The sequence below is a fragment of the Buttiauxella izardii genome (assembly GCF_003601925.1).
GTDB classification, from domain to species: Bacteria; Pseudomonadota; Gammaproteobacteria; order Enterobacterales; family Enterobacteriaceae; genus Buttiauxella; species Buttiauxella izardii.
Window position 1 is genome coordinate 57,672 of the sequence record NZ_QZWH01000004.1, and the last position, 57,671, is coordinate 115,342.

The window sequence follows — 57,671 nt, forward strand, 5'->3', positions numbered from 1 at the left end:
CCTGCCCATAATCCATCATCCCTGACGGCAGATTAAGATTGTTATTCTTAACATCAGTTTCTATTTTTTCTGTAGTGCTGATAATAAACCCACCAACAACCTACAGAGATCAAAGATCCTGCAAAAGATGCAGCTTTGATATATTTAGTTAAATCACTGATAGATATTTCAAACGGCACGTCATACATAACAAAGAAAAATAATCTTGCCATGATGAATAATAGAACTACAAAAACGTTCAGCGCAAATACACATGAAGTGAATAGATAAATAAAAACTAATAGACTCTTTTTGAAGATCATTTTCCATTCCCCTTCAATTTTTCAACATCAACTTTACCGACCTGATCATTTATCGTTTCAGTGCCTAAACTAGCTCCAGCATTGCCAAAAGCTCCAGGTAACGGATTAATCGGTAATGGTTTAGAAATCCCCATTCCGAAATCAACCCAGATCCAGTCTTGCCATGGTTTCATTGGGTTCAGGACTTTATCTAGCGGTAACTCAACTAATTTGCCGACTCCGTAACCCAGCCCCGACGCTACACCACTGATGGCACCACCTTTCAGCGGATCGTCACCTTTGAGGTAACTGGAGGTGCCACCGCTGATCGCATTCACCCCCATTGTACCCCACACGCCGGTTCCTGCAGTCAACGCACCTGTCCAGTACGCCAGAATGACATCATTCGGATTAATTTCTCCATTGATTAGATAACCTATTCCGGCATTGGCTCCGCCACCTATGAGGCTTGTAGTTGCTGCAGCTCCCGGCAACAATGGCCAAGCCAGAGCACTCCCCATTGCCGCTACAGCCGTTTCACAAGATATTGGTGTGCCACCGCTACAAGCTTCCTTAATTGCAGCCTGCTGTTGTTCCTGCCATTTCTCAGCCGTACCCGGTTTATTTGCCTCCGCAGCCGCCAGTACACTTGCAAGATTGTTATTCTCAACCGCATTCTTCCCGGCCTGAGCGCCTGCCACGGCTCCCGCAGAACTGTCACTTATGACGCCACCGGCTATCCCCGCCGCCAGCGTGGAAAGTGCTGTGATTGTCTGTTTCTGTTCCTCAGTCAGTTTGTCGCGAGGAATATCCGGGTAAAGTTGCTGAGCGATGTATTCTCCCATTGCAGCTCCGGACGCTCCGGCAAAACCACTGTTACCCTGCATTTCTGCCAGCACCGCCCCCACCACCGCATGTGCCATCAGGTTAGCTTCGGTATTGACTTTACCCGTGACCGGATCGGTAGTCATATCATGAATGACCTCTGCCAGATACGGCGCAGCCCCACCCGCCAGCGCTTTAGTCATATCGCCGCCCGCCAGCCCCTGAATGGCGGCGGTGGCAGCCTGAAGCCCCTGCTGTATCGAGCCGCCGGTGCCGTAATCTGATTGACTGAACGCATCGTTATACGCGTTCTGGTAAATCAGCTTGTCGATATCACCCGCTTTCGGTGCCTTTTCGGGATTTTCTTTTGCCCACTGGGCTTCTGCGGCGCGTCGCTCTTCCGGTGAGACGTTCTTCATCTTCTCATTAGCCGCTTTGGTCGCTTCAATCTGCCCCTGCGTCCGCACCACATCCGCCGCCTGGCTGCCTATCTCCCCTATCGCCTGGATTTCCTGCAACCGCCGCTGCTCTTTCTCTTTATCGAAAATCGTGTCCAGACCCGGATTGGCGTTCGCCACGTCACGGCTCAGGTCGTCGACATTCTGCGTCTGCTTGTCTTTTTCACGGATAACGATGGTGCCGCCCGAGACGGCTGACTTCGTGGTCGAGTCCGCGCTCCCTTCGCTGCCCGCGCCCACCAGCAGGCCGTTGGCCATATTCCCCAGGAACTGGTCGCCAACGCTGCCGCTGCTGCTGATGCCCGCGCTCTGGTGCTCCACGCTAAATTCAGCGTGGTTGTCGATGTTGCTGAAGCCCAGCGTGCCGGTGTCGAGGCGGTTTTTGTCCTCAGACCCGGTGCTGCTGATAACGGCGCCGTTGAGCTGGGTGTGTTCGCCGACGGTGATATCGAACCCGCCGCTGCCTGCAAAGATGCCGGTCTGCTCCTGCACTGCGTTATAGTCGCTGTGCATTTTGTCCTTGCTGATGTTCACCGAGCCGCTGCCACCGCCCATGCTCACACTGCCACCCGTACTGCCGTTCTGCTGTTTCGAGTCGTACTGGTCACTGTCTTTTTCACTGGTCAGCGTCAGGTTACGTCCCACATCCAGCGTCACTTTGTCGCCGCTGATTTGTGCACCGGTCAGCGTGGTGTCGCGCCCGCTGTTGATGGTAAGGTGGTTGCCCGCATCAAGGGTGGTTTCGGTATGGGTGGTGCCGTTGCCGGTTTCACTGCCTTTGCCTTTATTGACGCTGGCGTTCACCGAGATGCCGTTCGCCCCGCTGCCAAAGTTAATTCCCACGCCCACCGAGCCGCCCTGGCTTTCGTTTTTGCCTTCAAGCTGATGGGTGTTCTCGGCGGATACCAGGTTCACGTCACGCGCGGCATCAAGCGTGATGTCGTTGCCCGCTTTTATCTGGCTGCCCTGAACGTTAATGTCGGTGCCGGTGGCGTTAATGCTCAGGTTTTTGCCCGCCTGAATCGTGCTGCCCTGGCTGTCGTGGTTGGTCTGCGTCTGTTCGGATTTCGACGACTGGCTGCCGTAAGAGAGGTTCACGCCAATCATGCTGCCTTCAGAGCCGTTGGCCTGCGCCAGTTCGCTGGCCTGATACGCCTGCGCGCCACTCAGTGCCGCTTTCACGCCGTCGAGCGCCGCCATGCGTCCGTTGCTGCTGCTTTCTTTATTCGCTGTGTTGGCGCTGGTCACCGCCTGGTTTATCGCGCTGCCCACCGCGCCGGAGAGCGCCAGGGTCAGGCCGCTGCTGCTTTGCTCGACCGTGTGTTTTGAGCTGCTGTCGTTGTCCGCCGCGAGAATATCCACCTGCTTACCCTGCAGCGCGATGTTGTTCCCCGCCAGCACGTCCGAGCCTTTGATGGTCAGGCCGTTGCCCGCCACCATATTCACGTCGCCGTTGATGCTGCCCACCGTGCTGCCTGCGCTGGTCAGGCTGGTAACGGTGTCGGTGGTTTTCAGGTCGTTGGTGCCGTAGCTGATGCCAATGCCGCCGGTGCCGCTCAGGCCGGTTTTTTTCTCCTGATGCAGATGCAGTTCGTCATGCTGTTCGGTGGCCGTCGTCACAGTCAGGTTGTTCCCGGCAATCAGGTTCACATCCTGCGAGCCCGCCACGCTGCTGCCCTGGATCAGCATGTTGTTCCCGGCAGACATCGTCACGTTTTCCCCGTCTAGCTGGCTGCCCACTGCCGTCTGGTTGCTGAAGCTGTTGCGGTCTACGGTGGTGGTTTTCGAGGTCATACTGCTGCTGCCGGTCTGCTTCGTGTACTGGTCGAAGCTGTCGGTGGCCGTGCCGTTGACGATGTTCAGGTCGTGACCCGCCTGCACGGTCAGTTGCTCGCCTGCGGAAATATTCCCCGCCGTGATATTCACGTCGTGCCCTGCGCCCATCGCCACATCGCCCGCCCCCTGAATGGAGGTGCCCATTTGCATGCTCTGCGAGCGGCTCAGGGTGTCGTCCTGCCCCCAGCTCAGGTTGTCATGGCTTCCCGTAGTAACGGTGCTCAGGTTCAGATTATTCCCCGCCACAATGGTGGTCTGGCTGTTGCTGCCGCTGTTGGCGATTTGCGCACCCGTCAGGTTCACGTCGCGCCCGGCCTGCACGCCGAGGAAGCCGCCGTCGTTGCTCACCGACAGACTGCCGATGCGGTCAACGCTGGTGCGGCCAAAATCGCCGCCGACGCTGGTGGCGCTGCGCGTGGTGGTGGTGACGTTAATGTCACGCCCGGCCATAGCCAGCAGGCTGTCGCCGCCTTTAATGTTGCCGCCAATATTGTTGATATCGGTGCGTGCCTGCAGCGCCACATCGTTGCCGCTGATGATGCCGCCGAGGTTATTGATGTTGTTCGCCAGTATCTGCGTGCTCTCTTTCGCGCTGATACGCCCGCTGTTGGTCAGGTCGCCACTCAGGTTAAGGTTGACGTTTTTACCTGCCAGCAGTGCGCCGCTGCCGTCCAGATCACCTGGTTTGACCTTCGCGTACACCTGCGGCACCAGTACCTGTTGCGTGCTGCCGTCCGGCAGTTGCACGGTCTGCGTCACCATCCAGACGATGTCGCTGGTCAGCGCGCTCATCTGCTCCGGTGTCAGCGCCACGCCCGGTTTCAGGCCCCATTTCTGGCCGAAGGCAATGCCGTTATCCATCAGCATTTTATACTGTTCTTCGTCACTGGAAGTGCCACCGAGATAGCGCTGGCCGGTCAGTGCCACCACCTGTTCGCGGATCAGCCGTTGCTCATAGAAGCCGTCGCCGAGGCGCTTCTGGATGTTGTTCGGATCGGTGATAAACGCCTGCATCATGTAGTCGGAACTCATCCACAGCTTCTGATTGGTGAAGCGCGGGTCGGTTTCGACCAGGTACGGGCTGTTGCTCTCCGGGTGCGATTTAAACAGGCTGTTGTCCGGAATGCGCGTGTTTGGGCCGACCATGCGAATAACTTCGCTACCGCCGGGTTGCGCCACTTCAAAAGTTTTGCCTGGCGACAAGTTACCCACGGATGGGATCGTCACCGCCCCCACAGGATCGGTGGAAACAGCGCCCGCGCCGTTCGGCCCGGCGATATCACTCAGGCTGAGGCTACCCGCACCCTGAATGCTGCCGCTCACCGACGTATCCTGATGCGCATCCACCGTCAGGCCGCTGCCCGTAATCTGGCTGTGATCGGCCACGGTGCTGGAGTTCAGGCTGATGGCCTGAATGATCGCTGGTGGCGTGTAATCTGAAACGCTAACTTTTGGGGAATCACCGCCTTTGCTCTGCTTGCGGGTGTAGCGCGTTGAAGTCCCGTCATCGATGATTTTGCGCTCGCCGTTCACTTCCACGTTATTGAGGTTGGCGGCGTTAATGTTGAGGTTGTTCCCCGCGACGATCTGGCTCTTGTCGTTAAGCACATTCCCGGCGTTGATGGTGAGGTTGCCGCCCGCAATAATCTGCCCGGGGTCGCTTTCCAGCACGCGATCTTCGGTGATGGTGCGCGTGTAGTCAAAGTGGGTGAACTTGTCGCCAGCGGTGTTGTGGCAAAGCACGCCTTCGATACAGATGATCCAGGTTTCATCTTTGTAGATGCTGATGTCGTAGTCGTTATCGTTGTAAAGCTGGCTGCCCAGGCGGTCGACCAGGTATTCGGAGATATGTTCCTGCGAAACCACCACGTTTTCGGTTGTAAAGTGGTCGTTGATGTTGTTGAGCGTGGCAACGTTGAGCGTCATGTTGCCTGCGGATTCAATCGTTGCGCTGTGGTTGTTCACCACGCCCGCCTGCCCGGTGGCAAGCCAGTCGCTGTTCAGGCTCCCGCCGAGGAACAGGTTCCCGTCGCTGTAAATCAGTGCGTGGTCGCTGTTGTTAAGCGTGCCAACGCCGATGTCCAGTTGTTGGCGAGCGGCGATAGTGGCGGCGGTGCCATTCTCGGCGCTGTTGTTAAGGGTGCGAGCGTCAATCGCTAGCCAGTCACCGTAAATGCGCCCGGAGCCAATATTATTGAGCGTCTGCGCGGTGAGCCTGGTGTCGTAGCCGTCCAGCAAACCACGGTTGGTGAGCGTACCCGTGATGCGCAAATCCAGCGTGCCCGCACTCAGCTCGCCGTCAACGGTGTTGTTAAGCGATGCGGCATTCAGCGTAAAAGTATCGCCCGCCTGCATTAAGTTCTGGTTGGTGACGCTGCCCGTGGTGGTGAAATCCAGATTGCCATTGGCCTGAATGGTGGCGGTGTTGGTGAAGTCACTGGCTAGCGTCAGCGACATATCGCCCAGCGAAAGCAGTTTACCGTCGCCTGTCAGGCTGCTGCTGGTGATGCCCAGCGCCTCGCCCGCTTCGATATCACCCTGGCTGTTGAGCACTGCGGCGGCGTGGATCTGCGCCTGATCCATGGCGGTGATCAGACCATTACGGTTATCCAGATCGCCCGCCAGGTTCAGCACCAAATCCTCGTTCGCCAGAATGTCGCCGTTTTGGTTGTTGAGGGCGTCAGCATTCACGGTGATATTACCGCCCTGAATCCCCATCGATGTGTCGCTGCTGTGGGTGTTCTGGTTGAGAACCTGCGCGGCATTCATCCACACCTGTTGCGCGCTTTGGATCAGCCCTGCGGTGTTGTCGATCACTTTGCTGGCGGCATTCAGCGCCATATCGCCCAGCGCCTGAAGTGCGCCGTGCTGGTTGTTGATGCCGGAGGTGGTCAGAGTCAGGTCGCTTTTCCCGGCGACCTGCCCGTTGCGGTTATCCAGCTGACCCGCCGTCAGAACAAAATCGCCGCCTGAAGTCAGCAGCCCCTGCTGGTTATTGATATCCCCCGCAAGCAGCGTGAATGCGTCTTGCGTGCTGATAAGCCCGTTGGCGTTATTGAGCGAATTGCCGTGGGTATTCCAGTTGAAAGCCGCGCCCGACTGAATCGCACCGTTATGGTTGTTGAGCGCACCCGTTGACGCATCCAGCCCCTGTAGCGCGACCAGCAAACCCGATTCGTTATTCACATTGTTGGCATTCAGCGCAAGTTGCTGGTTGCTGATCACCGCGCCCTGCGTGTTGTCGAAATTGCCGACGTTAAGCTGCATTTTGCCCTGGCTGGTGATACCGCCTGCGTCCCCACTTTGGGTGTTGCTGAGCAATGCACCGTGGTTGTCGAGGCTTAAATCGCCACCGCTTTGTACAGCCCCACCGTTATCGTTCAGCAGCGCATTGCCGCTGAAACTGAGCGAACTGACGCCAGCTAAAAGCCCGGCGGTGTTGTTCCAGCTTCCGGTGGAAAGCACGGCATTTGCGGCGCTGTAAACGGTGCCGAGCTGGTTGTTCACATCGCCCGCGTTGAGGTGCAAATCCCCCTGGCTTGAGATCACACCGTTTTGGGCGTTGCTAAGTGCTGCACCGTGGGTATCGAGGCGCATTTCTGAGCCGCTCTGAATGAGGCCGCCATTATCGTTGAACAATGCCGAACCGCTGTAGTTGAGCGAACCGACGCCTGCCAATTGACCTGCGGTGTTGTTCCAGCTTCCGGTGTTGAGCTGGAGATTGCTGGCGCTGTAAACGGTGCCGGAATGGTTGTTCACGTCCCCGGTGTTGAGGTGCAAATCGCCCTGGCTTGAGATAACGCCGTTTTGGGAATTGCTGAGCGCCGCGCCGTGGGTGTCGAGGGCCATTGCCCCGCCACTCTGGAGCAGGCCTCCGTTGTCGTTGAGTAGTTGGTTACCGCTGAATTTCAGTGAACTGACGCCTACAACTTGCCCGGCTGTGTTATTCCAGCTTCCGGTGCTAAGCGTTGCCGTTCCCGCGCTGTAAACCGTGCCGTGTTGGTTATCAACATTGCCGCTTTTCAGCGACAAATCACCCATGCTGATAATGCCGCCCGTATCGCCGCTGTTCTGGTTGAGAAGCGCACCACCGTGAGTGTCGAGGCTGAGCCAGTTGCCGCTTTGAATCAATCCGCTGCTGTTATCCAGTTGGCTGCTGTTGAACGCCAGCCAGCCGTCGGTGGCGATAAATCCGCTACGGTTATCTACCGCACCCGCGCTGGTTAATGTCAGCGAGTGGTTTGCGGCAAGGAACTGCCCTTGCTGGTTGTTAAGGCTGCCCGTTTTGAGCGTGAAATCACCGCTGGAAGCGATGCTGCCGCCCGTGTTATCCAGCCCGCCTGCGACCGTCATCGCCATATTGCCACTGCCGGTTTGCGTCATTTTGCCGGAGCGATGAGAAAGGCTGTCGGCAGTCAGCGTGATGTTATCAGCCTGCGTGGTTGCGCCATCCAGCATCATTTTTTTGCCGCTCAGCGCCAGCGCGCCGTTGGTGGCAAGCGTGCCCGATGTGGCGTCTAGTTCTGCGGCGTTAAGCGCCAGTTTTCCGCTGCCCGCATGGATAATCGAGCCTGTGTTATTGGTCAATTTTGCGGTGTTCAGCGTCAGATTGGCGCTGTTGCTGGCGATGGTGCCTTCGGTATTGTTGATGGCGTTGCTTTGCGCGAGCGTCAGATCCTGCTCGCCAAGTTGGTTAATCACGCCTTTCTGGTTTGAGAGCGAGCTACCGCCAAGCAGCAAGCGATCGGCTTCGAGCTTGCCGCCGTCGTTGGTCAGCAAGCCGTTGGTATTGAGCGTGAGTGTTTGCGCCGCCGCCACGTTACCCTGTGCGGTACTGAGGTTGCCGGTTGTTGCCGTCGCGGTGAGGCTATTGGCCCAAGTCTGACTCTGGCTTAAATCCACAGAGCTGCCTTGCGCATTAATCTGGCTGCCCGCAAGGTTTTGGCCGTGGGTGCTAAGTTCACCGGAGGTGTTCAGTGTCAAATTGCCGGAGCTACCAAGTTTGCCATCGCTATTTAGACCTGCGGCTAACACGCTGGTGGTGGTGCTGTTAAGGCTGCCTGCGTTGAGAGTCGTTTCGCGGGCGGCGGCCAGCGTGCCGCTGTTGGTGATATCAGCTTGAGTCGCTAAGCGGGTATTACCGGCAGCATATTGTGTTCCGCTGTTCTGGATACCGCCGGATGCGTTGACCGTTAAGTCCTGAACGCTATTAATGGTGCCGCTGTTTTCGATACGCCCGTCGGCGGTAATCGTTACGCTGCCTGCCGAGGTGCCGATAGCGCCCGCGTTGCGCACGCCGACACCGTTTTCGGTGCCGATGAGGCGAATTTTACCCGCATACATGCCGCCAAGTTGCGACACGTCCACCGCCAGTTGTGGGCGAGAACTGCCATCACTGGCTTTGGTGCTGATGCTCTGGTGCGCGGCGTCGACCACGTTTTTCCCGGCGGTGACGTTCAGCTCGTTGGCCCAGATCCCGGCGTTCACTTTTACCGCGCGGGCGATGATATCGGTGCTGTCCTGGTTGGTGGTGTCCATGCCACGGCCCTGAATCACGATCTCACCCTGGTTGACGTCGTATCCGCTAATTTGCCCGTTGTTAAACTGCGGTGTACCGGTGGTGAGCGTGGTGCGGTTGGCGTTGATAAAACCACAGCCGTCGCAGGTAATGCCCGCCGGGTTGGCGATAACGATTTGTGCTTTTTTACCCGCCACTTCCAGCACGCCGTTCAGCTGGCTCGGGTTGCGCGAGTTCACCTCGTTGAGGATGATTTTGGCTTCGCTTTTCGCCAGCCACGGGTTGCCATTCACCATGCCGCCAAGCTGAGTCTGGGTGGCGTTGTGCGAGTTATTAAGGATTGCCCCTTTTGCATCAACATCAAACTGGCTGTATTTGTTGTGAGACACACCCTGGCTGTTTGGCGTTTGAATATTGACCTGCGGTGTGCCGTTCGCGCTGTTAATAATTGTTGGCTGCTGATTCCCTGAAGCCGCGCCATCCGCAACGATCCCCGAATGCGCGGAAACGCTGACACAACCCAACGCCAGCAGCAGGCTGAAATTGAGCCGCGAAAGTTTGCTGATACGGCGTGAAAGCGTGGCTCCGAGGCCCGAAGAAGACGATGACAAAGCCCGCCCGGATTTCGCAATGTCGGCAACCACCATCAACATGCCACGCGCTTTGTTGAAGACAATGCGATAAAGGTTCTTGTTCATGGTTGCGTCCTTGCAGGGAGTTCTTTTATGGGTGCGGAAAGAGGGTGTGCGGTTCGCCAGTCGTTCGCCTGTGGTGAACTGACTTTATCGCCGCGAAAATTTTTGACGCATTTGCCGCGCGTCACGCCACGGTGGTAAAGCGCGCGCATGCAGTTTTCCGGGAACAAATATCCGGTCACCAGGTTTTTCATCGCGAGGGTGTGGCCGAAAGGTGCCACCCAGTCGCGCAACCACAGACGTGGGCCGCTGAACCAATCACGCTCTTGCGTCATGATGCCGGGCGCTTCCAGATAACGACGTTCGGCTTCTTCGTCCATCCACATCCAGCTCAGGAAAAAGATCGGTTTGCCCTGCTCACTCACCAGCAGGTATTGCTGTTTTTCAATGATGGGCAACAGCACCGTGGGCAGCGTTTCCAGCTCCAGACCACGGTGGAATTCGGAGTGCATCCACAGCCATACCGCTGAGCCAAGCACTTGCGCTGAACTGGCGTCACCGCCCAGAACTCCGGGCGCAATCACGTCGAAATTTTCTATTCGCATCATTTGCCTTAGTACTGCCAGTTCAGGTTGAAACCGAGCGTCACCGGGTCGGTGGTGAAGCCATCGGGTTTAGAAAGCGGGATACCAGCAAACATGTCGTAGCTCGCACCGAGCAAGCCGCCACGGATGCCTAGCGCGCCGCCCGCAAGGTGTTTGCCGAGGTTGTAGTCGCTACCATTACCGCCGATTTCGCCGTAATCCACGCCGAGATAAAGTTGGTGGTTCGGCAGTGGGGTTTGCCAGGAGAGTTCATTGCGAACCGTCCAGCCGCGATCGGCACTCAATGTGCGCTCGCCATCAAACCCGCGCACTGTCCAGCGGCCACCGATGGAAAATTGATCCTGTGGTGTCAGGCGCGTGTCGCTCATCTGGCGCAGGTACTGCGCGTTGTAGCGGAAGTTCTGCTCGGCAATAACGAAAGGCGCATCAAGCTGGGCGTTGATTTGCAGGATTTTGCTCAGCGCCGTAGCCTCATCGAAATACTCTTCTGAAGCAGGGATCGCACCGAACCAGCGCGTCCCACGCTGGTAGCTGATACCCGCATCTAATGTTGCGGCGGCAATGTAATGGCGGTGCTGAAGGCCAATTTTCCAGGCGGCAGTATGGCGGCGCTGTACGTCAACTTCGGTGCCATCGACGTAGTTTTTGGAATCACGGGCGATAACGTCATAGGTGAATGAGGTTTTCTGGCTGGCGTTACGATGCAATACGCGGCTGAGTTGCCAGTCGAGATTATTGCTGTCGCCGCTGTAACGGTAATCACCGTTTAAGCCCACCACCGTCTGGTAGTAACTGTTGCTGCTGGCGGTGAAGCTGGTGGCCCAGTAGCCAAAAGGCAGGGAATATTGCGCGGTATAGTTGTGGGTGCCTTTGCCGTCTGGGGCAAATAAAGAAGTGCCCGCAGAAAGGTAAAGCGTGTCACTCAGGCTCAGCAGGTTGTCGCCGTAAATCGTCGCGCCGCCCTGATAGCGCCCGGTACTGCGCGAGCCGGAGTCATCAAGTGACAAGCCCACGCGCCACATTTTGCTTTGTTGCCAGCTCAGAGCGATATCGCTTTCGCCCGGGTTTTCTCCTGGGACGATTTCCATGCTCGCCTGCACGGTCGGCACGCGCTGTAAGTTTTCCAGCCCTTGCTCAATATCGCGTAAATCCAGCAGGTTGCCTTCATGAGCCGGGAATGCGCTGTAAAGCGTGGCGTAATGTCCACTTTGCTCAGTGAAAATAATGTGGCGAACTTTTCCAGTAATAATCGCTAATTGCAGATTTCCACTTTTTAAATCCTGCTGCGGAGCGACAACACGCGTAGTGATATATCCGCTATCAATAAGACGATTTTGTATTGCGGTCATCACCAGGTTAATTCCTGTAGAACCAATACAATTCCCAACCGCCTGATTGGCTATTTTCTGCAATGGCAACCAGTGGGGAACGAAATTACGGTTTTGTAATTCCACGTTATTTATTTGAAAGCACGGAGTTTCTTGTGGGAATTGAACGCGACCAAATGAAGCCGAAGGGGCCGAAAGCCGCACTTCAGGCGCTGGGGTCGCTAATGACGCTTCACGTGCACGCTGTCTTTCCTGCTGTAGGATTAGCTCCTGATCTTTAGGCAATACCGCAGTATGAGCACCTGCTGACAGGAATATAAAAATTATCGCAGCAAATAACGGTGCAAAAGAAGGGCGCACATTAACATCCTGTGAATTATTTAAATTAGCTGATTCCTTATTTTAAAGAATACAAATCCGAAAACGGACTATTATTATCAAATGTGTCTAACATTCAGAATTAATCCCGATTTGTCAGATAAAACAGCATTCAATTCATAGCTCGCGCAAATATAACGGCAACATTAAATACAGCCAATGAATTTCAGTTGGGGTAATGTCCAAGGGGAGAATGTTCTAAATTGAATAATATCGAATGTATTAATGATTAACAGCAGGATTTTTTAGATTTTAGCGGGTAATAGATACCCGCCCGGTATTGAGTTTATGACTGTAACAACGTCGCCCACTGCTCAACCCACGGATTTGAAACCGATTCAGGTTCAGGGTGGTCGTTAGCATCTATAGCCAAAACAGTGCCGATACGTTTCGCGCCCTGCTCTTGCAGCAAAGCATCGAATTGTTTGCCGCCACCACAAAAATGTTCGTAGTTGCTGTCGCCCAGTGCAATCAAACCGTAACGCAATTCAGGCTGGTAGCCGAGTTTGTCTTTTATCGCCTGAAACAGTGGAACGATGCTATCCGGCAAATCGCCCTGCCCCGTCGTTGAAGTGACAACTAACACATACTGGTCGCCAAATTTTTGCCAGTCGGCCAGTTCAGGATCTTCAAATACCGTGGCTTTATGGCCCTTCTTTTTTAGAATCGCTGCGGCTTCTTCCGCCACCAACAGCGAGTTTCCATACATCGTTCCTACAAAAATTCCCACTTCGGCCATCAGTTAACTCCTTGCGTTACGGCTGTTTTATTCATCCTGGCCGTTGCTTGCCACAAACTCAACCTTTTCGATGTCGCTCAGTAAGCCGCTCCAGCCAAACTGTGACATCATCTGCATCCAGGTGTCATCGAGGGTTGCGCGAAGGCACAGCGGTTCGCCGGTAATCGGGTGAGTTAATGAAAGCTGGCTTGCATGTAGCATTAACCGCTGGCAGCCAAAATGCTCGGCAGCCGCGCGATTCTGGCGCAAATCACCATGCTTAGAATCGCCGATCATCGGATGGCGCAAATGCGACATATGGCGGCGCAGTTGATGTTTGCGGCCAGTTTTCGGCTCCAGTTCCACCAGGCTATAACGCGCCGTTGGGTAACGCCCAACCGGAACCGGCATTTCCACCGTCGCAAGGCCGCGATAGTGCGTCACTGCTGGCTGCGCTTCTTTATCCTGGGTGGCTTTTTTATCGGCGATTTTGTCCAGCTCTTCCACCAGCGGATAATCGAGCACCGCTTCATCTTCCAGCCAGCCGCGCGTCACCGCATGGTAGCGTTTTTGAATCTGGTGATGTTCAAACTGCTGCGATAATAAATGGGCGACTTCGCTGGAAAGTGCCATCAGCAACACGCCGGAAGTGGGCCTGTCGAGGCGATGCACGGTAAACACATGCTTGCCGATTTGGTCACGCACGGTTTGCATCACGAAGACCGTTTCATGGCGATCCAACCAACTGCGGTGGACTAGCCAACCCGAAGGTTTGTTTACCGCCACCAGCCATTCATCCTGATAAATAATTTCCAGCATCAGGATTTGTCGCTCGCAAACAGCGCATCGAGATCTTGCAGGGCTTTTAACAGCGGTGCGCGTCCGGTGTGCGAGGCATCGAGCGCCATTTCATAATAAGGTGCGAGGGCAAAATCTGCAGGCAACGGATGTTGCGCGTCGATCAGTGCGTGCATACGGGGAATCAAAACCCATTGCAGCCATTCGTGAGGCTGCATAGTATCCAGGCAAAAAGGTTGAGTGCTTTCAAAGGCTTCAGCGTCTGGCGCACAACCCAGCCAAAGTTGGTGGTCACGCAAAACCTGTTCAATGATGTGTAGATGCTGGCGAACCAGCGCGTGGCGTTCCATGAAAACCTCGGGCATCAGTCTAAAGAAGCCGGCAAGCATATCACTTCTTACTGTGGGCGAAAAAAGCATAAAAAAAGGGAGCACTGTATAAACAGTGCTCCCGGTTCGTTTCGCAGCTAATCCGGCTACTTTTGGTGCTCCCTGCTCGTCCGTGACAACTATGTCCTGCGGTCTCCTGACCTACAATCCGTCGTACTCGCGTCCTGCTACCAGCATCCTGTGGTGTTCCGGCATCATCCTGATGCGATTTCCTTTGGCCTTCCTGACCCACCGAACGTTCCTGATTCGGCTCTCTTTCTCCGTCCTGGAGGTGTCCTTTACTCTTCCTGAGTGATCCTTGCTTCGTCCTGAAGCCTTCCTTGCAACACCATCCTGGTGTGTTCCGCTTCTTCAATGAAGTGACATCATCCTAATGTCGCCTTCACTTCCCGACTCCTTGTCGACGGACATAGAATCTACCATTTCGTTCATTCTGACAAGACACTCACAACCAAAGCTTACGTTAACTTTCATTCAAAAGTCACCGCATATCAACTCAACTTATTGATATTAAAAACTTATGCGATTTTTCCTAATAAAATGTCTGCACGTAAAGTTAGAGATCTCTTACAGCTTGTGTAAGAGATCTCTCACAAGCCCGAGAGCGAATCACGCTTAAATCACCTGGGGCTGTAGCTCTTGCAGGAACACACTTAACGAAGCGGCGAGGGTTTTGCGCTGTTTGGTGCCGATTTTTTCCACCACCACTTCGCCAGTCATATTACAAACTGATACCACTTCCATTTCATCAGGTGTGGTGGCGAGGAACAGCGTCGGTGAAAGTTTCAGGCGTTTTTGCGTGACCAGGTGACCAATCAGGTTTTCCTGCACGCGCTGGAAATCCTCTTCGCTCCAGGCTTGTAATAATGTCAGCGCCTGGCTGCCCGATAATGCGGGCATGTCACCGGCAAATTGCGTGGTGTAAAATTGATGCGCCGCAGGCTGCAAAACGATGTCCATGGCGCGTTCTACGGCGCTCAGATCACTTTGCGGAGTAAACGGCTGCGGCTGCCAGCGCACATCGTTACCGGTTGTGGTCACGATACACGGCGACGGCACACCATATAAATCTTCACTGGCTGGCCAACCGCCAGTTTGTTCACGCCAGGCATGACAAAAGCGATGCGTAAAATCTTCCAGCGCCTGACGTACGTCGTTATCCACCAATTTCTCACTCCCTCAAGGCTGCGGTACAATAAAGGCTAATTGTACCTGCATTCTATTGGTGACACATGTCTTATGAAAAACACCAGGCGCTGAGCGGCCTGACGCTGGGTAAGCCAACCGCTTACCAGGATAAGTACCAGCCTTCTTTGCTACAAGCCGTACCGCGCAGTCTGAACCGCGACCCGCTGGGTTTGCAGGCCGATAATCTGCCGTTTAGCGGCGGCGATATCTGGACGCTGTATGAGTTGTCGTGGCTGAACAGCAACGGTTTACCGCAGGTCGCCGTCGGCCATGTGCAACTGGATGCCAACAGCGTGAATCTGGTTGAGTCGAAAAGCTTTAAGCTCTATTTGAACAGCTTTAACCAGACGCAATTCGCCGACTGGGAAACCGTTCAGGAAGCGCTAAAGCGTGATTTAAGCGCTTGTGCGCAAGGCGATGTCAGCGTGGTGTTATTCCGCCTGCATGAGCTTGAAGGCCAGGAAATCGCCGCGTTTAACGGCGAGTGTATTGATGAGCAAAACATCGCGATTGATAATTATGATTTTAACGCCGATTACCTGAGCGGTGCGGCGGGTGATGACATCGTCGAAGAATCCCTGGTGAGCCATTTGCTGAAATCCAACTGCCTGATCACTCATCAGCCGGATTGGGGTTCCGTACAAATTCGCTACCGTGGCCCACGCATCGACCGTGAAAAACTGCTGCGCTATTTGGTTTCATTCCGCCAGCACAACGAATTCCACGAGCAGTGTGTTGAGCGCATCTTTAATGATATTCAGAAGTTCTGCGCCCCGGAAACGTTAAGCGTTTATGCGCGTTATACCCGTCGCGGCGGCCTGGACATCAACCCATGGCGCACCAATACCGATTTCCATCCGTCATTTGGCCGTCTGGTTCGCCAATAAGTGCGAAACGCCTCGCAGCGTGCGGAAGGATTATTGTTTAGAGGTTGTTAAATAGCTGATAGCAGGGCTATTGTAATCAGTGGGAGCGGCACTTTACGCTTCGTAAGGAGTTAACTTGATTACACATATTAGCCCGCTAGGCTCAATGGATATGTTGTCGCAACTGGAAGTGGACATGCTTAAGCGCACGGCCAGTAGCGACCTCTATCAACTGTTTCGCAATTGTTCACTTGCCGTACTTAACTCAGGAAGCCAGACCGACAGCAGTAAAGAGTTGTTATCGCGTTACGAAAACTTCGATATCAACGTGCTGCGCCGCGAACGTGGCGTGAAACTCGAACTGATTAATCCACCTGATGATGCCTTCGTCGATGGCCGTATCATCCGGGCTTTGCAAGCTAACCTGTTTGCTGTACTCCGCGATATTTTGTTCGTAAACGGCCAGATTTCCAGCGCCGGTCGCTTCCAGAATCTTGACCTGGAAGACCCTGAAAATATCACCAATATGGTGTTCTCTATTTTACGAAATGCACGCGCTCTGCATGTTGGCGAAGCACCAAACCTGGTGGTTTGCTGGGGCGGGCACTCCATTAACGAAAATGAATATCTCTATGCGCGTCGCGTCGGCACTCAATTGGGCCTGCGCGAACTCAACATTTGTACCGGCTGTGGCCCTGGTGCGATGGAAGCCCCGATGAAAGGCGCGGCGGTGGGTCATGCCCAGCAACGTTATAAAGAAAGCCGCTTTATCGGTATGACGGAGCCGTCAATCATTGCCGCAGAGCCGCCAAACCCGCTGGTGAATGAACTGATTATCATGCCTGATATCGAAAAACGTCTCGAAGCGTTTGTGCGAATCGCGCATGGCATCATCATCTTCCCTGGTGGCGTGGGCACCGCAGAAGAGCTGCTTTATCTGCTCGGTATTCTGATGAACCCGCACAATCACGATCAGGTGTTACCGCTGATTTTGACCGGGCCGAAAGAGAGCGCTGATTACTTCCGCGTGCTGGACGAGTTTATCGTCAACACCGTGGGTGAACAGGCGCGTCGTCATTACCAAATCATTATTGATGACCCGGCAGAAGTCGCCCGTCAGATGAAAAAAGCGATGCCGAGAGTGAAAGAGAATCGCCGCGAAACGGGCGATGCTTATAGCTTCAACTGGTCAATTCGCATCGCCCCGGATCTGCAAGTGCCGTTTGAGCCAACCCATGAAAACATGGCGAATCTCAAGCTGTACCCGGATCAACCCGCAGAACAACTGGCGGCTTCTTTGCGCCGGGCGTTTTCCGGCATTGTGGCGGGTAACGTAAAAGAAGGTGGGATACGCGCCATTGAACAGTTTGGCCCGTATAAAATTCACGGCGACGCGCAAATGATGCGCCGTATGGATGACCTGCTTCAGGGCTTTGTCGCCCAGCACCGCATGAAATTACCCGGCAGTGCGTACATTCCTTGCTACGAAATCTGCACCTAAGCCCCGAGGGCGGAGCCTTTCCGCCCTTTTATTTCCCCTGCCATTCCTGCCTTTTTTAGCCTTATTGAACCCCCACAAGTCGGTATAATGTTACCGGTAGCAGAATAATCGTCTGCAACGAAACTTATGGGTTAGCACCATAATCACGCCAAAAAACCTTTCTATACAGGCAATTACTCCAGACAAACACAATGAAACGATGTTTTATTATCTAAAAATATCAACATTTCAGGCTAAAAATATTACTCATACAATTCTATTTAGACCGAAAATCTAGAAAACACTATTTAAATAGTGGATTACTACAAATGAGATCTCGATCACTGATGAATTGACGACATGAATGTATCTTTCCGCCCGCTGATTATCACCGCCCAAAATTACTAAAAAACCGCTCATAAACAGCATTAAATTTCAATAGCCAATGGCAAGACAACGCGGTTGGCCCAAATTTCGAATCATATGTTCCTTTGGAGAAGTAGTAGATGGAAACCACTCAAACCGGCAGCATTGCCTCGGTTGAAAGCAAAAGTTCATGGCGCAAGTCCGATACCATGTGGATGCTGGGTCTGTACGGCACCGCAATTGGGGCTGGCGTTTTATTCCTGCCAATTAACGCCGGTGTTGGCGGCCTGATTCCGCTGTTCATCATGGCAATTCTTGCGTTCCCGATGACTTTCTTCGCTCACCGTGGCCTGACTCGCTTCGTGCTGTCTGGTAAAAACCCAGGCGAAGACATCACCGAAGTTGTAGAAGAGCACTTTGGTGTGGGCGCAGGTAAAGTGATTACCCTGCTCTACTTCTTTGCTATCTACCCAATTTTGCTGGTGTACAGCGTCGCTATCACCAACACCGTTGATAGCTTTATTACGCACCAGTTAGGCATGGTTTCTCCGCCGCGTGCGCTTTTGTCTCTGATTCTGATTGTGGGTCTGATGACCATCGTTCGTTTCGGCGAGCAAATGATCGTTAAAGCGATGAGTATCCTGGTGTTCCCGTTTGTTGCGGCTTTGATGGCGCTGGCGTTGTACCTGATTCCTGAGTGGAGCAGCGCGGCGTTTGATACCCTGTCATTTAGCTCTGCTGCGTCTCCTGCAACCGGCAGCGGCCTGTGGATGACTCTGTGGCTGGCGATTCCAGTGATGGTATTCTCCTTTAACCACTCGCCAATCATCTCTGCATTTGCGGTTGCAAAACGTAATGAGTACGGCGACGAAGCTGAGAAGAAATGTTCACGCATCCTGTCTTTTGCGCACATCATGATGGTTATTACCGTGATGTTCTTCGTATTCAGCTGCGTACTGAGCCTTTCCCCGGAAAACCTGGCCGAAGCGAAAGCACAGAACATCTCTATTCTGTCTTACCTGGCTAACCACTTTAACGCGCCGGTTATTGCCTGGATGGCACCGATTATCGCGATTGTGGCGATTACTAAATCCTTCCTCGGCCACTATCTGGGCGCACGTGAAGGCTTCAACGGGATGGTTATCAAATCCCTGCGCGGTAAAGGCAAGAGCATTGAAGTCAGCAAGCTGAACCGCATCACCGCCATCTTCATGCTGGTGACAACATGGATTGTTGCCACTCTGAACCCAAGCATTCTGGGCATGATTGAAACCCTCGGCGGCCCAATCATCGCGATGATTCTGTTCCTGATGCCGATGTACGCGATTCAGAAAGTCCCGGCAATGCGCAAATACAGCGGCCATATCAGCAATGTATTTGTGGTAATTATGGGTCTGGTCGCTATTTCCGCCATCTCTTACTCTTTATACTCGCTGTTCATCTAAACGCTCTAAGCGGCCTGCTCTCGCGGGCGGCTTTTTCGCTTCTAAAGTTACTCAGGCAACGGACGCAACATGATTAGCGTATTCGATATTTTCAAAATCGGTATTGGCCCTTCCAGTTCCCATACCGTCGGCCCGATGAAAGCCGGTAAGCAATTCGCAGACGATTTAATCGCGCAAGGGATTTTGCGCGACGTCACGCGAGTCGTCGTTGATGTATACGGTTCACTGTCTCTCACCGGGAAAGGGCACCACACCGATATCGCCATTATTATGGGTCTGGCGGGCAATATGCCGGACACCGTGGATATCGACGCTATCCCTCATTTCATTCAGGACGTGAATACTCACGGCCGCCTGTTGTTGGCGAACGGCCAACACGAAGTGGAATTTCCGGTCGATAGCTGCATGAATTTCCATGAAGACAACCTTTCCCTGCACGAAAACGGCATGCGGATTACCGCGCTGGCGGGTGAAAAGGCGGTCTACAGCCAGACGTATTACTCCATCGGTGGCGGTTTTATCGTGGATGAAGCGCATTTTGGCGTGGAAGAGACTCAGAAAATCGTCGTGCCGTATCCGTATAAAAGCGCTGCCGATTTACAGCGCCATTGCAAAGAAAGTGGGCTTTCGCTTTCCGGCCTGATGATGCTGAACGAGCGCGCTCTGCGTTCTCAAGCTGAAATCGATGCGCACTTTGCCGATGTCTGGCAAGTAATGCGTAACGGCATTGAACGCGGTATCACCACCGAAGGTGTGTTGCCGGGGAAAATGCGCGTGCCACGTCGCGCCGCAGCATTACGCAGAATGTTGGTTAGCAGCGATAAAAACAATTCGGATCCGATGGCGGTTGTCGACTGGATTAACATGTTTGCGCTGGCAGTAAACGAAGAAAATGCGGCGGGTGGCCGTGTTGTTACCGCACCGACTAACGGCGCATGCGGCATCGTCCCGGCGGTTCTGGCTTATTACGACAAATTCATTCGCGAAGTGAACACGAACTCCTGTGCGCGCTACTTCCTTGCCGCCGGTGTCATTGGTTCGCTTTATAAGATGAACGCATCGATTTCAGGCGCAGAAGTGGGTTGCCAGGGTGAAGTCGGCGTGGCCTGTTCAATGGCTGCGGCGGGTCTGGCGGAATTACTGGGCGGCAGCCCGAGCCAGGTGTGTATCGCGGCGGAAATCGGCATGGAACATAACCTCGGCCTGACCTGCGACCCGGTTGCCGGGCAAGTTCAGGTGCCGTGTATTGAGCGTAACGCGATTGCAGCGGTGAAAGCGGTGAACGCCGCACGTATGGCATTGCGCCGTACCAGCGAGCCACGCGTTTGCCTCGATAAGGTTATCGACACCATGTACGAAACCGGAAAAGACATGAACTCGAAGTACCGCGAAACCTCTCGCGGCGGGCTGGCGATGAAAGTGTCCTGCGATTAGGAAACATTGCCCTCACCCCGACCCTCTCCCCCAGGAGAGGGAGAAAACCGTACGATCCCCTCTCCTTTGGTGAGGGAGAAAACCGAAAAATCCCCTCTCCTTTGGGAGAGGGTTAGGGTGAGGGGAAACAGAAAACTCCTCACCCAAACTTCCACTAACGTAAATCGCCAACCTTCACATGATCCATATCGTCAAACACCTGATTCTCACCCACCATTCCCCAGATAAACGTATACGCACGAGTGCCCACGCCTGAGTGAATTGACCAGCTTGGGGAAATCACTGCTTGCTCGTTTTGCATCACGATGTGACGCGTTTCTTGCGGCTGCCCCATCATGTGGAACACGCAGCTGTCCTGCTCCAGACCGAAGTAGAAGTAAACTTCCATGCGACGTTCGTGCGTGTGGCAAGGCATGGTATTCCACAGGTTGCCCGGCTCCAGTTCAGTCAGGCCCATGCTCAACTGGCAAGTTTCCAACACATCTGGAACGAAGTATTTGTTGATGGTACGACGGTTGCTGGTGACGCTGTCGCCGAGGGTGACTGGTGCAACATCCGCAGGCGTTACGCGTTTAGTTGGGTAAGTGGTATGCGCTGGAGCACAGTTATAGTAGAAACGCGCAGGGTTTGCCGGGTCGATGCTGGCGAACACCACTTCTTTGGCACCCTTTCCGACATACAAACCGTCGCGAGTCCCGATTTCATAGCAGGTGCCATCGACGGTAATTGTCCCTTGCCCGCCGATGTTGATCACGCCCAGCTCGCGGCGCTCGAGGAAATAGCTCACGCCCAGTTGTTTGCCCACTTCACCGCCGACGCTCACCGTGCGCGTCACCGGCATAACACCGCCAACAATGATGCGGTCGATATGGCTGTAGGTCATGGTGTACTCGTCAGCCGTAAAGATAGTTTCAATCAGAAACTCTTTACGTAAACCGGCAGTATCCAGGGTTTTTGCATGATCGCTATGAATGCTTTGACGAATATCCATTACTTTTCCTTTCAAGGCTGAGAATACCAGGCGGAGCAATATCACGCCCGTTACTATTAATAATAATTTAGCAATTAAAATAGATTTGATTACAAGCCGTCTACATTTAACCGCACCACAAAGACATTTTATCACCTGATTATATAAATAATGTGATCCAAATTGAAATATCGTTTCAATTTGATTGAATTGGCATTCCAGTAAGTGGATAGTTTAACTCATGAAGGAAACGCGGGAGTTCAAACTCACGATTCCCCCTTCTCTGGTCAAGGCTTCTTGCCATTAAGAGCAATAAAACAAGCTGACCAGAAGCAGACAAAACCAGGAAAAACCATTTTTTTTAATCACTTACTGACACATGATTTTTTCATTCACACGCTCTCATGAATGAGGAAATAAAGAGGATTGACCATGAAGATCAAAGCTACGATAGAACGCATTCCTGGCGGGATGATGTTGGTTCCATTGATATTAGGCGCTATTTTAAATACCTTCGCTCCCGACACTGGGGCCTATTTCGGTTCATTTACCAAAGGGATGATCAGCGGAACCGTTCCAATTCTGGCGGTTTGGTTCTTCTGTATTGGCGCTTCAATTGATCTTCGCGCAACCGGCACGGTTCTGCGTAAATCGGGCACCCTGGTACTGACCAAAATTGCGGTCGCCTGGGTTGTGGCGATGATTGCCGCTTCCTTTATTCCTGAAGGCGGTATTCAGACGGGGATGTTCGCGGGTCTTTCTGTTCTGGCGCTGGTTTCTGCCATGGATATGACCAACGGCGGCCTGTATGCGAGCCTGATGAACCAGTACGGCACGAAAGAAGAATCGGGTGCATTCGTTCTGATGTCTCTGGAATCAGGCCCATTGATGACCATGGTGATTCTGGGTTCTGCGGGTCTGGCTTCGTTTGAGCCACACCACTTCATCGGTGCGGTGCTGCCATTCCTGATTGGTTTTGCCTTGGGCAACCTGGACCACGATTTCCGTGCCTTCTTCAGCAAAGCAACCCCGGTTCTGATTCCGTTCTTTGGCTTCGCGCTGGGTAACACCATCAACCTGAACGTGATTATGCACACAGGCCTGCTGGGTATCATGCTGGGCGTGGCCGTTATCGTTATTACCGGTATCCCGTTGATTCTGGCTGATAAATACATCGGTGGCGGCAACGGAACCGCAGGGATTGCGGCGTCTTCCGCAGCAGGTGCGGCAGTAGCAAACCCGGTTATCATTGCGCAAATTAACCCGGCATTCGAACCTGTTGCAGCGTCAGCCACAGCACTGGTTGCAGCCAGCGTGATTGTGACGGCGATTCTGGTGCCAATTATCACCGCGCTGTATTCAAGACGAATGGGCGGGAAGGTCGCCAAAAAGAATGACGAAGATAGCGTTGTGGAGTTGTCGCATTAATATCGCAATTCACTGATGCAAAAGTGTTGATACAAAAATGGAGCCTTTCGGCTCCATTTTTCGTTTTACAGCGCCGCTTTCAGCCGCTGTACAGCATCATACAGCTGCTCTTCGGTCGCCGTTGCGTAAGAGAAACGCAGCGTTTTCTTGTCGGCGTTATCGCTAAAGAAGAACTCGCCCGGCACGTACACCACGCCCTTTTCCAGGGTTTGTTGCAGCCAACGAGTGGTATCAAACTCGTAACGGAACGAGGCCCACAAGAACATCCCGCCCTGCGGCTGGTTAAAGCTAATGTGCTCGCCTAATTCCTGCTGCAAATACGCCGACAAACTCAGGCATTTCTTTTTATACGCTTCACGAATCAGCTCAATCTGCGGGTTCAGACGGTCGAGCGTGAGGTACGCCGACACCAGCGATTGCGTAAATGAGTTGGCGTGTAAATCAGTGGCCTGTTTGATGATGGCGACTTTTTGCTTCATCCATTCCGGCAACACAATCCAGCCAACACGCAGACCCGGTGCGAGAATTTTAGAAAACGTTGAGGTATAAACCACGTTTTCCTGACTGCCGCGTTCAGTGGCCACCTGCAGCAAGGTTTTCTCGCGATTTTCAGTGAAGCTAATTGCACCATACGGATCGTCTTCAACAATCACAAAGTGATGTTCTTCCGCCAGTTTGACCAGTTGCTCGCGGCGGCTGGCGCTCAACGTTGTGCCACTTGGGTTGCCAAATGTTGGAACAACATAAACACCTTTGATGCGGGTTGTTTTCAGCAACTCTGCCAGTTCGTCAACGATCATGCCGTGCTCGTCGCTGCCCACGGATTTCACGTTGGCTTCGTTCAGGCTCAGAATTTGCAGCGTTGCCAGGTAAGTCGGGCGTTCAACCACAAACACATCGCCAGGGTTGACCAGCGCGCGCATCAGCAAGTCCAGCGCCTGCTGGGAGCCGGACGTTATCAACAATTGATCCGCCGTAGTGGTGATTCCACGTTGCTGGCTCAGCTCAACCAATTGCTGACGCAGTTCAACATTGCCTTCGGTCAGGCCATACTGAAACGCGTCGTTAAAATTCTCGGCGACGACTTTTTGCGTCGCGATTCCCAGCCCTTCTTTATCAAACAATTCGCTGGAAGGAATGCCCCCGGCAAGAGAAATCACGCCAGGCATTTTGCTGTGCTTCAATAATTCTCTGATTGCTGACGGTTGTAGAGCCTGAATGCGATGTGCGAGGTGTGAACTATTACTCATGTTGTTGTCTCTGATTTTTCTATTCAATGAAAATATATATAGCAACCTAAGTACTTAGCAATGCCTTTCAACACAATAATATTGCGAGCGGCTTTCCCGAATCTTATTCGTGCGTTCGCGGTCAACTCGCAGAAATGTTACTGTGTGCCCAGCGAATGTCGAAAGCGAAATACTCATGATGATTCATTTACTTATCGTTGATGCCCTGAATTTAATCCGCCGGATTCATGCAGTTCAAGGCTCACCTTGCGTTGATACTTGCGTGCACGCTCTGGATGCATTGATTACTCATAGTCAGCCCACACATGCTGTTGCCGTCTTTGATGATGAAGACCGGCGAGAAGGCTGGCGGCATCAGGTGTTGCCAGACTATAAAGCGGGGCGCGCGCCAATGCCAGATACCTTGCACCAGGAAATGCCCATCTTGCGGGAAGCCTTCGCAAAAAGAGGCGTTGCCTGTTGGCATTCAGCAGGTAATGAAGCCGACGATCTGGCGGCTACACTTGCGGTAAAACTCGCGGCAAGCGGGCATCGCGCTACCATTGTTTCAACCGATAAAGGTTTCTGCCAGTTGCTCGCGCCTACCATTCAGATCCGTGATTATTTTCAGAAACGCTGGCTGGATGCGCCCTTTATCGCCAAAGAATACGGTGTGCAGCCAGAACAACTGGCGGATTTCTGGGGACTGGCGGGAATAAGCAGTAGCAAAATATCCGGTGTTCCGGGAATTGGGCCGAAAAGTGCCACACAATTGATTAATCAGTTTTCAACGCTGGAAGCGCTGTATGAACGGCTGGATGAAGCGCCTGAGAAATGGCGTAAGAAGTTAGAACAGCATAGGGAAAGTGCGTTTATCAGCCGCCGGGTGGCGCAGTTGCAGACGGATTTAGTGCTTGATGGGAATTTGCAGCAGTTGCGATTGCCGGGTGGGACGCCCTCACCCTAGCCCTCTCCCCCAGGAGAGGGAACTGTTCGGTGTTGGTGTTCGACTTAGCCCTCTCCCCAGAAGAGGGAACTGTTCGGTGTTGGTGTTCAACTTAGCCCTCTCCCCAGGAGAGGGAACTGTTCGGTGTTGGTGTTCAACTTAGCTCTCTCCCCAGGAGAGGGAACGGTTCGGTGTTGGTGTTCAACTTAGCTCTCTCCCCAGGAGAGGGAACTGTTCGGTGTTGCTTTTCCCCCTCTCCCTCAGGGAGAGGGTCGGGGTGAGGGTGATTAATCAACGCTCGTCGCGACGCCCGCCCACCGCTGCCCACATACGGCGCACGTGTACGGTCACTTCTTCGCGGTCATGGTACAACTGACGCGCCTGAATCTCAGCGCTGATACCATGCTCTGCCAGTTTTTCATGAATCAGCGCCAGGTTCTGTGTGACTTCTTCATAGCGCTTCTTCATTGGCAACTTAAGGTTGAAAATGGTTTCGCGGCACCAGCCGTTCACCAGCCAGGTCGCCATCAGGCTCGCCACTTTGGCTGGCTTCTCAACCATATCGCACACCATCCATGAGATGTTGTTGCGGGTTGGCTTGTATTTAAAACCATCTTCCTGCAACCAGGTCACCTGGCCGGTGTCCATCAGGCTTTGCGCCATTGGGCCGTTATCCACGGAGCAAACCCACATGTTGCGTTGCACTAATTGGTACGTCCAACCGCCTGGGCATGCACCCAGATCAACCGCGTGCATGCCGTTTGCCAGGCGCTCGTCCCACTCATCCGCAGGAATGAAAATATGGAAGGCTTCTTCCAGTTTTAGCGTGGAACGACTCGGCGCTTCAGAAGGTAACTTCAGGCGCTGAATGCCCATGTAGTAAGGCGAGTTGTTGTTGGAATAGGAATAACCGGTGTAGCAACAACCTGGTGCGATAAAGAACACATGCACCACCGGACGTTTCGGCGTTTCGTAATTGGTGAGAACTCCCGCTGCTCGCAGGCTCGCACGCAATGGCACCGTCAACTTGCGGCAGAACTTCATCAGCTCTTTGCTTTCGTTGGTATCAGCCACTTCAACACGCAGATCGCCGCCCTTTTCCACCACGCCCATCAGCATGCCGGTGATCGGCGTAATACGATCGTCGGTCGGAAGATCTTTTAGCAGTTCGCCCGCAACGATCATCTGACGTGCAAAGATCAGCTCGCGGAATGGTAATTCACGCGCCAGTTTGTCGGCATCATCTTCTTGGTAACATTCATAAATGACATAGCCGCTGTTTTCTTTCACGCGGGCAAAACCAAAAACGCCGCGCTGACCAGCTTTGTCGGTAATCTCTGCCGCACACTCTTTCTCAAAACCTTGTCGGCAGTACAAAATAACTTTATTCATGGCTTACGCCCCTACGTTTCAGGCGCATTGCACCAATCAACATCAAGATCCATCCGGCGAGAAAACTGAACCCACCGACGGGAGTAACAAACGCCCACAGGCGTAAGTGAGACAGCGCCAGGCAATAAAGACTGCCGCTGAATAAAACCGTACCCAGAGCCATAAAAACACTGCTCCAGTAAAACCAAATACTGATCCGGCGTTGCATCGCAACCGCCAGACCAAAAATTGCTAACGTGTGAAATGCTTGATATTCAAGGCCAGTTTGAATCCAGCCCATCTCCACAACACCAAGCGTTTTGCTCAATACATGGGCACCAAAGGCACCGAGAGCAACAAAGATAAAACCGCTAATTGCGGTAAAAATCAGCATGAAACGGCTGGTCATGGTGTAACCCTAATTAAAGGCGTAGAGAAATGCCTACGCGAAGGTTGCTTATTGATCATAGCGAAAACGGAATTTTTCTTGTTCGCTCGCGGTTTTCGCCAGGATCCACTGTCTGAAGGCCGCTATTTTACCCAGTTCTGCCTGGCTGTCATGACAAACAAGATAAAACGCATTTTTACTCACCAGCACATCGTTAAATGGGCAAACTAAACGGCCCGCTTCAAGTTCCGATTGCGCCATCACATTGTTTGCCAGAGCAATGCCTTGCCCGTGAATTGCGGCCTGGAGCACCATTGCGCTGTGGCTGAATATTGGGCCTTGCTGCACATTGATGTGGCTCACGCCCAACTGACGGGTATAGGTTTGCCAGTCACGACGAGACGCATCATGCAATAAAGTATGATGCGCTAAATCTTCAGGGGTTTTAATCGGTTTATCACCGGTTAACAGCATCGGTGAACAGACCGGCAGCAAATATTCTGCGTACAGTTTTTCCACACGCAAACCCGGCCAGTTGCCGCGACCATAAAAAATGGCGACGTCGACATCATCAGAAAGTTTATCTTCCTGGCGGTCAACAGCCTGAATTCGGACGTCGATTCCCGGATAAGCTGTATTAAAGCTAGTGAGTCGAGGCACAAGCCAGTGAATGGCGAAACTTGGCAACAGACTGACCGTTAACGCACCTTTCGCACTTCGTGCTTGCAGTTTGCGCGTCGCTTCGGTGAGTTGGGAAAATATCTCTTTGATGTCCAGATAATAACTCTGCCCTTCTTCCGTCAGCAGCAGCGAGCGGTTGCGGCGGCGGAACAATTTCAGGCCGAGAAAATCCTCCAGGGACTTAATCTGGTGGCTGACGGCAGCTTGAGTCACGAACAATTCTTCGGCCGCTTTAGTAAAACTCAGGTGACGAGCAGCAGCGTCAAATACACGTAAGGCATTTAAAGGTGGCAAACGCTTGGACATAGTTGATTGGCTTAAATGTTAAAGTCTATTAACAAACAGGTGAACTTAGTTAACCTATTAGTTTTTTTTATCTGAGCCATTATAAATTGTCCGTTGAGGATGCACCAGCAAATACCTATAGTGGCGTCACTTCCTGAGCCGGAACGAAAAGTTATCTGAAATGCGTGTTTCGGAGGGCTTTTGGCTTACGGTTGTGATGTTGTGTTGTTGTGTTTGCAATTGGTCTGGCATTCCAGACCCCGGTAGCTAAGCTACCCCTTTTTCACTTCCTGTACATTTACCCTGTCTGTCCATAGTGATTAATGTAGCACCGCAAATTGCGGTGCTTTTTTTTGCTTAAAATTTACTGATCTAACTCAACCATCTCTTTTACGTCAGTACGGTTGATCTGCTGCTTGTTACCGTTGGCGTCTTTATATGAAATCATTCCCGTTTCATCATCGGTTTGCGGCTTGCCATCGGCAACGATCGTACGACCATCATTTGTGTGCATCACGTAGTTCGGGCTAGAACACGCTGAAAGACCAAAAGCCATAACTCCTGCTAATACTGCTGCGGCTGCCTTATTCATATTCTTCTCCTTGATAGCGTTTAATGCTGATTTATACGTCAAAATAAACACGGTGAAAGACTCACCTAACATTAATTAGCATAACGCGCTTTCCCGACCTTGCCAGGTTATGCAGACTATTCCGAAGGTTATTGTTCCCTTGTGTGATTCAGACAAATGCGCGACGATCATCGGATTGGATACGAGGAAAATCATGAAATCATTTAATCCAGCCCAGTTTCGCAGCCAGTTCCCGGCTCTGGCCGATGCCGGAGTCTATCTCGACAGCGCGGCAACCACATTAAAACCTCTCGCGGTGATTGAAGCGACTCAGCAGTTTTATAGCCTGAGCGCCGGGAATGTTCATCGCAGCCAATTTGCCGAAGCGCAGCGCCTTACCGAACGCTATGAAGCAGCGCGCGATAGCGTAGCGGCGTTGCTTAATGCGCCGTCTGGTAAAGATATTGTCTGGACGCGTGGCACCACCGAAGCCATTAACCTGGTGGCGCAATGCTATGCCCGCCCGCGCCTGCAACCGGGCGACGAAATCATCGTTAGCGAAGCCGAGCACCACGCGAATTTTGTGCCGTGGCTGATGGTCGCGGAGCAAACAGGCGCGAAGATTATCAAGCTGCCGCTGGGCAAAGATTATCTCGCTGATTTAAGCAAACTCCCTGAACTGCTCAACGCCAGCACTAAAATTCTGGCGCTAGGCCAGATGTCGAACGTCACTGGCGGCTGCCCAGATTTAGCGAAAGCAATTAATCTTGCTCATGCTGCGGGCGCGGTGGTGATGGTCGATGGCGCACAAGGTGCGGTGCACTGCCCACCGGATGTCCAGGCGCTGGATATCGATTTTTACGCGTTCTCGGCGCACAAACTTTATGGCCCAACCGGCATCGGTGCGTTATACGGTAAAACAGCGTTGCTCGAAGAAATGTCGCCGTGGCTTGGCGGCGGCAAGATGATTACTCACGTCTCGTTTGAAGGATTCAAAACGCAGCCCGTGCCGTATCGTTTTGAAGCCGGTACGCCAAACGTTGCGGGTGTGATTGGCCTGAGCGCCGCGCTTGAGTGGCTGGAAACCGTTGATTTGCAGGAAGCTGAAGCTTATAGCCGTGGCCTGGCCACGCTTGCCGAAGCAGAACTGAGCAAACGCCCGGGTTTCCGCAGTTTCCGTTGCCAGGATTCGAGCCTGTTAGCCTTTGATTTCGCTGGTATTCACCATAACGATATGGTGACGCTACTGGCCGAAGCCGGGATCTCTCTGCGCGCCGGGCAACACTGTGCGCAGCCGTTGCTGGCAGCACTTGGCGTCAGCGGTACATTGCGCGCCTCGTTTGCACCGTACAATACACAAAGCGATGTTGATGCGCTGATCAAGGCCATCGACAGTGCGCTGGAAATTCTGGGGGATTAAATGACAAGTGGATTTCTGGCCGGTCACCCTTTTGGCACGTCGATCACCGCCGATAGCTTGCGAGCTACCTTTGCGCCGTTGCAGCAGTGGGAAGATAAATATCGCCAGCTGATTCTGTTAGGCAAGCAACTTCCGGCACTGCCCGCAGATTTAAAGCGCGAAGATATCGAAATTGCAGGCTGCGAAAACCGCGTCTGGTTGGGTCACAGCCTTCAGGCGAATGGCACGTTACATTTCTATGGTGACAGCGAAGGTCGAATCGTTCGGGGTTTGCTGGCGGTGTTACTCACCGCCATTGAAGGGAAAACGGCTGAACAGTTGCTCAATGAAGACTCACTCGCCCTGTTTGATGATTTAGGGCTGCGCAATCAATTAAGTGCATCACGCAGCAGCGGGCTTGCGGCATTAGCGCAAGCCGTGCGCGTTGCGGCTCAGGCAGCCTGAGTCCGCGCCGCTTTCGCCATCATTTTCTTTAAAACATGGGACACCGCCACGAAGCCAAAGCTGGCGGTGACCATGGTTGCCGCGCCAAAACCAGACGCGCAATCCATGCGTTTCGGGCCATCAGCCGTGCTTTTCATCGCACACACTGAACCATCAGCCTGCGGATAAACCAGCGCTTCGGTGGAAAACACGCAATCGATCCCCAGCTTGCCTTTACTGTTTTTCACCACGCCAAAATCGCTTTTTAATCTTTCGCGCAATTTTGCCGCCAGCGGATCCTGAATAGTTTTCGCCAGATCGCTAACCTGAATTTGCGTCGGATCGATTTGCCCGCCCGCGCCGCCTGTTGTCACCAACGGGATCTTGTTGCGACGGCAATAAGCAATCAGCGCGGCTTTCGGGCGCACGCTGTCGATAGCGTCGATCACATAGCTAAAACCCTGGCTCAGCAACTGCGCGGTGTTTTCAGCGGTTATAAAGTCATCCACCACCGTGACGCGGCATTCCGGGTTAATTTCCCGAATACGCTCTGCCATCACTTCGGTTTTGGCCTGCCCGACCGTATCGCGCAACGCATGAATCTGGCGGTTAGTGTTGGTGACGCACACATCGTCCATGTCGATAAGCGTAATCGCGCCGATACCAGTACGCGCCAGCGCTTCAGCGGCCCACGAGCCCACGCCACCTATGCCAATCACGCAAACATGCGCATCAGCAAACAGTTGCAGCGCATCGCGGCCATACAAACGGGCTGTGCCGCCAAAGCGTTGTAGCCAGGCATCGGTCAAAACAACAGACATTACGTTATCCTCGGAAATATCAACCATTGAAAACTGTATTGGTGGTGCCAGGTGCGTTTTTCAGTACCCAAACGCGACCATAGTGATTGTACCAACCTGCGCGATGACCGGCATCTGCGCCAATTCCCTGGTAAATATCGAAGTGCTGGCCTTTAATTGCGCCGCCCACATCCAGCGCAACCATCACGCGCAACTCGTATTGCCCGTTAAATTTGCCGTTATTATCGAGCAACGGCACTTCCGCCAGAATCGTGGTGCCCGCCGGAATAATGGAGCGGTCGGACGCGACTGACGCACGGCCAATCAACGGTACAGCGCTCGCCCCTTTCACCGGCGCGAAACTGGCTGGTTTAAAGAAGACGAAAGAAGGGTTCTGCTCGAGCAGTTCCTGAACCTGCGCCTGGCTGTGCGTCTCGCCCCAATGGCGAATCGCCTGCATCGACATATCTTCTTTCTTCACTTCCCCGCGATCGATAAGCACTTTGCCGATACTGCGGTAAGCGTGGCCGTTTTTGCCCGAATAACCGAAGAAGGTTAATGGCTGACCGTCGCCGAAATCGATATAGCCGCTGCCCTGCACATCCATAATGAAGTTATCCATTAAGGAGTTGCTGTAAGCGATGATGTAGCTGTCGCTCAACGCACCGCTATAAATCTCTGCGCGTGAAGGCAAACGACCGCGTTTTGGCGGCATTCGGTAGATTGGGTACTGGAACTCGCCCTGGCGGGTGTAACGCGCCTGCACCACAGGCGTGTAGTAGCCGGTGAATTGCACGTTGCCGTAGTTGTCGGCACCTTCCATCTGCCAGGCATCAAGGCCGTACTGGCTCAGCTTGCTGGTGTCGCCACCGGCACGTAGCCACTGTTGGACGGCACCATAGACGTCACTCTTACTATTAAAGAGGCGAGGAGAGGCTGAACGAATCTGGTTAACTTGCTCAGCAAAGTCACCACCGTTAATCGGAGCACCTACTGCATCCGGCCGGTTGACGAGGGAAAAAGGCTGGGTAAATTTCCCATCCTTATATTGCTGTCCTTTATCTGTCGGTTTTGAGGAACAGCCCGCCAGAATGGCAACCACTACTCCAGTTACAATGTACTTCGTCCAACGTCCTATCATTACTTCCTCGCCCGGTTATGCCGCTTTATCCCACGCGAAGATAGCAAACACGCTGCAAGATTTAAACGTGTTGCACCTTACATAGCCGGGATGTGTTCGTTATTTGACCTTAAATTAAATTATTATCAGATAGATGTGACAAATCGGGTATTTTTTAAAAAAAGGGTTGCATCAAAAGCCGAGCAGAGTATAGTGCGCTTCCACGGACGCGGGGTGGAGCAGCCTGGTAGCTCGTCGGGCTCATAACCCGAAGGTCGTCAGTTCAAATCTGGCCCCCGCAACCAACTAAGTCGCTGAGTTTCGCGCAATGATGAAAATCATTTGGGTAATAAAGAAGTTTACGGACGCGGGGTGGAGCAGCCTGGTAGCTCGTCGGGCTCATAACCCGAAGGTCGTCAGTTCAAATCTGGCCCCCGCAACCAACATTTAAACACCTTAACGGGTGTTTTTTTGTTTTTGCGCTTCCTAATTAAAGCCGCCACTTCGTTGGCTGCACTCACTCACCCGAATCACTTACTACAGTAAGCTCATCGGGATTCATTCATTTGCCGCCTTGTTGCAGCTTCAATTACTCGGCAAAATAATTTTCATAATCACCCTAATCGTGCCAGCCGCGAACTATCCGCAAAATACGCCTTAATGCCCGCCAGAATAGATTCTGCCACTTCCTGCTGGAATGTCGCCGTGCGCAGCTTACGCTCTTCCTCAACGTTACTGAGAAACGCAGTTTCCACCAGAATGGATGGAATATCCGGGGCTTTCAGTACCGCAAACCCAGCCTGATCAACGCTATTCTTATGCAGTTTGTTCACTTTACCCAGACGGGTCAGCACTTCTTTGCCGAATTTAAGGCTGTCGTTGATGGTCAGCGACTGAACCATGTCGAACATCGTATGGTCGAGATACCGGTCGCCACTCTTACTCACACCACCGATTAAGTCGGCGGCGTTCTGGGTTTGGGCGAGGAATTTTGCTGCGGTACTGGTGGCACCTTTGGTTGAAAGCGCAAACACCGACGAACCGCGAGCAGCGCCAGAAGTAAACGCATCCGCATGAATCGAAACAAAAAGATCCGCACGCTGCTTCTGCGCTTTTGCCACCCTGACCTTCAACGGGATAAACACATCCTCGTTGCGCGTCATATAGGCTTTCATATTCGCTTCTTTATCAATCAGCGCTTTCAGGCGGCGAGCAATTTTGAGCACGATGTCTTTTTCGCGCGTTTTGTTTGGCCCAATGGCCCCCGGATCTTCCCCGCCGTGGCCGGGATCGAGCATGATAACAATCGGTCTGTCGCGCCCGGCTTTACCCGGTTGCGGCCCTTGTTCCGGAGAAGGCGGTGCGTCTTTATCCAGCTTGCCATTGTTGTAATCTTCCAACAGCGCCAACAACGGATCTTGCTCGCTGTTCATATTGGCCGGATAAAGATCCATTACCAGGCGTTCTTTAAATTCCGCGACCGGTGCCAGCGCAAAAAGATGTGGCGTCACGTTCTGTTTCAGCTCAAAAACCATGCGCACGGTTTGCGGATCAAACTGCCCCACACGCGCCGATTTAATGAAAGGATCGTCGCCGCGAATCTGGCCACCAATCCCCTTCAAAACTGAATTTAAATTCACACCTTCTATGTCGACAACCACTCGATCGGGGTTGCTCAAGGCAAACTGCTTGTACTTAAGCTGTTTGTTCGATTCCAGCGTGACACGAGTGTATGACGATGCGGGCCATACGCGCACCGCAACCACCAGGCTTGAAGCTGCAAAGCCAACCTGGCTGACACTCAGTAGCCACATAGCGCCTGCGCCCTGCAATAAGCGGCGACGACTAATTAATGAACGGGAATCTGACATAGCTCTCCTGAGCGGTGTGTTTCCGTGAACCGAATAACCAATTTTATTTTTTGAGCCGAAAACTTTAGCGAAACACACTCGGGCTGTCACCCTTTAAAGGGTAAACATTCGCAATCAAGCACCTGGCAACGTGGAGACAGAAATTTCCGCTTTGTGGCAATTGCTGCTTGCGCCAGAGGCAATAAAAGAATAAAAATACAGAAATTACGAATAATCATGCAATGAGGGCTTGCCGTGGTGAAGGAACGTAGAACCGAACTGGTACAGGGATTCCGCCATTCTGTCCCCTATATAAATGCCCATCGGGGAAAAACCTTTGTCATTATGCTGGGCGGCGAAGCCATCGAACACGAGAACTTTTCCAGCATCGTTAACGATATTGGGCTGCTGCACAGTCTGGGCATCCGTCTGGTGGTGGTCTACGGTGCACGCCCACAAATTGATGCCAATCTGGCGTCGCATAATCACGAACCTATCTACCATAAACACACGCGCGTCACCGATGCCAAAACCCTGGAGCTGGTAAAACAAGCCGCCGGTTTATTGCAGTTGGATATCACCGCGCGTTTGTCCATGAGCCTCGGCAACACGCCGTTGCAGGGCGCGCACATTAACGTTGTCAGCGGTAATTTTATTATTGCTCAACCACTTGGCGTGGATGATGGCGTGGATTATTGCCACAGCGGGCGCGTGCGTCGTATCGACGAAGAAGCGATTCATCGCCAGTTAGATAACGGTGCCATTGTGTTAATGGGGCCGGTGGCGGTTTCTGTGACAGGCGAAAGCTTCAATCTCACTTCTGAGGAAATTGCCACACAGTTGGCGGTCAAACTTAAAGCCGAGAAAATGATCGGTTTCTGCTCTTCTCAGGGCGTCATCGATGACAACGGCAATATCGTTTCTGAGCTGTTCCCGAACGATGCACAAAAACGCATTGAGGAACTGGAAGAAGTCGGTGATTACCATTCTGGCACCGTGCGTTTCTTACGCGGCGCGGTGAAAGCCTGCCGCAGCGGTGTGCGTCGTAGCCATTTAATTAGCTATCAAGAAGATGGTGCGCTGTTGCAGGAATTGTTCTCGCGCGACGGTATCGGCACACAAATCGTGATGGAGAGTGCGGAGCAGATTCGCCGCGCCACAATCAACGATATTGGAGGCATTCTCGAGCTGATTCGCCCGCTCGAACAACAAGGCATTTTAGTGCGTCGTTCGCGTGAACAACTGGAAATGGAAATCGACAAGTTCACCATTATTCAGCGCGATAACCTGACCATCGCTTGTGCGGCGCTCTATCCGTTCCAGGAAGAAGGGATTGGCGAAATGGCCTGCGTCGCGGTTCACCCGGATTATCGCAGTTCATCGCGCGGTGAAGTTCTGCTGCAACGCATTGCCACGCAAGCGCGGCAAATGGGCTTGAGCAAATTGTTCGTGCTCACCACCCGCAGCATTCACTGGTTCCAGGAACGCGGCTTTATGCCGGTGGATGTTGAGCTGCTGCCGGAAAGCAAAAAAGAGATGTACAACTATCAGCGCCGTTCAAAAGTGCTGATGGCAGATTTAGCGTAATCAAAAGCTAGCCCTACGGGGCTAGCTAAAACTCTCCATTAATCCGCTACGTCGTTCTGTTTTCGTCACAATCGCTTTTTCAAATACCCGATCATCGACATAAAGCGACAGCTTATTACGAGCGCGAGTGATCGCCGTATACACCAGTTCGCGTGTCACCACGGCGGTGTATTGATTGGGCAAAACCAGCGCCGCATGTTCAAACTCCGAACCCTGCGATTTATGCACCGTCATGGCGTAAGCCGTGTCGTGGCCCGGTAAACGGCTGGGCTGCACGGATTTAATCGTGCCATCCGGCATCGGGAACCAGACGCGCAGCCCCTCGCCTTTATCGAGCGCGATACCAATATCGCCGTTGAATAAACCCAACGAACTGTCGTTGCGGGAAATCATAATCGGCCTGCCGTTATACCAACGCGATGTCGCCTGGTTTGGCCGCTCAATCAGCCGTTTTTGGATCAAAGCCTGCTCGATGCGAGAATTCAGACCGCTGACCCCAAACGGTCCATCACGCAATGCGCACAGCATTTGATAACATCCAAATGCTTCCAGAGTGGCGGCGGGTTCTGCCTGCTGGTGAATTAACTCCAGATACGGTCGATAACCTTCCACCGCATCGGCAATCATCAACGCGTAATCTTCTGTCTCACGTAGCGGCTGTTTGGTGATATCGCTAAAACCTTCGCTGAACACGGATTTTGCCCGCTTAACATCGCTGGCGTTGACTGCATACGCCAGTTGCCCGATGCCAGAATGAGCGTCAAAACGGTAACTTTTTTGCAGCAGGCAAAGCCCGTCACGCAACGAGCTCGCCTGGTTGCTTTCCCCGGCAGGAAGGGCATAACCGGTTAGCTGACTTAATTCTGTTGCCCGTTCAGCGGAGTAGCCGCAAGTGACATAGTGGCAAATATCCCCGAGCACCGCCCCCGCTTCCACCGATGCCAGTTGATCGCGATCGCCCAGAAAGATCACCCTCGCCTGTGGCGGGAGCGCATTGATCAACTTCGCCATCATCGGCAAATCCACCATTGAGGCTTCGTCCACCACCAGCACGTCAAGATGCAAAGGATTCCCGGCGTGATAGCGCAGGCGCTGGCTGTTGGGTTGTGCCCCCAACAGACGGTGCAACGTGCAGGCATCGTTAGGCAATGACGCTTTTTGCGCATCATCCAGCGGCAAACGACGCAATGCCGAGCCTAATGATTCCGTTAATCGTGCAGCGGCTTTGCCGGTCGGGGCTGCCAATTGAATACGCAAAGGTTTTGCATCATTTAGCTGAACCAGCGCCGCCAGTAATTTCGCCACGGTGGTGGTTTTGCCCGTTCCCGGCCCGCCAGAAATCACCGATATACGGCGCGTCAGCGCTACGGCAGCGGCGACTTTTTGCCAGTCAGTCTCGGCCATCGGCTCAAAAAGCTGATTGAGCACGCTGGTCACCTGCGCTTCATTAAGCGCAATGGCACAGTTTTCCTGAACAAAAAACTGCGCGATAGACTGTTCGTTTTGCCACATCCGGTTGAGGTATAAACGTTCGCCAATCAGCTTGAGCGGCGTCGCGCCGTCATATTCACTCACCGCAGGTGAAGCAAGTAGCGCTTCGCGCCAGCCGCTTTTCAGGTCGACCAGAGCAAAGAGTTGCGCGGCAAAATCTGGCTGGCGTCCGGCAAAACAGAACTCTGGCGCTAACCGTGAAAGCGGAATGCAGACATGCCCTTCACCCGCATCGTGGCTGACCAACGCCGCAGCCAGCATCACCGCGGGCTGCTCGTCACTGGCGATCATCATGGCAAACTGCGCATCCAACGCTCGCAATAATTTTTGCTCTACGGCCTGCTGTAACAACTCAGACATTTTCATGATGTGGCCTCGTCCGTTTGTGCCGCAAAGAGTGCGTCCATCTTCGCAATTAATTGTTCATCCGGGCGTGTTGCAAAAATCCCCTGCGTTGAGCCGTTGCTTTCAACACCCCGCAAGAAGAGATAGATAACGCCACCGAAGTGACTTTGGTAGTCATAATCAGGAATGCGGTGGCGCAAATATCGGTGCAACGCCAGCGTATACAGTTGATATTGCAGGTCATAACGATGAGATTGCATCGCTGCCGCCATCGCTTCTTCGGTATAAGCGCTGCTGTCTTCGCCCAGCCAGTTAGATTTATAATCCAGCAGGTAATAGCACCCCTGCCAGCGGAACACCAGGTCGATAAACCCTTTCAACATGCCGCGCACTTGTTTGAAGTTTAATGGTGGGCAACCTTTTGATAAGGGGTCATATTCGCGCACCAGTTTGTCCAGATGCACAGCCTGCAAGTCACTTTCAATCGGCAGATAGAACTCCATTTCAACCTGCCGGTCTTGCGCTCTTAGCTGGCTCAGCGACACGCCCGTTTCATTCAATGGAGCGTGTAAAACGGTGTGCAACCACTCGGTGACAATCGGCTGCCATTCTTCACCAAAACCTTGTGAAGTAAGTTGCTCAGCAATCCACGATTCATCAAGCGGCTGAGTAAAATCAATGCCTTCAAACAGGCTATGCAAAAACGTGCCTGGCCCTGCCCCACGCGGGAAGGTGTGCGGAGTAAGTAATGGCTCACTTTTCACAGGTGCAACACCTGCGGCATCCACATCAAGGCGCGGCAATAAATCCAAAGCCTGGCTGCTGCCATGCTGCTGCAGGCCCGAATAACTGGTGACTCGCCAGTTATCAGCGACCTGACGTTTCATGATACGGGCGCTAAGTTCGGGCAGCGCCTCACTCACCGGCTGCCATGGGGTGTAATCATCAGATTTAGGTTCTTCGATGCTGATCGACTCGCTCGCCAGTTCCTGTAAACAGGTTTGCAGCCCAGCGGCATCTTTCGCTTCGCCTTTTTGCAGCAGGTAACCCAGCGCACCGAGATGCAAATCGCTGGCCCCTTTTTTGGCGCGATTCCCTTTAAACAACGGCGCGACACCGAGGCTGCAATGCCAGATGGAGCGCGTCAACGCGACATAAAGCAGGCGCAAATCTTCCGCCAGCCGCTCTTCTTCGGCCAGGCTTAAACTTTCTTCATCGTCGCTTAAATCCAGCAGCGGTGAAAACGTCGAACGGTCGTGATACAAGCCACTGTTTTGAGCACGATAGTTGGCGATAAATGGCAGACAAACCAGCGGATATTCAAGCCCTTTGGATTTGTGGATAGTGACTACCTGAACCAAATGGCGGTCGCTTTCAAGGCGCAATTGTTGGCTGTACGCGTTACTGTCAGGCTCCGCAACCTGCTGCGCCAACCAGCGTACTAACGCATGTTCACTGTCAGTTTGCGCGGCCTCTTCTTGCAGCAATTCGCTGATGTGCAAAATATCGGTCAGACGACGTTCACCGCCGGGCGTTGCCAGCAAGTTTTCCGCCACCTGTCGCCTTGCGATAAGCGCCCGCAGCATCGGCATCACGCCACGGCGCAGCCAAATTTGCCGGTACTCAGAAAACTCTTCAACCAGACGATCCCAGGCGTTTTCGTCATTATTCAACGCCTCAATCATTTGGGCATCCAGCCCCAACATGCTGGTAGCAACGGCACTGCGCAGCGCAGTCTCAATTTCTGGAGCCAATACCGCCTGCAAAATCCACAGAATTTCACGCGCTTCCGGCGTGGCGAATACGGAGTCGCGGTTTGAAAGGTAGACCGAAGGGATATTCAGCGCACCCAGCGCTTCACGCACAATTGAAGCTTCACCACGGCTACGAACCAAAATGGTGATATCAGACGACTGCACCGGGCGCGATTCCTCACCTTTCCACAGCAACGCTTCGCCGCGCTGCCCGGCGCTGAGCCAGTCCCGAATTTGCTGCGCGCACTGCATCGCCATAGTTTGTTGGTAATCACTTACACCGCAGCCATCGCCGGATTGCGCCCAGAACGACATCGCCGCCTGGTTTTTCCCTTTAAGGGTAAAGCGCAAGCCGCTGTTCTTCGGTGCAGATTTCACCGCTAAAAACGGGATTTGCTGGAATAAAAATGGGTTATCTAACTGCTGGAAAAGCGTATTGACGCTGCTAATCATCGCGGGGGATGAGCGCCAGTTGGTGTCCAGCGTGTAGTGGGCACTGACCTCATGGCGAGCTTTCATGTAGGTAAAAATATCCGCGCCACGGAAGGCGTAAATCGCCTGTTTTGGGTCACCGATAAGTAGCAGTGCAGTATCAGGCTGATTGATATATAAGCGCCTGAAAATACGATATTGCTGCGGATCGGTGTCCTGGAATTCATCAATCATCGCCGCCGGGAAACGGCCACGGATGGCGGCGGCCAGAGCATCACCACCCGGTTTATGCAGCGCTTCATCGAGGCGAGTCAGCATATCGTCAAAGCCTAGTTCGCCACGGCGACGTTTTTCCTGCTGCACGGTGTAGCGGATTTCAGCCATCGCACGAGCAATGACCAAATCGCGAAGGGTCAGCGGCTCACCGAGTAAATCATTAATAGCTCTAAAAACAGGATGTTGCGGCGGCTGGCCTTCTTTGGTTTTCTCATCGAGCATCGACTGAGAAAAGCGCTCAAGTTGGTCGGGCAATTTATAGGTTGTGGTTTCGGTCTGCGCCCAGGTGCCAACAATATTCAGCCAGTTCGGTAAGTTTTTGCTGCTATAGCTGCGGCGGTCAATCTTCGCAACACTCAGGATCTGCGCGATTTCATCCGCACTGGCACACCATTGTGCTTTCACATTTTCAATGGATTCGATGATTTTCTGATGGCGCGCAAGCAACGTTTCGTCATCGGCTGGAGGCTGTTTCAAAATCGGTTGTTCACCTTGCAGCCAACTATTGATATCCCGGAGAAGTTCTTCCGGCCCGGCCCACTCTTCTACCATCACTTGAGCGACGGGTTTAGGCAGCGGATAACAATGGCGACGCCAGAAATCCGCACAAGCATGGCGACGTAGCAGCGATTCATCTTCGATAAGTTGTTGTTCAAACAACATGCCCGATTCAAAGGCATTCAGGCTAAGCATGCGCTGGCAGAAACCGTGGATGGTGAATATCGCCGCTTCGTCCATTTGCTGTTCTGCAAGACGCAAAACCTGGGCGGCCTGGTGAAGATCGGGGATTTCTGCCAATAAGCTCTGGAACAGGGGATTGTCAGTGCGATTGCGCACGCAGGCGATTCGTAGCTCATGGATATTGGCGCGAATACGGCCACGAAGCTCTTCTGTCGCCGCCTGTGTAAAGGTTACGACCAGCAGCTCTTCGACAGAAAGCGGCCTGGGATGGGCGTTTTCCCCTCCCAGGCCTAACAGCAGACGCAAATACAGTGCCGCAATGGTAAAGGTCTTTCCGGTTCCCGCAGAGGCTTCAATCAGCCGCTCCCCCGTCAACGGTAGGTTTAGAGGATTAAGAGGCTGCGCGGTTCCGGTCATTATTTACCCTTTGTCTTTCAAATTGCAGGTCTACCGGCTGCTATCACTTCACCCCTATCAGCGGCAATGATTGTTGCAGAGCGCTGACCTCTTTCCAGGTTTTCCAACCCTTCGGAGCGGCATAATCTGCTTTACCATTGTGGCTGCCAGAAACTTGCGACAGTACGGCCATTCCTTGCTGTTCGATAACCGCCTGATGGAAGAAATCAGCCAGTTTTTGCGGAGTCAGTTTTTTAATTTCGGCGACTACTTTATCACGCGAATCAAAGTCCATGTTTCCACGATCGAAATCTTTGCTCAGTTGCGAAGCTTCCTGAGATAACGTCTGAGGTGCCTGCATAATTTCGCTGATCATGCCCTGCTGCATTTGCGCAAAATCCTCGGCACTCATACTACGCAGCTTCTTCTCAGCCGTTGGGTAAAACGCCTTGAATCGTTCATACAAATAGGCGGGTTGTTTGTCATTACTTTGCAGCAAGAAACCAATGCCCCATTGGCGACCAACGGACATCGGGAAAGCAAACACCGCGTACCCTAACTGCTCCTGAGTCCGCAGTTGGTTGTAGAACCACGGTTGAATAATTTGCCCCAACATTGAACTGTAAGCGGTGCTCACGGTTTCATCGAACCCTTTCGGCACGTAGACTGCGGCTAATGCGGAATCCGTGCTGCTGCCGGTTTTCTCAAACATGGCCAGATGTTGTTTATCCACCAGCACGTCTTTATTGCGGCACCATTCATTACCTTTAGTACCCAGCAAACTTTGTACCCCATGCGCAAGGTCTGTAGCCTGCTCAGGGGACATATTGCCCAGCACTAAAAACTCAGGTTTTGCGTTGGTTTTTAAAACCTCACGGTAATCGAGCACGTCTTTTAACGTCAGTGCAGGTAACAATGCGCGGCGAGTTTCACGTTGGAAATACGGCACTTGCGACACCATTTGCACTGGCATAATCGCCTGATCGTAAGCTTTGCCTTTGTCTGCCGAGTCCATCATCTGGGCATACCACGATTTCGCTTGATCCAACTGTTCTTGCGTTGGCGTGTAAGAGAAATAGCCCTTTAACAGCGCTTCGAAAAGTTGCGGTAAACGCTGGGTGTAACCGTTGGCATTGACCATCAAACCGCTGTTCGCATTGGTCGAGAAACCAATCCCGCCGATAGACGCCTGGTTACTTAATTCATCCAGCGCAATTCCTGCCAGATAATCATTCAGCGCAAAAAGCACCTGATTTTTCGCGCTGTCCATTGCCTGTGGGTTACGCAGCACCATGGTGACGTCAGCTTTAGGCTCGCTGGCGAAATAGTGGCTTGGCATATACAACACGCGCAAACCGGGTTCTTTAACCAACAGTTCAGGATGGGTGTATGTTTTGCCCGGTTTAACCAACGTAAAATCGTCAGGAATGTACGGATTTAATTGTGGCAATTCCAGCTTGATAGCCGCTGCTTTTTGCTGCCAGGTGTCAAAGACTTGTGGCGTGATTTTGTCGACCTGATAAGGGGCTTCGACAAAATAAGCCGTCTTGTTGTGTGGCTCTTTCGGGCTGATATACCAGACGCGAGCGTTTTGCGGCGTCATCATATCCAGGCGAGATTTAATCGCTGCGGGATCGTATTGATCCGCGATATTAACCGCATCCAGCGTATGTTCGACTGGCACACGCAACATAGTGTCTGCCAGCCATTCGACGTAATCCATATCGCGTGTAATTGACGGGTAACGGAAATCGAGATCCAGAACATGGGCAAGCTCATCGAAATAGCTTTTATCCACGCCATTTTCACGAAGCTTATTTAAGTAGCTGAAGATAGCCGCGACCACTTCATCACGCTGCGCCAGGCCTTTATCGGTTAACGAAACAGAAATAGCAAACACACCGCTATTACCGTTCACTAATGGATCGGAATCGGCGCGAATGCTGTCTGCAAGCCCTTGTTTTTGCAGCCAGTCGGAAAGCGTATTGTTACTGCGATTACCAATTAAGTAGCCAATTAACTCATCGGTTTTACTGCGGAATTTATCGCTATTGTTATCGATGCGGAATTCAACACGCACCACTTTGCGCGGCAATGCGGGCACGTAGTGAATCACGATACCTTTTTGCGCATCGGTCACGACCGGAACATCAATCACCGGGCGTTCAATATTTTTGTTTGGCACCCGACCGTAAGTTTCTACCGCAATTTTTGCCAGCTCAGGCAATGGCTTATTGCTATAGATGACCGCTTTCATCAGGTTTGAAGAATAGTATTTGTCGCGAAAAGCCACCAGCGCATCCAGCAGTTTACTGCCCGGTTTATCGCGCAATGTTTCCAGATTGCCACCAGAAAAACGCGAGCCGGGGTGGGCTGGGTTGATGGTTTCTGCACTGACTTGCGCCATACGCATACCATCACGGGCACGCGCCAGCGTCAGTTCTGCGTTTACCGCATTACGTTCACGTTCAGCGTACTCTGGAGCGAGGTTCGGCTCAGCGATAGCATCAGACAAACGGTCAACCGCCCCTTCCAGCGCATCGTTTTCCACTTCGAGGTAATACGCGGTGCGGTAAGTCGCGGTGCTGGCGTTGTGGCTGCCACCGTGCTTTTTGAGAAACTCCGACAGGCTATCCGGCTCTGGATACTTCTTTGAGCCCATCAGCGTCATATGTTCAAGGTAGTGAGCAAGGCCGAGATGGTCGTCAGGATCTTCTAACGATCCCACAGGAACGACCAATGCAGACAATGACTTAACCGCTTGCGGATCAGAAACCAGCAAAACTGTCATACCGTTATCAAGACGCACAGCCTGGTATTGACGGTTGTCTTTTTCACTTTTATGGATGGTTTCCTGGATAGGTTGCCAACCGGTGTCTGCCTGACTTAATGGTGCCCAAAGAGCGACTAACAAGAAAAGCGGTTTTAACCAAGTGCTGCATTTAGGCATTAACGAACCTCATTCACTAACTTACTCATCATTAACAACTTTTAAAACAATCTTGAATTGTCGTTGTTTCTTTTTTCGCCAATCCTGAGCAAGTTGCGCATCATAGATGAACCTGCCGGATTGTGCAATTTTTATACGATTTTTTTAAGCTTTATTGAATCGAAACAGTGGCAGCAAATAGCGTTCAGCTTCGTGGATAATCGCATCATAGTAAGCGGGTTCCAGCGTACGATACAGGCGTTGCAGCCACATGTCGGCGCCTTCACCATCGACCCGTTGATTCCCTTCCCAGGCCGCCAACAGCTTACTTTTGGCTTTCTGCTGCGTTTGCTCATCCCATAAAATGGCATCATTCGCGGGTTCGTAACAGGCTTTTATCCACGCCCCTCCACTTATTGGTAGTAATAGCAAAGGCTGTACTAATCCTTTCCGATAACCTTCAATAAGTTGCTGGAGATAACTTTTTGCCTGCTCCACTTCCATTGACGGGAATTTCCACTCGGTTGAGTCGCGCCCGTACAGACGGCTTTCCCCCTCGCCCCCCATCGCACACCAGACAACATGCTCAATCCACAGTTGTAAACCATGCGCCGGATTAAGAATCGACGGCCGCCAGCGCAGCAAACCATCGGCCTGCACATCCGACAACCATCCTTCCAGACTTGTTCCATCGATTTGCAGCGACACTTCCTGGCTGGTGCCATTTTGTCGCTCGGCTCGCACTTTTTGCGCCAGCTCTGCCATTTCTGTTAACTGGGTTTCCCATAAAATTTCACCGAATGCCCCATACGGTAATACCCCTGCGGCCCGATAACGGCTGAATAGCAGCGGTGTATCCCCTTCCTGAACCAGAGTATTGAGTAATTCCTGGTTCATCTGGAAACGTTCGAGGCTATCTAAAGTGAAAGGTTCCGCATCTGGCAAATCGGTATCTTCAAGGCGAAAGTGAATCCCCAAACGCATCTGGAAGAACGCGCGCACAGGATGGCGCCAGAAACGTTGCAGTTGATCCAGGGTAATGACGTCATGCGTTTTATCTTCAAGCGGCTGAATAAATGGCGACTGCGGTTGCCCCTGCTCACTTGCGGCAGGTAGCCATTCGTTGGCATAGCTTTGAGCGGATGCGCCTGGCACAAAGTTGCCCGCTTCAAATGGCGTGCGATGATGCAGTTGCACCAGATGCTTTTTCACGCGCTCGCTGCTTTCATCACAGGTCAATCCCACATCATCCGGCAAGCAATGACTTTGCGCGATGTAATCCAGTAATTCATCTACCAACACCGAAGGATATCGCTGGCTGTTGTCCTGGATGGAACGCCCGATATAGCTGATATAAAAGCGCGCTTGCGCTGAATTGAGAGCTTCGAGGAACAAGTAGCGGTCGTCATCTCGACGGCTTCGGTCGCCGCGCTGAGGCTTCTGGCTCATAAGGTCAAACCCGAGCGGAGCCAGCGTGCGTGGATAAATGCCATCATTCATGCCAAGCAAACAAACCACTTTGAACGGGATAGAACGCATTGGCATCAGGGTGCAGAAATTGATCGGCCCGGCCAGGAAGCGCTGGCTGATGCGTTCCTGGTCGAGGCGTTGCGCCAGTTCATCTCGCAATAACGTCAGAGACACGTTTTCCTGATAATGCGACTCAAGGCCGTATTTAATAATTTCTTGCCACTGCTGCTCAATCAGCGCCAGAGCGGCCTCGGTTTCGGTATCAGGCAGGAAGAAACTGGCTAACATGTCGCGGCAAACAGAAGTCCATTCTGCCAGCGGGCGCGCGACGGTGAGTTCATGCCGCCACTTATTGAGCTGCATTAATAAATCGGCCAGTTGCCCAACCAATTCTGCAATTAAACCGTTTGATTCATCGTAAGGAAGAACAGACTGCCATTCACCTGCGTGGCTGTCCATCGCATAACCTAACAGCATACGCGTTAAGCCAAAACGCCAGGTGTGTTGCCCGGTCGCCGGGAGATCCAGCTCACGGACATTGTCGTCATCAATGCCCCAACGAATGCCCGATTCAGTGACCCACTGCCGCAAATAGCGCTGCCCTTCTTCATTGATTGAGAAGCGAGCAGCGAGCGCGGGAACTTCAAGAAGTGCCAGAACATCCTGCGCAGCAAAACGGCTATCAGGCAGCGAAAGCAATGAGATAAAAGCTTGCAGAGCCGGGTGCGCCTGCCTTGCCCGGCGGTCGGAAATAGCGAATGGCAACCGGCGTTCGCCCACCGCATTGCCAAATACCGCCTGGATAAACGGACTGTAACTTTCAATGTCTGCCACCATCACGATGATATCGCGCGGCGTCAGCGTTGGGTCAGCTTCAAGCATCGCCAGCAATTGGTCGTGTAACACTTCAACTTCACGCTGAGGGCTGTGACACTGATGGAAAGCGACTGAACGATCGTCAAGGGAGAGGATTCGTTTGCTGTGGCTATTTTCAAACTCTTCGAGAGTTAACCCTGTGACAGCGTTGTTTTGCAGCTCGAGTAAATCGTACTGCAAATTACGCAATAAACAGTCTGGCTCGATATCAACAAAAACGTCAATTTCTTCAAAGCGTTGCATCTCAGAAAGCATGAATGTGTAATCGCGACCTAATTTACCCCACGAGGCTAAAAGCGGATTGCCAATATCTTGCTCACCGTCCTGGTTAAACAATAAAGAAGCCGTGTCGCTATCTTTAAATAATGGAAGAGTGACCCCCTCGCGCCCGTGGCTGCGACGGCGGCGGCTGATCAAACGCGCAAGGTAAGCTGGGTCTTTAATATCACCCCAGTAATAACGGCACGGATTGGTGAACAGCAAATGCACGTCAATATGCTTGCCTAGCGCTTGTAGTGCCTGAAGATAAACCGGCGGTAAAGCTGAAATGCCACAAATAAAGACACGGGCAGGCAAACCTTGCGGGCATTCTTCACTTGATTCCAGAGCGTTAATAAAGCGTTGGTACAGATTTGCACGGTGCCATTCTGGTTGCCCAAGATCTTGCGTATGGCGAACCAGTGCGGCCCACAGCGGAGCCTGCCACAACTGAGCTTCACCCACATTATCGACCAGTTCCCCCTTCTCCCACTGGCTTAACCAGGCAGGGCGGTAAACTAAGTATTGGTCGTAAAGGTCGGCAATTCTTGAGGCTAACTGAGAGAGTTTTCGTCCATTTTCATCTTCTCCCAAATACTGGTTCAGCAGGGCGAATTCAGGTTGTTCCAGCATCGTCGGGATGAGCGTCATTAATTTCCAGCTCATACTTTGCTTGTTGAAAGCACTTTGCTCAGGAATGTTTGGCAGCACGCGTACAAACATGTCCCAGATAAAGCTCGCCGGAAGTGGGAAGCTAATGTTGGCCGCGATACCAAATTTTTGAGCCAGCGTCATTTGCAGCCATTGCGCCATACCGGTACTTTGCACCAACACCACCTCGGGTTCGAATGGGTCCGGCAACGGTTGCCTTTCCACAATAAACTCCATAATGGCTTCCAGCACATCCAGTCGATTGGAATGGTAAACACGCAACATAGAAACGCTACTCCTGACTTTTCTCTTTCTGCGAGCAATGCAAACGCGATAGCTGCCCGGTACGCCCGACAGGGCTGGTAATAGTAACGTTGATGCTGACACATCCTGCCGTCGATGTCTGCTGCTGACTGACTCTCCATTCACTTGTTGGCGGCGGCGATTCAGGTTCCCCCATTTCAACAGCTAAACGCCAGAGTTGGCGAAATTGCCATTGCGACTGAAAACCTTGCTGTAGAACTCGCTGGTAACCCATTAAAGCTAACATCACCACCGAAAATAGCGCCATCGCAAACAGGACTTCAATCAAGCTAAATCCACGCTGCCGTGATTTCACTGCGGTAACAAGCATCGGAAAACCTCCGTAAAAGGGCAAGTATCCAGCCAGCCATGGGGCGTTGATATCCATCGAGAATGATCAAGCGTTCCCCACTGCCATAAGGTGAGTGGTGTTTGCTGCCCCTGAGTCTTTCCGTGAGCTGCCATCACCACCTCATTGTTTTCCACCGTCAATATGCAAGCATTCCAGCCTTGTTCTGGCTGCTTCTGGCACTGCCAGGTTTGAGCTGAGGTCCAGGATAGCTGGCTCCCCCAGGCCTGCGCTGAAACAGCGGCAGCATATTGCTTCAGAAACCCAATTTCGCTGGCTACAAGGAAGCGTTGATGGTTCAACTGCTGCTGTAATCCGCTCAGCATTAAGATGCCCAAAGCAAACAGTAGCAGCACGAAACCCAGGGTGGCATTACCCCGCTCCATTTGCCCGTTCACAGGTTATAACCGACCACGATGTGGCGCAAAGACACCGGGTTTTGCTCTTTTTTGAAAGCAGCAGCCAGTTCGATCACTAACAAGGGTGGCAGCGACTGGCGAGCCATACGAGTGACGGTGAATTTTTGTATGTTCATCGTGGCAGGATCTGAGATTTTCTCCCAGCCATTGCCTTCGCAACTGGTGGCTCCACGCAAAGCTTCCAGGTTGTTACTATTGAGTCGAAATCCTGCTAGTTCAGTTTCGGTATGGCCTGATGGCTCCCACCGCCCGTTGCTGTTACTGTCCCATTGCAGCAGGACACATTCCCCCTCCTTGCGCAAAACCAGCCCTTCCCCCTGGCAAGTACCATGGCAATAGCCTGCACGTTGAAGTTGTTTCCCTAAACTAAATGCCAGTTGCCAGAGTGATTCTTGCAGTGTTTCTTTCTGATACTGTTGCAATACCGCCCGTTGCAGCACGGGGAATAACCGGCCGGCCCCCAGTAAAACAATACTGCTCAAAGCCATCGCGATAAGCGTTTCAAGTAGTGTGAAGCCCTGTTGGTTTAATTGCATTTATTGCTCCCTTTCACTTCACAAACACGAATTCTTCCTTGCGTTGAAAGAATAACGCGCCACTTTCCCGCAGAACTTTGTAGCGTAATATGGCCCGGCCAGGCAGTGTTTTTCAGCCCGTAAAAACCCATCCCTGATGTAGTCTCGGTAATATCGACATCGGCAAAAGGTTGAAGCAATCGCCAGCGTCCACTGGCGTTACAGTCATTCTCGGGACTCAATTTGCTCCCTAGACACCATGTTCCTCCTGAGCGTTTCAACGTGAGTAAATGGTCACGATTATTCCAGTTTGCATCACTGCGTAATTCCTCAAACAAATGACGAATCTGTTGCGTGGTTATCTGCAAGCGCTGCTGTTGCTGCCATTGTTGCCAGCCATATACGCCACCAGCACTGAGCATTGCGACAATGACTATCACCACCATCATTTCTATCAGGCTAAAGCCGAGCTGTTTCGTTTTCATGGCGTGAGTGTGCCAGCCGCGAAACTCTTCGCCAGCGGCAAAAAACTGTTTCTCGAGGCTTCTCGGAGGAAAGTTTTGTTGTTGCGGTGAGTTGCATAAATGCTGGAAACAGCTTCGCAAAGCCAGATTTCAGGCAAAAAAAACCGGCGCACAGATGGCACCGGTTATGGCAGGCTGTAAACCGTTAGATAGCGACAGGCGCTTTGATTGCCGGATGAGGGTCGTAACCTTCAATCTCGAAATCTTCAAAACGGTAATCAAACAGTGATTCTGGTTTGCGCTTAATCACCAGCTTCGGCAGCGCACGTGGCTCACGCGTTAATTGCAGACGTGTTTGCTCAAGGTGGTTGCTGTACAAGTGAGTATCGCCACCGGTCCAGACAAAATCACCCACTTCCAGGTCACACTGCTGCGCCATCATATGCACCAGCAAAGCGTAGCTGGCGATATTAAACGGCAGGCCGAGGAAGATATCACATGAACGTTGATAAAGCTGGCAAGACAGCTTGCCGTCCGCCACATAGAACTGGAAAAACGCATGGCAAGGAGCCAGTGCCATTTTATCCAGTTCGCCGACATTCCATGCTGAAACGATGATACGGCGCGAATCCGGATCGTTTTTCAGCTGGTTAATGACGGTGGTGAGCTGGTCAATGTGACGACCATCAGGAGTTGCCCAAGAGCGCCACTGTTTGCCATATACCGGGCCAAGATCGCCGTTTTCATCTGCCCATTCGTCCCAGATAGAGACGTTGTTTTCATGCAGATAAGCAACGTTGGTATCACCTTTCAGAAACCACAGCAGTTCATGAATGATGGAGCGTAAATGACAGCGTTTAGTGGTAACCAGCGGGAAACCATCTTGCAGATTAAAGCGCATCTGATGACCGAAAATCGACAGCGTACCGGTGCCGGTGCGGTCATCTTTTGGTGTGCCGTTTTCCAGCACATGTTTCATCAAATCAAGATATTGTTGCATGTTTCCTCACGAAAGCTGTTGCTGTGGACGGCGACGATATGCCCAAACCATCATAATCACACCCGCGACAATCATCGGAATCGAGAGGATTTGCCCCATGCTGATGTACTGCACCCACTCACCGGTGAACTGCGCATCTGGCTGGCGGAAGAATTCAACGATAATACGGAACGCACCATAGCCAATCAGGAACAGGCCGGATACAGCACCCATCGGGCGCGGTTTGCGGATATACAGGTTGAGGATGATAAACAGCACAATGCCTTCCAGAACCATTTCATAAAGCTGGGAAGGATGGCGTGGCAAAACACCGTAGGTATTAAACAGCGATTGCCATTCTGGGTGAGTCGCCAGCAGGCCGATATCTTCGCCACGAGAACCCGGGAACAGCATTGCCCACTTAAAGTTAGGGTCAACACGGCCCCACAACTCGCCATTGATAAAGTTACCAAGGCGACCCGCGCCCAGGCCAAATGGAATCAGTGGTGCAATAAAATCAGCAACCTGGAAGAACGAGCGATGGGTACGGCGCGCAAACCAAATCATTACGCAGATAACACCGACCAGGCCGCCATGGAAGGACATGCCGCCATCCCAGACTTTGAACAGGTACAATGGGTCAGCAAGGAAAGAAGGCAGGTTGTAGAAGAAGACATACCCAAGACGCCCACCGAGGAATACCCCCAGGAAGCCCGCATACAACAGGTTTTCAACTTCGTTTTTCGTCCAGCCACTGCCTGGCTTATTAGCACGACGACCCGCAAGCCACATGGCGAACACGAAACCGACCAGGTACATCACACCATACCAGTGCAAAGAGACTGGCCCGATGGAGAAAATCACCGGGTCAAATTCAGGGAAATGCAGATAGCCACTATTCATCTGTCACCACAAACCATTGTTACCCCATCGAAAATCGACGATGGGTTGCAAGTACGCATCTGTGCAGATGCGCTCCGAAGGGAGCGAATCATAGCACAAAGGGGGGAAGGGTTAAGCCGACGAACTTGTAAAAGATATGTAATGCCCATCATCGTTCGAGCGAGTTAGCGCCCGCCGCGAATCAAGCCGCCCATCCCGCGTCGCTCCATGAAAGAGGCCACCTGATGGCGTACTTCCGTTGCGAGTTGAGCCTCAATACTACGCTGTGCGAGGAGTTGAGCCTCCTCAAGGTTTATGTGGCGCAGCAAGTATTTCACGCGAGCCACCGAGCGACCGTTCATCGACAAATGGCGATAGCCCATGCCAACCAGCAGAGCAACGCACATTGGGTCGCCCGCCATTTCGCCACACAGGCAAAGGTCGATGCCATGGCGTTCAGCTTCTTTGGCGATATGGTTCAGCGCACGCAGCATAGCCGGGTGCAGGCTGTCATACAGGCTCGCCACGCGGGTGTTGTTACGGTCAACCGCCAGTAAGTATTGCGTCAGGTCGTTGGTGCCTACGGAAATAAAATCGACCCGGCTGGCAAGATGCCCAAGCATAAAGACCATCGACGGAACTTCAACCATCACGCCAATACGCGGTTTAGGTAGCTCATAACCAAGCACTTCTTCCACTTCACGCCCGGCGCGATCAATCAAACGGCGCGCTTCGTCAATCTCGTCGATGCTGGTGATCATCGGCAGAAGAATGCTCAGGTTGCCAGTCGCCGCATTGGCTCGCAGCATGGCGCGCACTTGTACCAGGAAAATTTCCGGTTGGTCCAGAGTGATGCGAATGCCTCGCCAGCCCAGGCACGGGTTTTCTTCACTGATTGGCATATAGGGCAGTTGTTTATCCGCACCGACATCAAGCGTTCGCAGCGTGACCGGTTTTTCGTTAAACATCTGCAACATGCCCTGGTATTGAGCGACCTGTTCTTCTTCTGACGGGAAGCCGCTTTGCAGCATGAATGGGATTTCGGTGCGGTATAAACCGATTCCGTCGATACGACCACCAAGTTGCTGCTCATGCTCCGGGCTCAGACCCGCATTCAGCATAACTTGCACACGCTCACCGCTTTTCAGTGCTGCCGGGCTATCAACGCCGTCTTCAACCAGAAGTGTGAGTTCATTCTCTTCGGTGATAAGTCGCTGGTATTCCTGCAACAACACTGTTTCCGGGTCAACCAGCAGTTCACCACGGTAGCCATCAACAACTAACGTACGGCGATGTAGCACGGAAGGCTGAATATCCGCGCCCATAACGGTCGGAATGCCGAGCGCACGCACCATAATCGCGGCATGAGAGTTGGCGGCACCATCACGCACCACAACACCAACCAGACGGTTTTGCGGCAGTTCAGCAAGCGTGGTGGCGGATAACTCATCGGCCACCAGCACAAAGCGTTCAGGCCAGGTATTTGGGCTCTGAATGTTGTCATCGAGATGGAACAACAGACGTTGACCGAGCGTACGCAGATCGCCCGCTCGTTCTTTCAGGTAGCTGTCACTTAAACTTGCGAACTGCTCCGCAAATTTTTCGATGACTTTTTTGACTGCCCACTCAGCAACCGAGCCTTTATCGACTTCTTCAAATAATTCACGACGTAGGCGGGCATCGGTTAATAAGTGCGAATAAAGATCAAAAATAGCCGCAGTTTCTTTCTGCGCTCCCGCCGCAAAGCGTTTGCTGTAGCGACGAAACTCGTTGGATGCCTCTTCAAGAGCGGCGGTCAGACGCTCGCGCTCAAGTGTGGTATCAAGCGTTGACGCTTCCGATACCTGCTCCATTAATGGCAGCGTTGAGTCCATCCAGCCTTCGGCAATCGCAACGCCTGGCGATGCAGGCAATGCCCGAATTCGCGTCTGGCGATACTGACCAAATAAGGCGGCTAGCTGTGACTGAGAAAGAATGGCGGCCATTTGCGTGGCGAGCGTGACGAGGAAGGACTCCTCGCTTTCATCGTATTGGCGGTGTTCACGTTGCTGAACAACCAGCACGCCCAGCAACTGGCGTCGCTGGATAATAGGAACACCAAGGAAAGCGCGGAAACGCTCCTCTTTTACTGCGGGAACATATTTAAAACTGGGGTGTTTTTGCGCATCGGCAAGGTTTATCGGTTCGGCAAGACGCCCAACAAGCCCGACAATGCCTTCATCAAATGCGAGGGTAATGGTGCGGCCGCGCGGCTTTTTAAGGCCGCGCGTCGCCATCAGATAAAAGCAACGCCGGTCATGATCTGCGAGATATACCGAGCATACCTCGGTGTCCATCGCAAGGCAGATATCTGTAACCAGAATATCCAGCGCCTCATTGAGGCGCGGGGCGCTGGCAACCTTCTCGACTATTTCTCGCAAACGGGTGAGCATTTTTCGCGTGAATTAACCTCTTTTACGTCGCCATGCAGGCGCGTTATTACGTGGTGGCGTAACTTCCTGCAGCGGCATAACGACGCTTGCAAACTCTTTCATCACCCGACGATACACATCGCGTTTAAACGAAACGACCTGACGAACCGGATACCAGTAGCTCACCCAGCGCCAGCCATCAAACTCTGGGGTACTGCTGGTTTGCATATTGATATCGTTATCGCTGGTTATCAACTGCAGGAGAAACCATTTTTGTTTCTGGCCGATACAAACCGGCTTTGTGTCCCAACGCACCAAACGTTTAGGTAACTTGTAACGTAACCAGTTTCGGGTCGAGGCGAGTATTCGGACATCTTTTCGCTGTAACCCCACTTCCTCGAAAAGTTCCCGGTACATTGCCTGCTCCGGGGATTCGCCAGGATTGATGCCACCTTGCGGAAACTGCCAGGAATGTTGACCAAAACGCCTGGCCCACATGACCTGACCCTGCCGATTACAGATTACGATACCAACATTCGGGCGGTAGCCATCATCATCGATCACCGGACTACCTCAAAACAAACTTAGATTAGGGCGATTGTTTCATACAAGCGCCAGGCGGTAAACCACTGTGTAGCAGTCACTAAAAGGAATAACATTTGAATAACTCACAAAATATGACCGAGTTATAAACAATAGTGGATTGAGGGCCGGCAGTTTATTCACTTTTTCTGTGGATATAACTGTGAAAAACTACCTAATACTCTCGGGACAACTTAGGATAACTCTAAAATAGCCTGACCAGACGAAAATAAAATAGTCATTAATTTCAATTAAATAAACAAACAATGATTAACTCACAGCCCAGGAGTGTGATGATCATCACATATGAAGATCTCCCATTGATGAAAGATCGAGCAATGACGTTTTTATCCACAGATTGTGCCAACAAGTTAGTCACAATATGGTGAAAAAATGGGTTTACCCCCTCCGTCAAGGCTGTAAATCGAACCAGTAGTGGGCTTTTTTACCAGTTATCCCATTTTTCTGTGGATAACCCGGTGTAAGATCCTGTTCATTCCCGGTGACCAGAATGGGAAAAGGTTTTTTCATAATCCAGATATGATAATTTTAAGCGATAAAAATGATTCAAAATCAGTGGATTGTCATTCTTACCCACGACACGCTAAACTATTTCCACACTGTGGGTAAACCACGCTTGTTTTTTAACCGATCAACAGCCAGGCACAATGCAAGCTCTTCGTCCATTACTTAACCCTCCAGAAAATGAACAGATTTTACTGGCTCAAGCCCAGAAGCTGGCAGGCTATACGCTGGGTGAATTAGCTGCTTTGGCCAGTTTATCGATCCCAAACGATCTTAAACGCGATAAAGGCTGGATCGGGGTTTTGCTCGAGCTTTGGCTGGGTGCCAGCGCCGGAAGCAAACCTGAGCAAGATTTCGCGGCATTGGGGATTGAGCTTAAAACCATCCCTGTGGATAGGTTGGGTCGCCCGCTGGAAACCACCTTTGTTTGCGTTGCTCCGCTGACAGGCAATACCGGCGTGACATGGGAAACCAGCCATGTCCGCCATAAATTGAAACGCGTGTTATGGATCCCGGTCGAAGGGGAGCGGCAAATCCCGCTTGCTGAACGTCATATCGGCACACCGCTGCTGTGGGCGCCGTCAGCAGAAGAAGAGCACCAGTTACAGCTGGATTGGGAAGAGCTGATGGATTTGATTGTGCTGGGTCAAGTCGAGCGTATCACCGCCCGCCACGGCGAAGTGTTGCAGTTGCGCCCCAAAGCCGCCAACAGCAAAGCTCTGACTGACGCATTTGGTGCGGATGGTTCGCCAATTCTTACGCTGCCTCGCGGTTTTTATCTGAAAAAGAACTTCACCGCCGCTTTACTGGCTCGTCATTTCTCGTTGTAGCACCAATTAATTTGTGTCCTACGTTAAGCTCGCGTTTATAATTGGCGTTTTATAATTTCTGGCAGGGCTTTAAATGTTGTTTGCATGGGTTACCGATCCTAACGCCTGGATGGCGCTGGGGACACTGACGATTCTGGAAATCGTTCTGGGAATCGACAATATCATCTTCCTCTCTCTTGTTGTGGCGAAGCTGCCTAAAGCGCAGCAGGCGAAAGCACGCCGCCTGGGTCTGGGCGCTGCGATGATTATGCGTCTGGTTTTGCTGGCTTCTATCGCCTGGATGACGCACTTAATTCATCCGCTGTTTTCCGTGATGGGCCATGATTTCTCTGCCCGCGACCTCATTCTGGCGTTGGGCGGCTTGTTCTTAATCTGGAAGGCGAGCAAAGAGATCCACGAGTCTATTGAAGGCGAAGAAGAGAGCATAAAAACCAATGTTCACTCTTTCTTCGGCGCTATCGTGCAAATCATGCTGCTGGATATTATTTTCAGCCTGGACTCGGTGATTACCGCCGTTGGCCTGTCCGATCATCTGTTCATTATGATGGCCGCGGTGGTGATTGCGGTGATGGTGATGATGTTCGCGGCAAAATCGATTGGTGATTTTGTTGAGCGCCACCCTTCGGTGAAAATGCTGGCGCTGTCATTCCTGTTGCTGGTCGGCTTTACGCTGATTCTGGAAGGTTTCGATGTTCATGTGCCGAAAGGTTACATCTACTTTGCGATGTTCTTCTCAATCGCTGTAGAAACCCTGAATCTTATCCGCAACAAAAAGAACCCGCTGTAACCCTCACAGGGGAAGCTATCTGGCTTCCCCTCTGTTTCTTTTAAGAATTTACTGCTTACGTTCTACGCTTTGTCGAGTTATTACTAAACTGTATGTGTCAATAAACCACACGAGGCGAATAACGATGAAAAAATGGGCAGTTCTAATTTCCGCTGTCGGTCTGGCATTTGCGGTTTCAGGTTGTAGCAGCGATTACGTCATGGCAACCAAAGATGGCCGTATGATCCTCACTGACGGAAAACCGAAGGTTGATGACGATACTGGCTTAGTGAGCTATCGCGATCAGCAGGGCAACGAGATGCAGATTAACCGCGATGATGTGTCACAAATCATTGAACGCTAAATCCCCGTCATCTTTCAAGCTGCAGATGCGTTGGCTGCTCTCACTCACCCGACAAATCTGCTGGAAGCAGATTTGAACGCTGCTTGCAGCGGCCCAGAAGGGGTGAGACCCATTGTTGGGTCGAATAATCACTTACTAAAGTAAGCTCATCGGGATTCGCTCCTTTGCCGCCTTTCCGCAGCTTGAAATATTTTGGGGATGCGATGATCAGCGCCTCGCTGGCCTGTAACACTTTTTCTTCACATTCCCCCTTCCGCTTTTGCCTCCCTTCTGCCATGTTTATAGTCCATTTTTTGTCGGGCAAGTCCCTGACCGATAAGACAGAAGAATAAGGAAGGCGGCTATGCAATATCACCGTATCCCCCACAGCTCTCTTGAAATAAGTACGCTCGGGCTGGGAACAATGACGTTTGGTGAGCAAAACAGCGAAGCCGACGCGCATCAACAGCTTGATTACGCCGTTCATCAGGGGGTAAACCTGATTGATGTGGCAGAAATGTATCCCGTGCCACCTCGTCCAGAAACCCAAGGGCTAACAGAAACTTACGTTGGTAATTGGCTTAAACAGCGCGCTAATCGTGAAAAACTGATTATCGCAACCAAAGTCAGTGGCCCAAGCCGCAACAACGACGCGGGTATTCGCCCTAATCAAATGCTGGATCGCCGCAATATTCGTGATGCGCTGGATGCCAGCCTCAAGCGTTTGCAAACCGATTACATCGATCTTTATCAGGTTCACTGGCCGCAACGCGCCACCAACTGCTTTGGCAAGCTGGGTTACACCTGGACGGATAACGCTGTCCCCGTCACGCTGCTGGAAACACTCGAAACGCTGACTGAGTTCCAGCGTGCCGGGAAAATCCGCTACATCGGCGTTTCCAATGAAACACCATGGGGCGTGATGCGCTATCTGCAACTGGCGGAAAAACATGATTTGCCGCGCATCGTCACCATTCAGAACCCATACAGCCTGGTTAACCGTAGCTATGAAGTGGGCCTGGCGGAAATTACGCAACGCGAAGGCGTGGAACTGCTGGCTTATTCCTGCCTGGCGTTTGGCACGCTGACGGGTAAATACCTGAATGGTGCGAAGCCTGCGGGTGCGC

42 protein-coding genes and 2 tRNA genes (1 of these 44 only partly in view) are annotated in these 57,671 nt (G+C 52.4%); 15 read left to right on the plus strand and 29 right to left on the minus strand.

What is annotated here, in order from left to right:
* Positions 1–298: 298 nt before the first annotated feature.
* The 7 genes from D6029_RS02215 to syd all read right to left on the minus strand — a co-directional run bounded on the left by D6029_RS02215 (position 299) and on the right by syd (position 14,933).
* Positions 299–9,616, minus strand: a complete 9,318-nt coding sequence (locus tag D6029_RS02215) for a two-partner secretion domain-containing protein (protein WP_120063195.1) — start codon at positions 9,614–9,616, stop codon at positions 299–301.
* Positions 9,613–10,158: a toxin-activating lysine-acyltransferase gene (locus D6029_RS02220; protein ID WP_120063196.1), complete on the minus strand. Its 546-nt coding sequence runs from the start codon at positions 10,156–10,158 to the stop codon at positions 9,613–9,615. Before D6029_RS02220 ends, D6029_RS02215 begins: the two co-directional genes overlap by 4 nt.
* An 8-nt stretch (positions 10,159–10,166) precedes the next feature.
* Positions 10,167–11,813: a ShlB/FhaC/HecB family hemolysin secretion/activation protein gene (locus D6029_RS02225; protein WP_244212365.1), complete on the minus strand. Its 1,647-nt coding sequence runs from the start codon at positions 11,811–11,813 to the stop codon at positions 10,167–10,169.
* Positions 11,814–12,150: 337 nt separating this feature from the next.
* Positions 12,151–12,603, minus strand: a complete 453-nt coding sequence (locus D6029_RS02230; protein ID WP_120063198.1) for a flavodoxin — start codon at positions 12,601–12,603, stop codon at positions 12,151–12,153.
* Between the two features lie 27 nt (positions 12,604–12,630).
* Complete coding sequence (gene truC / locus D6029_RS02235; protein WP_120063199.1) at positions 12,631–13,401, minus strand: tRNA pseudouridine(65) synthase TruC; 771 nt, start codon at positions 13,399–13,401, stop codon at positions 12,631–12,633.
* Positions 13,401–13,730, minus strand: a complete 330-nt coding sequence (locus tag D6029_RS02240; protein WP_120063278.1) for a YqcC family protein — start codon at positions 13,728–13,730, stop codon at positions 13,401–13,403. The genes truC and D6029_RS02240 overlap by 1 nt, the downstream gene beginning before the upstream one ends.
* A gap of 654 nt (positions 13,731–14,384) precedes the next feature.
* Positions 14,385–14,933, minus strand: a complete 549-nt coding sequence (gene syd / locus D6029_RS02245; RefSeq protein ID WP_120063279.1) for a SecY-interacting protein — start codon at positions 14,931–14,933, stop codon at positions 14,385–14,387.
* 68 nt (positions 14,934–15,001) lie between these two features.
* Between syd and queF the strand changes: the two genes are divergently transcribed.
* The 4 genes from queF (at position 15,002) to D6029_RS02265 (ending at position 20,548) form a co-directional block, all read left to right on the plus strand.
* Entirely contained in the window at positions 15,002–15,844 is an 843-nt protein-coding gene (gene queF / locus D6029_RS02250) for an NADPH-dependent 7-cyano-7-deazaguanine reductase QueF (RefSeq protein ID WP_120063200.1), read from the plus strand.
* 115 nt (positions 15,845–15,959) lie between these two features.
* Positions 15,960–17,324 (plus strand): nucleotide 5'-monophosphate nucleosidase PpnN, encoded by a 1,365-nt coding sequence (ppnN, locus tag D6029_RS02255; RefSeq protein ID WP_120063201.1) that lies wholly within the window; start codon positions 15,960–15,962, stop codon positions 17,322–17,324.
* A gap of 485 nt (positions 17,325–17,809) precedes the next feature.
* Positions 17,810–19,114: an HAAAP family serine/threonine permease gene (locus D6029_RS02260; protein ID WP_120063202.1), complete on the plus strand. Its 1,305-nt coding sequence runs from the start codon at positions 17,810–17,812 to the stop codon at positions 19,112–19,114.
* A gap of 69 nt (positions 19,115–19,183) precedes the next feature.
* Positions 19,184–20,548 carry an L-serine ammonia-lyase gene (locus D6029_RS02265; RefSeq protein WP_120063203.1) on the plus strand — a complete coding sequence of 455 codons (1,365 nt, stop codon included), beginning with the start codon at positions 19,184–19,186 and terminating at the stop codon, positions 20,546–20,548.
* A gap of 154 nt (positions 20,549–20,702) precedes the next feature.
* Here the strand turns inward: D6029_RS02265 and kduI are convergent, their stop codons facing one another.
* Positions 20,703–21,539, minus strand: coding sequence for a 5-dehydro-4-deoxy-D-glucuronate isomerase (gene kduI, locus D6029_RS02270; RefSeq protein ID WP_120063204.1), 837 nt, complete (start codon positions 21,537–21,539; stop codon positions 20,703–20,705).
* A gap of 411 nt (positions 21,540–21,950) precedes the next feature.
* On the opposite strand from kduI, the gene kdgT reads away from it, so the two are divergent.
* The gene (gene kdgT, locus D6029_RS02275) at positions 21,951–22,946 is read left to right on the plus strand and encodes a 2-keto-3-deoxygluconate transporter (RefSeq protein ID WP_120063205.1); all 996 of its coding nucleotides are present in this window, start codon (positions 21,951–21,953) and stop codon (positions 22,944–22,946) included.
* 65 nt (positions 22,947–23,011) lie between these two features.
* Here the strand turns inward: kdgT and D6029_RS02280 are convergent, their stop codons facing one another.
* The gene (locus D6029_RS02280) at positions 23,012–24,196 is read right to left on the minus strand and encodes an aminotransferase-like domain-containing protein (protein ID WP_120063206.1); all 1,185 of its coding nucleotides are present in this window, start codon (positions 24,194–24,196) and stop codon (positions 23,012–23,014) included.
* Between the two features lie 175 nt (positions 24,197–24,371).
* Between D6029_RS02280 and xni the strand changes: the two genes are divergently transcribed.
* Entirely contained in the window at positions 24,372–25,142 is a 771-nt protein-coding gene (gene xni / locus D6029_RS02285) for a flap endonuclease Xni (protein WP_120063207.1), read from the plus strand.
* A gap of 270 nt (positions 25,143–25,412) precedes the next feature.
* Here xni and rlmM read toward each other — a convergent pair whose 3' ends face one another.
* The 4 genes from rlmM to D6029_RS02305 form a co-directional block, all read right to left on the minus strand.
* Complete coding sequence (gene rlmM, locus D6029_RS02290) at positions 25,413–26,513, minus strand: 23S rRNA (cytidine(2498)-2'-O)-methyltransferase RlmM (protein ID WP_120063208.1); 1,101 nt, start codon at positions 26,511–26,513, stop codon at positions 25,413–25,415.
* Complete coding sequence (locus D6029_RS02295) at positions 26,506–26,901, minus strand: DUF423 domain-containing protein (RefSeq protein WP_120063209.1); 396 nt, start codon at positions 26,899–26,901, stop codon at positions 26,506–26,508. The genes rlmM and D6029_RS02295 overlap by 8 nt, the downstream gene beginning before the upstream one ends.
* Before the next feature lie 48 nt (positions 26,902–26,949).
* Positions 26,950–27,867, minus strand: coding sequence for a glycine cleavage system transcriptional regulator GcvA (gene gcvA, locus D6029_RS02300; RefSeq protein ID WP_120063210.1), 918 nt, complete (start codon positions 27,865–27,867; stop codon positions 26,950–26,952).
* Between the two features lie 343 nt (positions 27,868–28,210).
* Positions 28,211–28,438 carry a YgdI/YgdR family lipoprotein gene (locus D6029_RS02305; RefSeq protein WP_120063211.1) on the minus strand — a complete coding sequence of 76 codons (228 nt, stop codon included), beginning with the start codon at positions 28,436–28,438 and terminating at the stop codon, positions 28,211–28,213.
* A 193-nt stretch (positions 28,439–28,631) separates the two neighbouring features.
* On the opposite strand from D6029_RS02305, the gene csdA reads away from it, so the two are divergent.
* Together csdA and csdE are read left to right on the plus strand one after the other, a co-directional pair.
* Entirely contained in the window at positions 28,632–29,837 is a 1,206-nt protein-coding gene (csdA, locus tag D6029_RS02310) for a cysteine desulfurase CsdA (RefSeq protein ID WP_120063212.1), read from the plus strand.
* A complete protein-coding gene (csdE, locus tag D6029_RS02315; RefSeq protein WP_120063213.1) occupies positions 29,838–30,281 on the plus strand; it encodes a cysteine desulfurase sulfur acceptor subunit CsdE in 444 nt (147 codons plus the stop codon).
* Here csdE and tcdA read toward each other — a convergent pair.
* Positions 30,269–31,081: a tRNA cyclic N6-threonylcarbamoyladenosine(37) synthase TcdA gene (gene tcdA, locus D6029_RS02320; protein ID WP_120063214.1), complete on the minus strand. Its 813-nt coding sequence runs from the start codon at positions 31,079–31,081 to the stop codon at positions 30,269–30,271. The two genes, csdE and tcdA, sit on opposite strands and share 13 nt — an antisense overlap.
* 19 nt (positions 31,082–31,100) lie before the next feature.
* Positions 31,101–32,201 (minus strand): murein transglycosylase A, encoded by a 1,101-nt coding sequence (gene mltA, locus D6029_RS02325; protein WP_120063215.1) that lies wholly within the window; start codon positions 32,199–32,201, stop codon positions 31,101–31,103.
* A gap of 207 nt (positions 32,202–32,408) precedes the next feature.
* Between mltA and D6029_RS02330 the strand changes: the two genes are divergently transcribed.
* Both D6029_RS02330 and D6029_RS02335 read left to right on the plus strand, forming a co-directional pair.
* Positions 32,409–32,485 (plus strand) — tRNA-Met (locus tag D6029_RS02330).
* A 61-nt stretch (positions 32,486–32,546) separates the two neighbouring features.
* Positions 32,547–32,623, plus strand: a tRNA-Met gene (locus D6029_RS02335).
* 171 nt (positions 32,624–32,794) lie between these two features.
* Here the strand turns inward: D6029_RS02335 and amiC are convergent.
* Positions 32,795–34,051 (minus strand): N-acetylmuramoyl-L-alanine amidase AmiC, encoded by a 1,257-nt coding sequence (gene amiC / locus D6029_RS02340; protein ID WP_120063216.1) that lies wholly within the window; start codon positions 34,049–34,051, stop codon positions 32,795–32,797.
* 234 nt (positions 34,052–34,285) lie between these two features.
* Here amiC and argA point away from each other — a divergent pair, with 234 nt between their 5' ends.
* Positions 34,286–35,617: an amino-acid N-acetyltransferase gene (gene argA / locus D6029_RS02345; protein ID WP_120063217.1), complete on the plus strand. Its 1,332-nt coding sequence runs from the start codon at positions 34,286–34,288 to the stop codon at positions 35,615–35,617.
* Positions 35,618–35,638: 21 nt separating this feature from the next.
* On the opposite strand, the gene recD is transcribed toward argA, so the two are convergent.
* The 12 genes from recD to rppH all read right to left on the minus strand — a co-directional run bounded on the left by recD (position 35,639) and on the right by rppH (position 54,062).
* A complete protein-coding gene (gene recD, locus D6029_RS02350) occupies positions 35,639–37,474 on the minus strand; it encodes an exodeoxyribonuclease V subunit alpha (protein WP_120063218.1) in 1,836 nt (611 codons plus the stop codon).
* A complete protein-coding gene (gene recB, locus D6029_RS02355; RefSeq protein ID WP_120063219.1) occupies positions 37,471–41,013 on the minus strand; it encodes an exodeoxyribonuclease V subunit beta in 3,543 nt (1,180 codons plus the stop codon). Before recB ends, recD begins: the two co-directional genes overlap by 4 nt.
* Positions 41,014–41,056: 43 nt before the next feature.
* Complete coding sequence (gene ptrA, locus D6029_RS02360) at positions 41,057–43,942, minus strand: pitrilysin (RefSeq protein ID WP_120063220.1); 2,886 nt, start codon at positions 43,940–43,942, stop codon at positions 41,057–41,059.
* A 144-nt stretch (positions 43,943–44,086) separates the two neighbouring features.
* On the minus strand, positions 44,087–47,461 hold the full coding sequence (gene recC / locus D6029_RS02365) for an exodeoxyribonuclease V subunit gamma (protein ID WP_120063221.1): 3,375 nt from the start codon (positions 47,459–47,461) through the stop codon (positions 44,087–44,089).
* Between the two features lie 7 nt (positions 47,462–47,468).
* Positions 47,469–47,810, minus strand: coding sequence for a prepilin-type N-terminal cleavage/methylation domain-containing protein (locus D6029_RS02370; protein WP_120063222.1), 342 nt, complete (start codon positions 47,808–47,810; stop codon positions 47,469–47,471).
* Positions 47,792–48,214 carry a DUF2509 family protein gene (locus D6029_RS02375; protein WP_147365213.1) on the minus strand — a complete coding sequence of 141 codons (423 nt, stop codon included), beginning with the start codon at positions 48,212–48,214 and terminating at the stop codon, positions 47,792–47,794. Before D6029_RS02375 ends, D6029_RS02370 begins: the two co-directional genes overlap by 19 nt.
* Before the next feature lie 8 nt (positions 48,215–48,222).
* A complete protein-coding gene (locus D6029_RS02380) occupies positions 48,223–48,783 on the minus strand; it encodes a prepilin peptidase-dependent protein (RefSeq protein WP_120063224.1) in 561 nt (186 codons plus the stop codon).
* The gene (locus D6029_RS02385) at positions 48,774–49,247 is read right to left on the minus strand and encodes a prepilin peptidase-dependent protein (RefSeq protein ID WP_120063225.1); all 474 of its coding nucleotides are present in this window, start codon (positions 49,245–49,247) and stop codon (positions 48,774–48,776) included. The genes D6029_RS02380 and D6029_RS02385 overlap by 10 nt, the downstream gene beginning before the upstream one ends.
* Before the next feature lie 184 nt (positions 49,248–49,431).
* Positions 49,432–50,226, minus strand: coding sequence for a thymidylate synthase (gene thyA, locus D6029_RS02390; protein WP_120063226.1), 795 nt, complete (start codon positions 50,224–50,226; stop codon positions 49,432–49,434).
* Between the two features lie 6 nt (positions 50,227–50,232).
* Positions 50,233–51,108, minus strand: coding sequence for a prolipoprotein diacylglyceryl transferase (lgt, locus tag D6029_RS02395; RefSeq protein WP_120063227.1), 876 nt, complete (start codon positions 51,106–51,108; stop codon positions 50,233–50,235).
* Between the two features lie 164 nt (positions 51,109–51,272).
* A complete protein-coding gene (gene ptsP, locus D6029_RS02400) occupies positions 51,273–53,519 on the minus strand; it encodes a phosphoenolpyruvate--protein phosphotransferase (RefSeq protein ID WP_120063228.1) in 2,247 nt (748 codons plus the stop codon).
* A gap of 12 nt (positions 53,520–53,531) precedes the next feature.
* Positions 53,532–54,062 (minus strand): RNA pyrophosphohydrolase, encoded by a 531-nt coding sequence (gene rppH / locus D6029_RS02405; RefSeq protein WP_120063229.1) that lies wholly within the window; start codon positions 54,060–54,062, stop codon positions 53,532–53,534.
* A 686-nt stretch (positions 54,063–54,748) separates the two neighbouring features.
* Between rppH and mutH the strand changes: the two genes are divergently transcribed.
* From mutH to D6029_RS02430, 3 genes are all read left to right on the plus strand, one after another.
* Positions 54,749–55,435, plus strand: coding sequence for a DNA mismatch repair endonuclease MutH (gene mutH / locus D6029_RS02420; RefSeq protein ID WP_120063232.1), 687 nt, complete (start codon positions 54,749–54,751; stop codon positions 55,433–55,435).
* Positions 55,436–55,508: 73 nt separating this feature from the next.
* The gene (locus D6029_RS02425; protein WP_120063233.1) at positions 55,509–56,222 is read left to right on the plus strand and encodes a TerC family protein; all 714 of its coding nucleotides are present in this window, start codon (positions 55,509–55,511) and stop codon (positions 56,220–56,222) included.
* Between the two features lie 124 nt (positions 56,223–56,346).
* Positions 56,347–56,565 (plus strand): YgdI/YgdR family lipoprotein, encoded by a 219-nt coding sequence (locus tag D6029_RS02430; RefSeq protein ID WP_064543789.1) that lies wholly within the window; start codon positions 56,347–56,349, stop codon positions 56,563–56,565.
* 40 nt (positions 56,566–56,605) lie between these two features.
* Here the strand turns inward: D6029_RS02430 and D6029_RS22475 are convergent, their stop codons facing one another.
* Complete coding sequence (locus D6029_RS22475) at positions 56,606–56,842, minus strand: hypothetical protein (protein ID WP_167455961.1); 237 nt, start codon at positions 56,840–56,842, stop codon at positions 56,606–56,608.
* Positions 56,843–56,908: 66 nt separating this feature from the next.
* Here D6029_RS22475 and D6029_RS02435 point away from each other — a divergent pair, with 66 nt between their 5' ends.
* On the plus strand, positions 56,909–57,671 hold the 5' portion of the coding sequence (locus tag D6029_RS02435) for an NADP(H)-dependent aldo-keto reductase (RefSeq protein WP_120063234.1). Its footprint extends 278 nt past the window's final position; the window shows 763 of its 1,041 coding nt (coding positions 1–763); it begins with the start codon at positions 56,909–56,911; its stop codon lies beyond the right edge, outside the window.

Excerpts from the sequence above, each read along its gene's own strand:
- D6029_RS02260 (WP_120063202.1), top strand. The coding sequence starts at position 17,810 with ATGGAAACCACTCAAACCGGCAGCATTGCCTCGGTTGAAAGCAAAAGT.
- D6029_RS02280 (WP_120063206.1), bottom strand. The coding sequence starts at position 24,196 with ATGAGTAATAGTTCACACCTCGCACATCGCATTCAGGCTCTACAACCG.
- truC (WP_120063199.1), bottom strand. The coding sequence starts at position 13,401 with ATGCTGGAAATTATTTATCAGGATGAATGGCTGGTGGCGGTAAACAAA.
- kdgT (WP_120063205.1), top strand. The coding sequence starts at position 21,951 with ATGAAGATCAAAGCTACGATAGAACGCATTCCTGGCGGGATGATGTTG.
- thyA (WP_120063226.1), bottom strand. The coding sequence starts at position 50,226 with ATGCAACAATATCTTGATTTGATGAAACATGTGCTGGAAAACGGCACA.
- D6029_RS02240 (WP_120063278.1), bottom strand. The coding sequence starts at position 13,730 with ATGGAACGCCACGCGCTGGTTCGCCAGCATCTACACATCATTGAACAG.
- D6029_RS02295 (WP_120063209.1), bottom strand. The coding sequence starts at position 26,901 with ATGACCAGCCGTTTCATGCTGATTTTTACCGCAATTAGCGGTTTTATC.
- kduI (WP_120063204.1), bottom strand. The coding sequence starts at position 21,539 with ATGGATATTCGTCAAAGCATTCATAGCGATCATGCAAAAACCCTGGAT.
- D6029_RS02230 (WP_120063198.1), bottom strand. The coding sequence starts at position 12,603 with ATGGCCGAAGTGGGAATTTTTGTAGGAACGATGTATGGAAACTCGCTG.
- D6029_RS02220 (WP_120063196.1), bottom strand. The coding sequence starts at position 10,158 with ATGCGAATAGAAAATTTCGACGTGATTGCGCCCGGAGTTCTGGGCGGT.
- tcdA (WP_120063214.1), bottom strand. The coding sequence starts at position 31,081 with ATGTCTGTTGTTTTGACCGATGCCTGGCTACAACGCTTTGGCGGCACA.
- D6029_RS22475 (WP_167455961.1), bottom strand. The coding sequence starts at position 56,842 with ATGGCAGAAGGGAGGCAAAAGCGGAAGGGGGAATGTGAAGAAAAAGTG.
- gcvA (WP_120063210.1), bottom strand. The coding sequence starts at position 27,867 with ATGTCCAAGCGTTTGCCACCTTTAAATGCCTTACGTGTATTTGACGCT.
- mutH (WP_120063232.1), top strand. The coding sequence starts at position 54,749 with ATGCAAGCTCTTCGTCCATTACTTAACCCTCCAGAAAATGAACAGATT.
- csdA (WP_120063212.1), top strand. The coding sequence starts at position 28,632 with ATGAAATCATTTAATCCAGCCCAGTTTCGCAGCCAGTTCCCGGCTCTG.
- xni (WP_120063207.1), top strand. The coding sequence starts at position 24,372 with ATGATGATTCATTTACTTATCGTTGATGCCCTGAATTTAATCCGCCGG.
- D6029_RS02380 (WP_120063224.1), bottom strand. The coding sequence starts at position 48,783 with ATGCAATTAAACCAACAGGGCTTCACACTACTTGAAACGCTTATCGCG.
- rlmM (WP_120063208.1), bottom strand. The coding sequence starts at position 26,513 with ATGAATAAAGTTATTTTGTACTGCCGACAAGGTTTTGAGAAAGAGTGT.
- D6029_RS02425 (WP_120063233.1), top strand. The coding sequence starts at position 55,509 with ATGTTGTTTGCATGGGTTACCGATCCTAACGCCTGGATGGCGCTGGGG.
- D6029_RS02375 (WP_147365213.1), bottom strand. The coding sequence starts at position 48,214 with ATGGAGCGGGGTAATGCCACCCTGGGTTTCGTGCTGCTACTGTTTGCT.
- lgt (WP_120063227.1), bottom strand. The coding sequence starts at position 51,108 with ATGAATAGTGGCTATCTGCATTTCCCTGAATTTGACCCGGTGATTTTC.
- csdE (WP_120063213.1), top strand. The coding sequence starts at position 29,838 with ATGACAAGTGGATTTCTGGCCGGTCACCCTTTTGGCACGTCGATCACC.
- D6029_RS02305 (WP_120063211.1), bottom strand. The coding sequence starts at position 28,438 with ATGAATAAGGCAGCCGCAGCAGTATTAGCAGGAGTTATGGCTTTTGGT.
- D6029_RS02370 (WP_120063222.1), bottom strand. The coding sequence starts at position 47,810 with ATGCTTGTTACCGCAGTGAAATCACGGCAGCGTGGATTTAGCTTGATT.
- ptrA (WP_120063220.1), bottom strand. The coding sequence starts at position 43,942 with ATGCCTAAATGCAGCACTTGGTTAAAACCGCTTTTCTTGTTAGTCGCT.
- mltA (WP_120063215.1), bottom strand. The coding sequence starts at position 32,201 with ATGATAGGACGTTGGACGAAGTACATTGTAACTGGAGTAGTGGTTGCC.
- D6029_RS02385 (WP_120063225.1), bottom strand. The coding sequence starts at position 49,247 with ATGAAAACGAAACAGCTCGGCTTTAGCCTGATAGAAATGATGGTGGTG.
- queF (WP_120063200.1), top strand. The coding sequence starts at position 15,002 with ATGTCTTATGAAAAACACCAGGCGCTGAGCGGCCTGACGCTGGGTAAG.
- ptsP (WP_120063228.1), bottom strand. The coding sequence starts at position 53,519 with ATGCTCACCCGTTTGCGAGAAATAGTCGAGAAGGTTGCCAGCGCCCCG.
- D6029_RS02430 (WP_064543789.1), top strand. The coding sequence starts at position 56,347 with ATGAAAAAATGGGCAGTTCTAATTTCCGCTGTCGGTCTGGCATTTGCG.
- D6029_RS02265 (WP_120063203.1), top strand. The coding sequence starts at position 19,184 with ATGATTAGCGTATTCGATATTTTCAAAATCGGTATTGGCCCTTCCAGT.
- recD (WP_120063218.1), bottom strand. The coding sequence starts at position 37,474 with ATGAAAATGTCTGAGTTGTTACAGCAGGCCGTAGAGCAAAAATTATTG.
- recB (WP_120063219.1), bottom strand. The coding sequence starts at position 41,013 with ATGACCGGAACCGCGCAGCCTCTTAATCCTCTAAACCTACCGTTGACG.
- D6029_RS02215 (WP_120063195.1), bottom strand. The coding sequence starts at position 9,616 with ATGAACAAGAACCTTTATCGCATTGTCTTCAACAAAGCGCGTGGCATG.
- amiC (WP_120063216.1), bottom strand. The coding sequence starts at position 34,051 with ATGTCAGATTCCCGTTCATTAATTAGTCGTCGCCGCTTATTGCAGGGC.
- recC (WP_120063221.1), bottom strand. The coding sequence starts at position 47,461 with ATGTTGCGTGTTTACCATTCCAATCGACTGGATGTGCTGGAAGCCATT.